The organism is Stenotrophomonas sp. YJH_SMC_119 (genome assembly GCF_059368315.1).
Genome location: NZ_JCAFRP010000010.1, coordinates 57,672 through 112,644, shown reverse-complemented (window position 1 = coordinate 112,644; position 54,973 = coordinate 57,672). Strand labels below are relative to the sequence as shown.

Sequence of the window (54,973 nt, the reverse complement as noted above, 5' to 3'; positions counted from 1 at the left end):
ATGTGCGGACCAAGGTCCGCACCCACCGTCTACTTTGCCTCACCTTGCGCGGCCTGCACGTCCGGGTCGGCGGTGGGCGCCGACAGCCCCACCTGCGGGCCGGCACCGGCCAGGGCGGCCTCCTCGGCGGCCTTGGTCATCACCACGATGCTGATGCGGCGGTTGATCGGGTTCTGCGGGTCGGTCTTGTCGAACAGCACCGACGAGGACAGGCCGACCACACGGGTGATCTTGCTGTCCTCCAGGCCGCCGTCCACCAGTGCGCGCCGTGCGGCGTTGGCACGATCGGCGCTCAGTTCCCAGTTGCCATAGCCGCGTGCGGCCGAATAGGCGGTGATGTCGGTGTGGCCGGTCAGGCTGATCCGGTTCGGCACATGATTCAGGTACTCGGCCAGTTCGTGCAGGATCTGCTGCGTGTACGGCTTCAGCGTGGCGCTGCCAAGGTCGAACATGGGCCGGTTCTGCTTGTCCACGATCTGGATGCGCAGGCCTTCCGGGGTCAGGTCCAGCAGCAGCTGGTCCTTGAACGGCTCCAGCGCCTGGCTCCTGCTGATCGCCTCCTGCAGTTCCTTCATCAGCGCTTCCAGCTGCTGCTTGTCGCGCTGCTGCTGGTCCACCGGCTGCGGCACGGCCTCCTTCTGGTTCTGGAAGGGATCGTTGCTGTTGCCGCGCGAGATGTCGGTGGCACCGCCCAGCTTGATCATCGAGGTGCTGGCGCCGCCCGGGCCGGCCATGCCGGGCGCCGGCGTGGCGTTCTGCCCACTCAGCGGGCTGGGGTTGCGGAAGTACTCGGAAATGGCCGCACGGTCGTTCTTGTTGGTGGTGGCCATCAGCCACAGCACCAGGAAGAACGCCATCATCGCGGTCACGAAGTCGGCGTAGGCCACCTTCCACGAGCCGCCGTGGTGGGCGGCGTGGCCGGCCTTCTTGATCCGGCGGACGATGACGGTGGGCTTGTTCTCGGCCATGGCTTACTTGACCGTCTTCAGGTGCTGCTCGAAATCGGAGAAGGCCGGGCGCACGTTCGACGGCAGCGTCTTGCGGGCAAATTCCAGCGCGATCTTCGGGTTGTAGCCGCGCAGGCAGGCCAGCAGGGCGGTCTTGACCGATTCGTAGATGCGGCTGTCCTGTTCGGCGCGGGCTTCCATCGCCGCCGCCATCGGGCCGACGAAGCCGTAGCCCAGCAGGATGCCGAGGAAGGTACCGACCAGCGCACCGGCCACATGGCCGCCCACTTCGACGATGTCGCCGCCGATCGAACCCATGGTGATGACGATGCCCAGCACCGCCGCCACGATGCCGAAACCGGGCAATCCGTCGGCGACCTTGGTCAACACCTGCGACGGCGCCATGGCTTCGGCATGGTGCTTTTCCAGCTCCAGTTCCAGCAGCGGTTCCAGCTCGTGCGGCTCGATGTTGCTGCCGATCATCAGGCGCAGGCAGTCGGTGATGAAGTCGATCAGGTGATGGTCGGCCTGCACCTTGGGGTAGTTGCCGAACAGCGCGCTCTCGGCCGGCCGCTCGACATGGTCTTCCAGCGCCATGAAGCCTTCGCGGCGCGCCTTGTTGAGCAGTTCATAGAGCAGGCTGAGCACATCGATGTAGTCCTGCTGCTTGTAGCGCGGGCCCTTGAACACGCCCACCATGGCCTGCAGGGTCTGCTTGACGGTCTTGGCCGGGGTACCGACCAGGAAGGCGCCGAGCGCGGCGCCGCCGATGATGACCAGCTCGTAGGGCTGCCAGAGGGCACCCAGGCGGCCGTGGGCACCGAGGTAGCCCCCGATCACGCTGATGATGACGACCAGGAATCCAACGATGATGAGCATGGGGCGACGCAAGGAGAGGGGATATCTCCTTGTCGGCCCGTCGCCCGGTTTTCTGAAGAGGGAATTCTGTGAAATCGGTCAGCGGGGTGTTTCAGCCCGCCACACCGCTTTCTGCGCCGCCGCGCTGCAACGGGTCGGGCCAGGGCTCGCCATTGCCGGTGAACGAAAGTGAGACGGAGTTCAGGCAGTGGCGCTCGTAGGTGGGCGGCGGACCGTCCGGGAATACGTGGCCGAGGTGGCTGCCGCAGCGCGCACAGGTGATCTCGGTGCGCACCATGCCGTGGCTGGTATCGCGGATCTCGCGCACGTGCGCCGGATCGAACGGAGCAAAGAAGCTGGGCCAGCCGGTGCCGGAATCGAACTTGGTGCTGGAGCGGAACAACGGCAACGCGCACAGCCGGCAGCAGTAGACGCCCTCGCGCTTGTTGTCGAGGAATACGCCGCAGAACGGCGCCTCGGTGCCGTGCTGCAGCAGCACGCGGCGTTCCTCGCTGCTGAGACCGGCAACCAGCGCCTCGGTCTGGGTGGCAGTGGGGGGCGTCAGATCGAAGGCGGTCATGGCGGCGCTCCGTGGGGTCGATGGCCTGGGGGTGCCGGAAAACGTGGGGGTGCTGGCGCCCGCTTGCAAGTGTGATGGCCGTTCATGGGCGGCACACAGGCGCTGGCGCATGGTGAAGACGATCCACGTCGGAGCGTGCCATGAAACCGATCCCTCCCCTGTTGTTGATGGCCCTGCTGCCGCTGGTCGCGCAGGCCCAGGTACCGACGTCGTCGAGCCCGACCTCCACCCGCAGTGCCACCACCGTGGCACCGCAGCCGGTGGTGCCGCCACCACAGGCCGCGCGCCCGCAGCCGCAGGTACTGCCCTCGCCACAGCCGACGCAGCCGATCAAGTCCACCGGTCCGGCCCAGGTCGCGCCGGCGCCGGTCCCGAAGCCGGCCGACAAGGTCTATGACCGCAATGGCCGCATCGTTCCCGGGGTGCGCCCGGCCGGCCCGAACCGCGTGTTCGACTCGCGCACCGGCCGCTATTACGACAGCGTGCCGGCCGGCGATGGCCAGCAGATCAAGCGCTGACCTCCAATGCGAATCCAGGTGGGCAGCGGCTGCGGGCTGTGCGGGCTGAACGCACGAAAACAACCTGCTGCAGATCACTGCTTTTTCGCCTGCGATTAACCGTTCCGGGACCAACGTGACCGTGCGCCGGCATTTCGCCGCCGCATGTCCTTTGTCCACTGGATCGCGATCATGAAAAACCAGCAGAACCGTCATCCCGGCAAGGAACCGCAGGGCCGCAACCCGCAGCAGCAACAGCAGATGGACCCGCAGCAGCCGCACAAGGGCGGCAAGCAGCAGGAACAGCGCTCGCAGAAACATCCACAGCAGCGTTGACTGTTGCCATGACCGGGGTCAGAGCCCGCTGCGCGGGATCCGACCCCTTGCCGAATCCCGACCGGGGTCGGATCCCGCAACGCGGGCTCTGACCCCGATCGCAACCGCCTCAATCCGGAATCGGCAAGCTCAGCGTTTCCTTCACTTCTTCCATCACGATGTAGCTTTTCGACTCGCGCACGTGCGGCAGTGTCAGCAACGTGCTGCCGAGCAGCTTGCGGTAGGAGGCCATTTCGCTGATCCGCGCTTTCAGCAGGTAATCGAAGTCGCCCGACACCAGATGGCACTCCAGCACGTTGGGCAGCTTCAGCGCCGCGCGCCGGAACTCCTCGAAAATGTCGCCGGACTTGTAGGCCAGGCTGATTTCCACGAACACCAGCAGGCTGGCCTTCACTGCGGCCGGGTCGAGGTGGGCGTGGTAGCCGGTGATCACCCCTTCGCGCTCCAACCGGCGCACGCGCTCCGTGCACGGCGTGGTCGACAGGCCGACCCGCTCGCCCAGTTCGGTGAAGGAAATACGGCCCTCGGCCTGCAGGATGCGCAGGATCTTGCGGTCGATCTTGTCCAGTTCGCGGGTACGGGTGGCCATGGCCGTCAACCTTGGGGAATGAATTGCAGGAGAACATCCTGCCGGTTGATTTCAAAACAGGCAAATCAACTGGGAATGGCTGTCTATACTTCCCCAATTATGGTCCCGGCACGCTCCAGTGCAGGGAATGATCGGGTTGGAGAAGTCCCATGCGAGTCCTAGTTCTCGGCAGCGGCGTGATCGGCACCACCAGTGCTTGGTACCTGCGACAGGCCGGGTTTGAAGTCACGGTCATCGACCGCCAACCCGGACCGGCGCTGGAAACCAGCTTCGCCAATGCCGGCCAGCTGTCGTTCGGCTACACCTCGCCGTGGGCGGCCCCGGGCGTGCCGAAGAAGGCGATCGGCTGGCTGTTCGAGAAGCACGCACCGCTGGCGATCAAGCCGGGCATGGACCTGGCCCAGTACCGTTGGCTGTGGCAGATGCTGCGCAACTGTACCCATGAGCGCTACGCGATCAACAAGGCGCGCATGGTGCGCATGTCCGAATACAGCCGGGACTGCCTGAACGAGCTGCGTGCGCAGATCGGCATCGAATTCGAAGGCCGCGACCTGGGCACCACCCAGTTGTTCCGCACCCAGCAGCAGCTGGATGCCTCGGCGCAGGACATCGAGATCCTGGCCCAGTACGGCGTGCCGTACGAGGTGCTGGACCGCGCCGGCATCATCCAGGCCGAACCGGCCCTGGCCCATGTCGATGGCCTGGTCGGCGCGCTGCGCCTGCCGCGTGACCAGACCGGCGACTGCCAGCTGTTCACCCGCCGCCTGGCGCAGATGTGCGTGGATGCCGGTGTCGAGTTCCGCTTCGACCAGGACATCACCGGCCTGGAGTTCGATGGCGACCGCATCACCGGCGTGCGCATCGACGGCAAGCTGGAAACCGCCGACCGCTTCGTGGTCGCGCTCGGCAGCTATTCGCCGGCGCTGGTCGCACCATTGGGCATGCGCCTGCCGGTGTACCCGCTGAAGGGCTACTCGCTGACCCTGCCGATCACCGATCCGGCGATGGCACCGACCTCGACCATCCTCGATGAGAGCTACAAGGTGGCGGTCACCCGTTTCGACGACCGCATCCGTGTCGGTGGCATGGCCGAAGTGGCCGGCTTCGACCTGTCGCTGTCGCAGCGCCGCCGTGAAACCCTGGAGCTGGTGGTCAGCGCCCTCTACCCGAAGGGCGGTGACCTGTCGCGTGCGCAGTTCTGGACCGGCCTGCGCCCGGCCACGCCGGACGGTACGCCGGTGATCGGCGCCACGCCGTTCCGCAATCTGTACCTCAACACCGGCCACGGCACGCTGGGCTGGACCATGGCGTGCGGCTCGGGCCGCTACTTGGCCGACCTGATGAGCGCGCGCCAGCCGCAGATCAGCACCGAAGGCCTGGATATTTTCCGCTACGGCCAGTACGGTCACGCGCCGCAACAAGAGAACCGCACATGCGTCCTGCCCGCGCGCTGATCGATCTGGGCGCCCTGCGCAGCAATTACCGGCTCGCCCGTGAACTGGGCGGTGGCAAGGCTCTGGCGATCATCAAGGCCGACGCCTATGGGCATGGCGCGGTGCGCTGTGCGCAGGCGCTGGAAGGCGAGGCCGATGGTTTCGGCGTGGCCACCATCGAAGAGGCGCTGGAACTGCGCCAGGTCGGCATCCGTGCGCCGATCCTGCTGCTGGAAGGCATCTTCGAACCCAGCGACATGGCGCTGGTGGCCGAGCATGATTTCTGGTTCGCCGTGGGTTCGCCGTGGCAGCTGGAGGCCGTCGCCGCCTTCGACAGCCCGCGCCCGTTGACGGTGTGGCTGAAGCTGGACAGCGGCATGCATCGCCTCGGCCTGGACGCGGACAGCTTCCGTGCCGCGCATGCACGCCTGTCGGCGCTGCCGCAGGTCGAGCGCATCGTGCTGATGACCCACCTGGCGCGCGCTGACGAGCTGGACAGCGAACGCACCCACCAACAGGCGGCGACCTTCGCGCGGGCCATCGAGGGCCTGCACGGCGAGACCAGCGTGTGCAACTCGCCGGCGCTGCTGGGCTGGCCGGACGTGCGCAGCGACTGGGTGCGCCCGGGCCTGATGCTGTATGGCGCAAACCCGCTGCCGGACAACACGGCACTGACCGAGCGCCTGCGCCCGGTGATGACGATGCAGTCAAAGGTGATCGCCGAACGCTGGATCGAGGCGGGTGAGCCGGTGGGCTATGGCGCCCGCTTCGTGGCCAAGGCGCGCACCCGCGTGGGTGTGGTTGCACTGGGCTATGCCGACGGTTATCCGCAGTTCGCCCCGAATGGCACGCCGGTATTGATCGATGGCCAGCCCGGCGCACTGATCGGGCGCGTGTCGATGGACATGCTGACGGTGGACCTGACGGCGCATCCGCAGGCCGCGGTGGGCAGCGTGGTGGAACTGTGGGGCAGTGCGCCGACGTTGGCGGAACTGGCGCCGCGATGCGGCGTGAGCGCGTACCAGCTGCCGTGCGCGGTCAAGCGCGTGGCGAAGGTGTACGTGTAGCGCCGAGCCCACGCTCGGCTCCGGTGGCGGCCGACCTTTGTCGGCGCCATGAATGCGTGTCGACCAAGGTCGACACCTACCGGGGGCCTGGCGCGCAGCGGTCGCCATGCGCAGTTCTGGTAGCGGCCGACCTTGGCCGGCGCGGTGAATACGTGTCGACCAGGGTCGACACCTGCCGAGGGCCCTAGCGCGCAGCGGTGGCCTGGCTGGCCAGCTGGCGCTTCACCCAGTCATCAATCAGGCGCTTCTCGTAGCGCAGCGGATCGCTGTTGGTCAGCAACCCACTGCCCTGCAGGTAGCCGGAGTCGCTCAGGCGCGCGTCGCCTTCGCTCACAATACGGCCGTCGGCGTCCTTCAACGTGTACTGCAGGGTGATGCGGGGCGGGTAGATATCGCGCATCACGCGGATGTCGCGCGCACGCGGGCCGTGCCACGGCTCGTAGTCACCGGCACGCTTGATGTCCACCAGGGTGACATCGAGGGTCTGCCCAGGCTGCAGCGGCTTGGCAGCGGTGGTCTGCAGGTAGCGGGCCAGCTGCTGTACCCAGTCACCGCGTTCGGCCTCGAAGCGGTTGGTGCTCTGGCGGATCTCGGTGAACGTGGCCGGATCCTCCCATTTCACGCTGACCGGGCCATTGGCCTGCAACGCACGCGGCGCGTCCGTACCGGTTACGTTGCGCGCTGCAGCGTTGGCGCCGCTCACCACCAGGGCGCCTGCCAGCAGGGCAATCACGAGTGCGCGTTTCATGACGGTCTCCTGCGTCCCCGCGCTGGGGACGATGTTGATCACGGATCGAGTGTGATCCTGTGGCCGGGTCACTGCAATGGCCGGCTGCGGCGTATGCAAGGGGGGTTGCCGCCAATTCATCGTCGTCAACCCTGACTGACGGCGCTTGACGCTGTGAATACGCTCTCTGGAACATGCTGTGTCTCCAATTCGGCCCGTCCAGACGCCCTTGTCCACACTGCCGCCCCTAGTGGAGCGCCCACCGATGATGGTGCCGGCGCCCGAACCCGACCTGCATCATGGCGTGCTTGAGCGCATCAACGCCGGTTTCTGCGTGATCCAGGTGCTGTTCGAAGGCGACCGCGCGGTGGACTATCGTTTCATCGAGGTCAACGACGCCTTCGAGCGCCATACCGGCCTGAAGGACGCACGCGGTCAGCGCATGAGTGCGTTGGAACCGGACCACGAGGAAGACTGGTTCCGCATCTACGGTGAAGTGGCCCGCAGTGGTCGCCCCGCCCAGTTCGAGATGGAAGCGCGCGCCTTGGGCCGCTCGTTCGCGGTTGATGCGGTGCGCGTTGGTCGTCCGGGCGAAGACAAGGTCGGCATCCTGTTCTTCGACATCACCGCGCGCAAGCAGATGGAAGTGGAGCTGGGCGAAAGCGAAGCCCGCTTCAGCGCACTGGCCGATGGCCTGCCGATGCCGGTATGGGTGCTCGACGAGCGCGGCCACGCCCGCTTCGTCAACAGCGCCTTCAGCGAGTTTTTCGGTGGCGACGAAACGCGCGTTCCGGAAGATGTCTGGCGCGGCCTGGTACATCCAGATGATGCGTCCGTATTCGAGTACGAGCTGCAGGAAGCACTGAAGGCGCAGCGTTCGATGCATGCGCTGGTACGTGCGCGGCGCGCCGACGGCCAGTGGCGCTGGCTGGAGATGAACGCGCGCCCGCGCTTCTCGCGCATGGGCCGCTTCATCGGCCTGGCTGGCAGCAGTCCGGACGTGACCGAGCGCCGCGAGATCGAACTGGCACGCGAGGAACTGCTGCAGTCCGAACGCGCCGCGCGCAGCGCCGCCGAGAACATGGCGCGGCTGAAGGACGAGTTCCTGGCCACGCTGTCGCACGAGCTGCGCACGCCGCTGACCACCATCCTCGGTTGGAGCGAGCTGCTGCTGCAGCGCGTGGACAACACCAGCCCGCTGTACAAGGGCCTGAACGTGATCGCCAACAGCGCCGGTGCGCAGAAGCGGCTGATCTCGGACATGCTCGACCTCAGCAGCATGCTGCTGGGCAAGGTACAGCTGGAGGTGGAAGTGCTGGACCTGCGCACGCTGCTTGGCGAAGCCATCGGCGCGCAGGAACTGGTGGCCGAAGGAAAGGCGCTGGACGTGAACCTGCAGCTGCCCGAGCAGCCCAGCCTGGTATTGGGCGATGCCACGCGCCTGCAGCAGGTGTTCTGGAACCTGCTCTCGAATGCGATCAAGTTCACCCCGGCCGAGGGCCGCATCGACGTTCAGCTGCAGGCCGACAGCACCCACTGGGTGATTACGGTGCGCGATACCGGCGATGGCATCGCACCGGAGTTCCTCAACCACCTGTTCAGCCGCTTCCGCCAGGCCGATGGCACCACCACGCGCCGCCATGGCGGCCTCGGCCTGGGCCTGGCGATCGTGCAGCAGCTGGTCGAACTGCACGGCGGCACCGTCGCCGCCGCCAGCGAAGGCCATGGCCACGGCGCCACGTTCACCGTGCGCCTGCCCCAGCACCTGCCGGATGCCGAGCGCCGGCCGCTGCGCGAAGTCATCAGCGGGCCGATCCTGGAGCCGGTGATCGTCGAACCGTATCCGCTGCGGGGCATGCATGTGCTGGCGGTGGAAGACCAGCCGGAGGTGCTGGAGTACCTGCGGCGCATGCTGGAAGAGCAGGGCGCCAGCGTGTCGGCGGCCAGCTCGGCCGGCGAGGCACTGGCACTGCTGGCCGACACCGGCCATCTGCAGTACCACGTGATGCTGACCGACATCGGCATGCCGGGCATGGATGGCTATGGGCTGGTGCGCACCTTGCGCGAGGACATGGGCGTGGACGCGGCAACCTTGCCTGCGGTGGCGGTGACTGCACTGGCGCGTGCCGATGACCGCCGCCGCGCGCTGGCGTCGGGCTTCCAGGAGCATGTCGCCAAGCCGTACTCGGTGGCGCAGCTGGTGGCTGCCGTACGCAAGGTGCAGGTGCCGCGCGCGGACAGCGCGCTGCACTGAACATTCACGGCCGATCGGCGACTCTGCAATCAGGAGGTCGCCGATGTCCCGTATAGCTCCACGTATCCACACCGATCCGGCGCAGATCGCGCGCCTGGAAGCCCTGCTGCCGCAGCTGGATGGCGAAACGCAGGTGGAACTGATTCTGCACGATGGCCGCCGCCTGCTCGGCACGGTGGCCGTGAGGCCAACCGTGCAGCAATACCGCAACGTCGCTGGCGATGAAGGCAGCAACGGCCAGCTGCGCCTGGATGACTACGACACGCCGGTGCAGCAGCACCATGTGTGGTTGGACGAGATCGCCAGCATCCGCAGGTTGCCGCCGAGGGTTTGACGGCAACCTGCCGGGCCCATCCCCGCTTGGCGTGGATCTACCAGAGGTTGCAGTAGAGCCACGCCATGCGTGGCTGCTGCGCTCAGTGCTCGAACAGGGTCGGCGTCGCCTCGAACCGGCGTGCATACGCCCGCTCCTCCGCAACCCTCGCCACCTCGTCATCGGCCAAGTCCGGCGCGCCATACACCGCATAGGCCACGCTGCCGTCGGCACCATGACCGACCTGGTGCAGCCGGTAGCGCGAGTGGCCGCCGCCGGTGTCCTCGGGGTAATGCACGGGCGGATGGCTGCCTTCCAGGTCCATTTCACTGTTGTCGACCACGCCACCGACGAACAAGGCTCGCATGCAGGTTCTCCTGGGTTTCCGGGGGAGCCTCTACCCTGAACGTTCCAATGTTGCTGGCAGATCAAGGCCCCGTTCGGGTTTCGCAAAGCGGCTGCAGGGGCCGGCCCGGTCAAGCCGGTACAATGGACGGCCCTCACGCTTGAAGTACCCGCGCCGATGGCCTCCAGCGACGACGCCCCCCTGCAGACCCTGTTCCTGCCGTTCTCCCAAGGCGCCCTGCGCTGGCCGGAAGGTCCCGTGGCTTTCCTGCGGGCCCGCGACGGCTGGCCGCTGCGCGAAGTGGCCGGCAACCGCGAGGTGCATTGCGAGCAGAGCTTCGCCCCGTTCGCGCAGCCGCTGCAGCAGGCCGCCGGCTGGACCGTCAGCGGCCAGCTGGATGATGTGGCCGGCAAGGGCCGCTACCCGCTGGTGCTGGTGCTGCCGCCGCGCCAGCGTGAAGAAGCCCGCGCGCTGTTCGCCCGCGCGCTGGCGCTGGTCGCCGACGGCGGCCGCATCGTTGCCTGCCAGTCCAACAACGAAGGCGCACGCTCGGGCGAGGGTGACCTCAAGCAGCTGACCGGCCTCGGCGGCAGCCTGACCAAGAATCACTGCCGCGTGTACTGGACCGCGCCGATGCAGGGCCAGCACGACGCCGACCTGGCCAAGCGCTGGTCGGCGCTGGATGCAGTGCGCCCGATTGTCGGGGGCCGTTTCCTCAGCCGCCCGGGCGTGTTCGCCTGGGATCGCATCGACCCGGCGTCGGCGCTGTTGGCCGAACACCTGCCGGCCGACCTGGCCGGGCGTGCCGCCGACCTCGGCGCGGGCTACGGCTACCTGTCGCGCGAGCTGCTGGAACGCTGCCCGAAGATCACCGCGCTGGACCTGTACGAAGCCGAGCAGCGCGCGCTGGCACTGGCCGAACTCAATCTGGCGCCGCCGCCGCGCCCGCTGCCGCTGCGCTTCCTGTGGCAGGACGTCACCGCCGGCATCGAACCGGGCTACGACGTCATCATCAGCAACCCGCCGTTCCACACGCCGTCGCGCGCCGATCGCCCGGACATCGGCCAGCGCTTCATCGCCGTGGCCGCGCAGGCGCTGCGCCCGGGCGGACGCCTGTACGTGGTGGCCAACCGCCACCTGCCGTACGAGTACACGCTCAACGAGAGCTTTGGCGCGGTGCGCGTGATCGCCGAGCGTGATGGCTTCAAGCTGGTGGAAGCGGTGAAGGGGAAGGGCAAGTGAAGCTGGTCAAGCTCATCGCCAACCTGGGCTATGGCAGCCGCAAGCAGGTGCAGTGGATGTTCCGCGAAGGCCGCGTCACCGACGCCGACGGCGAGGTGCTGTATGCCGACGATCAGGTGCCGCACGAGGCGATCCGTGTCGACGGCGAGCCGCTGGACCCGCCGGTGGGCCTGTCGATCGCGCTGCACAAGCCGGCCGGCTACACCTGCTCGACCAAGGACACCGGCCGCCTGATCTACGATCTGCTGCCGCCGCGCTTCCGCGATCGCGATCCGGTGCTGTCCACGGTGGGCCGCCTCGACCGCGAGACCAGTGGCCTGCTGCTGCTGACCGACGATGGCGGCCTGCTGCACCGGATCATCTCGCCGAAGTCGAAGCTGCCGAAAGTCTATGAGGTCGAGTTGAGCGACGACCTGCGCGGCGACGAGGTAGCGTTGTTCGCCAGCGGTACGCTGATGCTGGAGTCCGAGAAGACGCCCCTGCTGCCGGCTGAACTGGAAGTGCTGGATGCGCGTCGCGCGCGCCTGGTGCTGCACGAAGGCCGCTACCATCAGGTACGCCGCATGTTCGCCGCCACCGGCAACCACGTGCAGGCCCTGCACCGCAGCCGCGTCGGCGGGCTGGATCTGCAGGGGCTGGACGAAGGGCAATGGCGGCAGCTCACCTCCACCGACCTGGATACGCTGTTCGCTCCATGACCACCATCGCTGCGCTGCCGTTCCTCCCCGACGCCGTCATCTTCGACATGGACGGCCTGATGATCGACAGCGAGCGGGTTTCGCTGGCCTGCTGGAGCCAGGCCGCCGACGAGTTCGGACTGGGCCTGGACGAGGCGGTGTTCCTGCGCATGGTCGGCCTCGGTGACCGTGACACGCACGCGCTGCTGCGTGCGCAGGGCATCGAGGACAGCGTGATCGAGGCGGTGGCCGCGCGCTGCCACGACCTGTATGAAGCACGCACGCAGACCGGCCTGCCGTTGCGGCCGGGCATCCTGGAGCTGCTGCAACTGCTGAAGGCGCATGCGGTTCCGCGCGCGGTGGCGACCACCACGCGGCAGCCGCGCGCCAACCGCAAGCTGGCCGCTGCCGGCCTGCTGCCGTACTTCGATGCGGTGATCACCAGTGGCGACGTGGCGCGGCCGAAGCCGGCGCCGGATATCTACCTGCTGGCCGCGCAGCGGCTGGGCCAGGCGCCGGAACGCTGCCTGGCGCTGGAAGACTCACCGGCCGGTACGCGTGCGGCGCTGGCGGCCGGCATGACCGTGATCCAGGTGCCTGACCTGGTCCATCCTGACGAAGAACTACGCGCACTGGGCCACCGCATCGTCGGCTCGCTGGTGGACGCGCACGCGCTCCTGCTGCCGTTGTTGCCGAGGTAACCGGTAGGTGCCGACCGTTGGTCGGCACTCTTTACTGCGTTGGTGGGTGCCAACCTTGGTTGGCACTCTTTACTGCCCTGGTGGGTGCCGACCGTTGGTCGGCACACCTGCCCCTCACACCCGCCCGAACACCAGCGCGGCGTTGGTGCCACCGAAGCCGAAGCTGTTGGACATCACCGTATCCAGCTTCTGCTCGCGGCTTTCGCGCAGGATCGGGAAGCTCTCCACCTTCGGGTCCAGCTCGCCGATGTTGGCCGAACCGGCAACGAAGCCATCGCGCATCATCAGCAGGCAGTAGATCGCCTCGTGCACGCTCGCCGCACCGAGCGAATGGCCGGACAGCGCCTTGGTCGAGGACAGCGGCGGCACCGCATCGCCGAACACTTCGCGGATCGCATTGAGCTCGGTGACGTCGCCCAGCGGCGTGGAGGTGCCGTGGGTGTTGAGGTAGTCCAGCGGGCGATCGACGCCCTGCAGCGCCATCTTCATGCAGCGCACCGCGCCTTCGCCGGACGGAGCGACCATGTCGGCGCCGTCGGAGGTCACGCCATAGCCGATCAGTTCGGCGTGGATGTGCGCGCCGCGCGCAACGGCGTGGTCGTAGTCCTCCAGCACCAGCATGCCGCCACCACCGGCGATGACGAAGCCGTCGCGGTCCTTGTCGTACGGACGCGAGGCGCTGGCCGGGGTTTCGTTGAAGCTGGTCGACAGCGCGCCCATCGCATCGAACATCACGCTCATCGACCAGTGCAGGTCTTCACCGCCACCGGCGAACATGATGTCCTGCGCGCCATGGCGGATCATGTCCGCGGCCGCGCCGATGCAGTGCGCCGAGGTCGCGCAGGCGGCCGACAGCGAATAGCTGACGCCCTTGATCTGGTAGGCCGTGGCCAGGCAGGCCGAGACCGTCGAGCACATCGTGCGCGGCACCATGTACGGGCCGACCTTGCGCACGCCACGTTCGCGCAGCAGGTCGACCGCGCCGATCTGCCATTCGCTGGAGCCGCCACCGGAACCGGCGATCAGGCCGGTGCGCAGGCTGCTGACCTGCTCGGCGCTGAGCCCGGCATCGGCGATGGCATCGCGCATGGCCAGATAGGCGAAGGCTGCCGCATCGCTCATGAAGCGCTTCTGCTTGCGGTCGATCAGTGCCTCCAGATCGAGGTCGACACGACCGCCGACCTGGCTGCGCAGGCCCGCTTCGGCGTGGTCGGCCAGGGCGGTGATGCCCGAGCGCCCTTCGCGCAGCGCGGCCGAAACGGTATCCAGATCATTGCCGAGGCAGGACGTGATGCCCATGCCGGTGATGACGACGCGACGCATCAGAAGCTCCCGGTTTCGGTGAACAGGCCGACGCGCAGGTCGCGCGCGCTGTAGATTTCGCGGTCATCCACGTACATGCGGGCGTCCGACTGGGCCATCACCAGCTTGCGGTTGATGACGCGGCTGATGTCGATCTCGTAACGCACGAGCTTGGCTTCCGGCAGCACCTGGCCGGTGAACTTCACTTCGCCACAGCCCAGCGCGCGGCCCTTGCCGGGGGCGCCCAGCCAGGTCAGGAAGAAGCCGGTCAGCTGCCACATGGCGTCCAGGCCCAGGCAGCCGGGCATCACCGGGTCGCCGATGAAATGGCAGCCGAAGAACCACAGGTCCGGGCGGATATCCAGTTCGGCGCGTACCATGCCTTTGCCATGCGGTCCGCCGTCCTCGCGGATGTCGGTGATGCGGTCGAACATCAGCATCGGGTCGTTGGGCAGACGGCCGGCAGCGGTGCCGAACAGTTCACCGCGTGCGCTGGCCAGCAGCTGTTCGCGGTTGAACGCGTGGAGACGGGTCATGAAGCACAATCCTGGAAGCGAAGAACAGGGAAACAAGCGCCCGAGAATGCCCGTGGAAACTGCGCCGATCAAACATTTCAACCGTACGCAACCGTAGTGTTTTCAAGGGAATACGCGCATCCTGTTGATGTGCAACGACCATACTTCGGCGTGTGGCCCACCCGGCCCGGCCCCGCCTTTCCCACCTGACATGACCCGACTGCGCAAGATCATCCACGTTGACATGGACGCGTTCTACGCGTCGGTGGAGCAGCGCGACGATCCGTCACTGCGCGGCAAGCCGGTGGTCGTGGCATGGCGTGGCGCCCGCTCGGTGGTGTGTGCGGCGTCCTACGAGGCGCGCGTGTTCGGCGTGCGTTCGGCGATGCCCGCCGTGCGTGCCGAGCGCCTGTGCCCGGACGCGATCTTCGTGCCGCCGGACTTCGCGCGTTACAAGGCGGTGTCACAGCAGGTACGCGCGATCTTCCTGCGCCATACCGACCTGGTCGAGCCGCTGTCGCTGGACGAGGCCTATCTGGACGTGACCGAGCCGAAGAGTGGCATTGAACTGGCCACCGACATCGCCCGCACCATCCGCGCGCAGATCCGCGAGGAAACGAACCTGACTGCTTCAGCCGGGATCGCGCCGAACAAGTTCCTGGCCAAGATCGCCTCGGACTGGCGCAAGCCCGACGGCCAGTTCGTGATTCCGCCGCAGCGCGTGGATGCGTTCCTGGCGCCGCTGCCGGTGAACCGCGTGCCCGGTGTCGGCAAGGTCATGGAAGGCAAGCTGGCCGCGCGCGGCATCGTCACCTGCGGCGACCTGCGGCAGTGGGCCTTGATCGATCTGGAAGAGGCATTCGGCAGCTTCGGCCGCAGCCTGTACAACCGCGCACGTGGCATCGACGAGCGGCCGGTGGAACCGGACCAGCAGGTGCAGTCGATCTCCTCGGAGGACACCTTCGCCGAAGACCTGCTGCTGGAAGACCTGACCGAGGCGATCGTGCAGCTGGCAGGGAAGACCTGGAACGCCACGCGCAAGACCGAGCGCATCGGCCACACCGTGGTGCTGAAACTGAAGACCGCGCAGTTCCGCATCCTCACCCGCAGCTTCACCCCGGAGCGCCCGCCGGAATCGATGGAAGAACTGCGTGACATCGCCCTGTCGCTGCGCGCGAGGGTCGATCTGCCGGCCGAGACGCGCTACCGCCTGGTCGGCGTCGGGCTGGGTGGCTTCCGCGAAAAGGAGCCGGTGGTGCAGGGGGAATTGTTCGAGCACGACATGATCAATCCCACAGATACCTAATCATCAAACAGTGGGGTCAGAGCCCGTTGCGCAGCAACGGGATCCGACCCCGTGCCGACCAACGGTCGGCACCCACCAACAGCAGCAGGTTCCATCAGCAGCAGGAAACTGTCGAAGGCGGGGTGGGTCCGGTTGCGGGGGCGTGAGCCGCATGGGCCCGAGGCATGCCTCGGGCGGGTTGGGCAGGACGCCCAACCCCGGTCTTGCCGTGTGCGCAGGACAGCGCACACGAGCAAGCCGCGATCGAGCTTACATGGACGTACTTGCAGCGTCCCCCGCAACCGGACCCACCCCGCCATCCCACGGATAGCCAGCTGTTGCCGTTGCATTGAGCAGGTGCAGGGCGCAGCCCTGCAAAAGAAAACTCCCTACCTCATGGCCACTGCATCTCGCCCTTGGCCACCTTCGCACTCAGTTCCAGCGACGCCACGCCCGCCAGCTTCGGATAGCGCGCCTGCATCGCCTTCACCAGCGCCGCACTGTCCTTGGCCTTGGCCGTCTCGGCATCGAACGCGCGGATGTAGTCCGCCGTGAACACCAGCGCACTGGCATCCAGTGCGGCACCCGGCGCGTAATGCCCCGGCACCACCACCTTCGGCTTCAGCGCCTGCAACCGCTGCAGGGTCTGCAGCCAGTCGGCATGCGACTTCGGCGTCTGCGTGTCGGCCATCCACACGTGTTCACCGACCACCACCGGAATGCCGCCGACGATCGCGCGCAGCGACGGCACCCACAGCACTGTGCGGTCCGGGGTCGGGCCATCCACGCCGATCAGCGGCAGGCGCTGGCCTTCCAGCTGCAGGGCATCGCCATCCAGCACCTGCGGCACCACGATGCGCGACGGCACGTCGGCACCCATCTTCGGCCCCCAGTAGGCCAGCTTGCCGGCCTGGGTCTGCTGGATGTGGGCAACGGTCTGCGCAGTGGCGACGATGCGTGCCTGCGGGAACGCGTCCTGCAGGGTAGCCAGGCCGAAGTAGTAGTCCGGATCACCGTGGCTGATGTAGATCGTTGTCAGCTGCTTGCCGCTGGCGCGGATCAGCTCGACCAGCTTGCGCGCATCGCTGGCGCCGAACTGCGCGTTGACCAGGATCGCATCGCGGCGGCCTTCGATCAGCACCGAGGACACCGAGAACATCGCCTGCGGACCGGGATGGAAGGCCTGCAGGTGCAGCTGGGATCTTGTCGCTGCCGCGGGCGCCGCGGTGGCCGGTGCGGCCAGCAGCGGCGCACTGGTGAAGCTGGCGGCCAGGGCGAGGGGAAGCAGCAGGGCAGCGGTGCGCATTGGAAATTCCTTGTGTCGAATGGGGAGCCGAACGTGGGCTATGCCGGGCGTCCTTGCCCGGGCCCCTGCGGGCCGTCGCAAGTGACGTTGGCAACGGCTCCTGCCGTTGCCTTCGGCTCTACAGGGCACGCGCGTCGATCAGTACGCCGCGGTTATGATCTGCTTCGGGTACTGCTGCGCTTCCAGCTCGGCGACGAACGCGGCGCCGTAGTCGGCGTAGCTGATGCGGCTGTGGCCGCTGGCATCAGCGAGGAAGGCCTTGGGCTGCACGCGGTACTGGCCGCGCTCTTCGCCCGGGCCGATTTCGGCGGCCGGCGAGAAGAAGGTCCAGTCCAGGTCGTCCACCGCCTGCAGGCGATTGAAGGCTTCACGATGGGCCAGCGCGTACGGCTTGTAGGCCTCCGGGAAGTTGGGGGTATCGACCAGCTGCACGCCCGGCGCGACTTCCAGGCTGCCGGCGCCACCGACCACCACCAGGCGCGGTACACCGGCCTTGCGCGCGGCGGCGGCCAGCTGCGCGGCCACTTCGCCGACGCGGCCGATGTCATCGCCCGGACGCGGGCCATAGGCGCTGGCCAGCACGTCGTGGCCGGCGATGGCGGCGACCAGGGCATCCTGGTCATCCAGCGAGGCGATCACCGGATGGGCACCGGCCAGTTCGGCCGGAAGATCCTGCGCGCTGCGTACGATGACGGTGAGTTCGTGGCCGTTGGCCAGCGCGTGGCGGGCGATCTGGCGGCCGATGTTGCCGGTGGAACCAACGAGGGCGATCTTCATGGCAGGACTCCGTGGGGCGGTGTGGGGTGGGAATGGGGCCACTCTAGGCCGCTGCAGTCGCTCGAAAAACAGCGTATAACGCGCTTGTTTGTTGCATGGATCGAGCATATGGACCGATTGACCGCCATGACTGTATTCGTCGAGGTGGCCGAGCGCGGCAGCCTCACCGCCGCCGCCGAGGTGCTGGACATGTCGCGGGCGATGGTTACCCGCTACCTGGCCGAGGTCGAGGCTTGGCTGGGCGCGCGCCTGCTGCACCGGACCACGCGCCGGGTCAGCCTGACCGGCCCCGGCGAGGCGGCGCTGGCGCGCTTCCGGCAGATGCTGGCCATCGGCGAGGAACTGCAGGGCGAGCTGGCCAGCGACGATCCCGAACCGCATGGCACGCTGCGGGTGACCGCCAGCGTGTCGTTCGGGCAGAGCCACCTGGCGCGTGCGGTGGCCGGTTTCGTCGCACGCCATCCGGCGGCGCGCATCGAACTGCTGCTGGTCGACCGCATGGTGAACCTGGTGGAAGAGCGGGTGGACCTTGCCGTGCGCATCGCCCGCCAGATCGATCCCAGCCTGATCGCACGACGGCTGGCCACCTGCCGCTCGGTGCTGTGCGCGACGCCGTCGTACCTGCACGCGCGCGGTACGCCTACCGCCCCGGAACACCTGGCCGGGCACAACTGCCTGACCCATCACTACGTGGGCAAGAGCCTGTGGCAGCTGCACCGCGATGGCCGTTCGCTGTCGGTGGCTGTGGGCGGCAACATCAGCGCCAACGAAGCGTCGCTGTTGCTGGAAGCGGTGCGTGCGGGCGCCGGCATCGCGATGCTGCCGACCTACCAGGTGGCGCCACTGCTGCGCAGTGGCGAGCTGATCGAGTTGTTGCCCGAGTTCAGTCTGGACGAACTCGGCATTCATGCCGTGTACGCATCACGGCGCCAGCAGCCCGCTATCATGCGGCGATTCCTGGACTTCCTGGCCGAGTGTTTCGCCAGCCCGGCCTTCCAGGATCTGGATTGGCGCCCACCGGGCAAGGAGAACACATGAACCACGGACAGGCCTTGATCGACCACAACCGTGCTGCCTGGGACCGCCAGGCCAGCGAAGTGCGCGAATGGTCGCGCCCGGTGGAAAGCTCAACGATTGCCGCCGCGCGCGATGGCCGCTGGCAGGTGCACCTGACCCCGCGCGCGCTGCCGCTGGACTGGCTGGGGGATGTGCGCGGCCGCCGCATCCTCTGCCTGGCCTCGGGCGGTGGCCAGCAGGCCCCGGTGCTGGCGGCGGCCGGGGCGGAGGTGACCGTGTTCGATCTGTCCGATGGCCAGCTCGAGCAGGATCGTCAGGTGGCGGCGCGTGATGGCCTGCAACTGCGCACGGTGCAGGGCGACATGCGCGATCTGCACGCCTTCGCCAACGACAGCTTCGATGTGGTGTTCCACCCGATCTCCAACCTGTACGTGCCTGACGTCCGGCCGGTGTGGACCGAATGCCGCCGCGTGCTGGCGCGTGATGGCATGCTGATGGCCAGCTTCTACAACCCGGTGCTGTTCGTCGGTGCACGCGATCCGCAGCTGGATGCACAGGGCCTGATCCGACCGCAGTACGCCATTCCCTATTCGGATCTGGAAGACCTGCCACCGGCCGAGCGCGAGGCGAAACTGGCGCGGGGCGATGCGCTGACCTTCGGCCACAGCCTGACCGAACTGATCGGTGGCCAGCTCGATGCCGGCTTCGTCATCGATCGCTTCATGGAAGACTGGCAGCCGCAGCCGCGCTTCCTGATCGACCGTTACCTGCCCACGTTCCTGGCCACGCGCGCGCGCCGGATCGGTTGAGGCAGGCCTGCCCAAAATACTGCGGCGTACAATGGACGGCCCCACGTCATGCAGGTGCAGTCCCTTGCCGTATCCGTATCCGCTGGTCGTGTTCGACCTCGATGGCACGCTGGTCGACAGCGCTGCCGATATTGCCGAAGCGCTGAACCGCACGCTGGAAGACATCGGCGTGGCGCGCGTGCCGGAAGCCACCGTGCTGGGCTGGATCGGTGACGGTGTGCGTCGTCTGGTCGAGCAGGCGGTGCAGGCCGCCGGCCGCGAGGTGGACCTGGCCGAGGTGATGCCGGTGTTCATGGTGCACTACCGTGAGTGCCTGCTGCGCAGCCCGCGACTGTTCGACGGCGTGGGCGAAGCGCTGGCGCAACTGCGTGCGCGCAACGTGCCGCTGGCGATCTGCACCAACAAGCCCGAAGCACTGGTGCCGCCGCTGCTGCAGCACCTGGGTATCGGTGATGCATTCGCGCTGGTACTGGGGGGGGATTCGCTGCCGCAGCGCAAGCCCAGTGGCGAGCCACTGCGGCACATCGCCGCGCACTTCGGGCTGCCGGTGGAGTCCTGCCTGATGGTGGGTGATTCGTTGACCGACTACCGCGCCGCCGAAGAGGCCGGCATGCCGATCGCGCTAGTGCGCTACGGCTATCCGCGCGGCCTGGACCTGGCCACCGCGCATGCGGTGGCGGTGATCGACGACCTGCGTGAACTGCCGGGGTTGCGGGGCTGAAGCAGAGGGGTAGTGCCGGCCGCTGGCCGGCAACCCGGAATGCGTTGCCGAAGGTCATGATGTTGCCGGCCAGTGGCCGGCACTACCATGAACGTTGCGCTCACTTCGGCTGGTAACGCACGCTCAACTGGTACTCGCGGCCGGGCTGGTTGAACCATGCCACCGTTTCGTAGCGACGGTCGAAGACGTTGGCGGCACGTGCCAGCAGCGACCACGATGGCGTCAGTGCGTACTCGGCGCGCAGGTCCAGCGTGCCGTAGCCTCCCACCTTCACCGTGTTGGCGGCATCGTCGTAGCGCTTGCCGGCACCCTGCACGGTCAGGCCTGCGCGGAAATCGCCGAAGCGACGGTCGATGTCCAGGCGCGCGGTCTGCTGCGCGCGGCGTGGCAGCCAGTTGTCGAACTGGGTGCTGCCGCCGGTGCGGTTGCGCGGGTCGGTGTAGCTCAGCTGCGCGTTGATGTCGAAGCCGGCCAGCAGCACGCCGCCGGTCAGTTCGGCACCGCGGATGCGTGCCTTCTCCACCTGCTGCATCTTGAAGGTCGCCGCATCGTAGGTGATCAGATCATCGATGCGGGTTTCATACACATCTAGGCCCCAGTGCCAGCCCTGGCCCTGCTGCGAAACGCCGAGGTTGGCACTCTTGGACTTCTCCGGCTTCAACGTCGGCACGCCGCTCCACGGGTCGTACAGATCGCTGAAGGTCGGTGCCTTGAACGCCGTGCCATAGCTGGCGTTGAGGCGCAGGCCGTGGCCCAGCTCCATGGCCCAGCCAACGCTGCCGGTAGCGTGGTTGCCGAACTGCTGGTTGTCGTCGTTGCGTGCGCTGGCCTGCAGCTGGTGGCGGCCGAAGCGGCCCTGGTACTGCACGAATACGCCGGTGTTGCGGCGGCTGTCGACCAGGTAACCCGCGCTGCTGCCATCCAGGTTGTCTTCGCTCCAGTCCACGCCTGCGCTCAGCAGCTGGCCCTCGGCCACGCCGAAATCGCCCTGCAGGGAGGCGCTGTCGCGGTGGGTCTGTGCGCTGCCACGTGCACCGAAGTCGCCGAAGTTGTCCGACTCGTTGTCACTGCGGCCGACGTTGGCGGTGAATGCCAAGCGCTCGGACGGGGTGTAGCGCACCTTGCCGGCCAGCACCTGCTGGCGGGTTTCCGAATAGTTGTAGTAGCCGTCGTAGTGGTTCTTGCCGTCGGCGCGCAGGGCGCTGCCTTCCACGTTCCACTGCTCGTTGAAGGTGTAGCCACCGCGCAGGCTCTTGGACAGGTTGCGGTAGCCGTCGCGATCGGGCTCGTCGGCGAAACAGCCGGTGAACAGCGTGGCCGAGCCGCGGCAGGCATCGATGCCATCGGAATGCTGGTAGGCGATATCCGCACCGAACCAGCCGCGTTCGGTACCGCCGCCAATGCCACCGCTGGCTTCACGCAGGCCGTTGCTGCCACCGCCAAGCTGGAAGTGCGGGGCGAAATCGCCCTGGTTGCGGCGGGTGAAGATCTGGATCACGCCACCGATGGCGTCGGCGCCGTACAGGCTCGACTGCGGGCCGCGCACGATTTCCACGCGCTCGATCTGCGCCAGCGGCAGGTCCTGGTACATGGCCAGGCCGAGGTCGGCGCTGTTGATGCGCACGCCGTCCACCAGCACTACGGTGTGGCCGGAATTGGTACCGCGCAGGAACAGCGAGCTCTGCTTGCCGAGGCCGCCGGCATTGGCCAGGTTGATGCCGGCGCGACCGCGCAGCAGTTCCTGCAGCGAAGTGGCCTGGCTGGATTCGATCTGGGCGCGGTCGATCACCTGCGCCGGCGCGATGCTGTCCTGCAGGGCGATCGGGGTGCGGGTGGCAGTGACCAGGATCTGGTCGAGCGCGGTGGTGTCATTGGCGGCCTGGGCCAGCGCGGGCAGGGCGGCCAGCACGGCCAGGGACAGCATTCGGGACTGCAGCTTCATGGGGGACTCCGGGTGCCACGCACGCCCGCGTGGCGAAGGGGAGGAGCCGCGAAGGCAGGCGTGCGCCGATGCCGCAGCGCACGCCACGGTCATCCAGCGCCATGCCCACCGCATCGCGACCTGAGGCTTCCGGGCCGGTCTCCGGGCTTGCCGCCGGGTGGCGCGAGGCCACCGTCCAGGCGCCTTCCCATGCCTGCGGCACAGTGGCGGTGTTGCCTGGAACTGACGTGCTTACCGTTGCGGGGGCAGCGCCGGCCTGGCGTGGAATCACGCGTCACCGGCTTCCCGTTTCAACCTGCCGGCCATGGCCGCAGGTCACCTGGAAGTGCGCGCAGTCTACGGCATCGCAGGCCGTCCCGTTGCGTCGCGCCTGCGCGACTGCCTTTGCTGTGCCTTTAGAATGGTTGCTCGATCCCGTGGTGCCGTTGCCGATGTCCGCCCGTTTTCCGCTGTACCTGCGTCGCCCGTCCGGGACGCGCGCATGATCCTCGACCTGGTCCGCCATGCCGGCAATGGCCGTGATGAGTTCCTTGATGGCCGCAGCGACCCACCGCAGCTGGCCGGCCTGCCACAGGAACTGGTCGAGGCCTATGCCGGGCAATGCTGGGAGCGGGTGATCAGTTCGCCGCGGCTGCGTTCGCTGCACACGGCAATGGCCCTGGCCACCCCGCGCGGACTGGACGTGGAAGCGGACGAGGAATGGGAAGAACTGGACTTCGGCGATTGGGACGGGCGGTCGCTGTTCGACCTGCCGGAGGATGCACTGGCGGCCTTCCATGCCGACCCGCACGCGTTCCCGCCGCCCAATGGCGAGAGCTGGGGCCACTTCGAGCGGCGCATCGCGCGCGCGCTGGATCGCCTGCTCGATGATGACGATCCGGTGCCGACGCTGGTGGTCAGCCATGGCGGCCCGTTGCGCATGGTGCTGTCGCAGGTCTGCGGCCTGCCCATGTCGCTGTGCTGGGCGCTGCGTATCGACCACGGCACGCGCCTGCGGGTGTGGCTGGAGCGCGGCGAGATCGGGCTGGTGGGTGAGCTGCTGGAGCTGCAGCAGCCCTGAGCGCACTCGCCGGGCATGGCCCGGCGCTACCGATCCCCGCATCACACTGGTAGTGCCGGCCGCTGGCCGGCATCCCCAGGAACGCGGAGGCCTCAATCCTCGTCCGCGCCCTCGGCCACGCTGTCCTCAGCGTCATCGTCGGCATCGAAGCGCTGCTCATGCACCGGGCCCGACGCCGGGCCGGCTGCCTTCAGCGGATGCGCAGCAATGCGTGCTTCGTAATCCTGCACCAGTGCTTCACGCTGTGGCTCGCTCAGCTCCTGCCAATGGCAGTCCAGCAACGCGCCTTCCAGCGAGTACAGCAGGTTCAGGCTGGGCTTGAAGCCGGCGCGCTTGACCTTGACGAAGGCGCCGACGGCTCCGATCGCGACCAGGTCGTCGCGGCTGCGCAGGCCGACCTGGCGCAGCCACGCCGCACTTTTCGGGCCGATGTTGCGCAGCTTCGGTGCGCTCATCCCAGCGCCTCGACGAACACGCGGGCGATGGCTTCCAGGCCAGCCTGGTCGTCGGCATCGAAGCGGCCGACCTTCGGGCTGTCGATGTCGAACACGCCGATCAGTTCATCGCCGCGCAGCAGCGGCACCACCAGTTCCGAGCGCGAGGCCGAATCGCAGGCGATGTGGCCGGGGAAGGCGTCGACGTCCTCTACGCGCTGGGTCACGCGCTGGCTGGCGGCGGCACCGCACACGCCCTTGTCCAGCGGGATGCGCACGCAGGCCGGCAGGCCCTGGAACGGGCCAACCACCAGTTCCTTGCCGTCGTACAGGTAGAAGCCCACCCAGTTCAGGTCGGGCAGGGCGTGGTAGACCAGGGCCGAGAGGTTGGCCGCGTTGGCGATGCGGTCGGACTCGGCGTAGACCAGGCCACGGGCCTGTTCCAGCAGCTGGGCGTATTGTTCCGGCTTGCTGCCGGTGAGCGAGGCATTGGCGAACATGCCAGCAGTCTAGCAAGCGTGCCGGGCCAGCGATAATGCACACACTGTTGCCCTGTTGGAGCCCGTCGATGCCGTTGCCCGCCACGCTGCCGCCCGCCCTGTTCGTCACCGGCACCGATACCGAGATCGGCAAGACCGCGGCCAGCACCGCGCTGCTGCACGCACTGCGCCGGCGCGGCCTGCGCGCGGTGGGCATGAAGCCGGTGGCCAGCGGCAGCGAAGACCTGGGCCAGGGCCTGCGCAACGAAGACGCATTGGCGCTGCGGGCGGCCAGCTGGCCGGTACCGGACTATGCCGATCTGAACCCATATGCGTTGCGCCAGCCGCTGGCACCGGAGCTGGCCGCTGCCGAGGACGGCGTGCAGGTGGAGCTGGCGCCGATCATGGCAGCGTTCGAGCGGCTGCGCGCGCAGGCCGATGTCGTGGTGGTCGAGGGGGTTGGCGGTTGGCTGGCACCAGTCTCGGCCACGCTCGACCAGCTCGACCTGGTGCGCGCATTGCGGTTGCCGGTGTTGCTGGTGGTGGGCATGCGGCTGGGCTGCGTCAACCACGCGCGTCTGACCGCGCAGTCGTTGCAGGCCAGCGGCGTGGAGTGCCTGGGCTGGATCGGCAACCACATCGACCCGGCGATGCAGCGCCAGGATGAGAACATCGCAACGCTGCAGCAGCGCCTGCCGATGCCGTGCTGGGGGCGGCTGCCACATCTGCCGGGAGCGGATGGCCAGATCCTGAGCACGCATCTGCTCGATTGACCTGGGGTAGTGCCGGCCGCTGGCCGGCAACCTCGATGTATCCACCTGCGTGCAGTTGCCGGCCAGCGGCCGGCACTACCGTGCTGCGGCCGCCAGCTCCCGCGCGATCGTACCCAACCGCTCCACCGCGCCGATGAAACGTGCATCCAGCGTCTGGCAGCACGATAGCCGCAGGCAATGGCGATACCGCGCGCCGCGTGAATACACCTGGCCGGGCATGAACACGATGTCCTCCTGCAGTGCACGCTCGAACAGCTCGCGCGTGTCCACGCCCGGCAGTTCCAGCCACAGCAGGAAGCCACCCTGCGGTTCGGTGGCGCGGGTGCCGGCCGGGAAGTGTTCGGCCACCAGCTGGCGCAGCCGTCCGACCTGTTCGCGGTACAGGCGGCGCATGCGATGCAGGTGGTGCTCGTAGCTGCCCGCCTCCAGATAGGCCGCCACCGCGTCGCCCAGCAGCTGCGGCTCGCCGCCGGTGGACTGGAATTTCAGCAGCGCGATGCGCTCGGCGAAGCGGCCGCCATCGAGCCAGCCGATGCGGTAATCCGGCGCCAGCGTCTTGGAAAAGCCGCCGACCACCATCACCCAGCCATCGCGATCGAAGGCCTTCAGGAGCGGTGCCGGCGGTTCGCAGAACTGCAGTTCGGCATACACCGCATCTTCGATGAGCGGCAGCTGGCGTGCGTTGACCAGTTCGGCCAGGCGTTGCTTGGCGGCGGTCGGCATGGTGCAGCCGAGCGGGTTATGCACGGTCGGCATCACCACCAGTGCGGCCAGCGGCGTGTGCTCCAGCAGCGCGTCCAGCGCATCCACATCCAGGCCGAGCTGCGGATGGGTGGGCAGTTCGATGGCCTGCAGGCCGAGGTTGGCCAGCAACGGGTAGAGGTTGAAGTAGGACGGCGCCTCGATGCCGACCGCATCACCGGGCTGGGTGACCGCGCGTAGCGCCAGCTGCAGCCCTTCCATCGCACCGTGGGTCAGCAGCAGGCGTTCGCTGTGGGTATGCAGGCCCATGCGCGGGCCGCGGCGCACGATCTGCGCCAGCAGCCGTGGCGAGCCGTTGGGGCGAGCGTAGGTCTCCACGGTCAGCTGGCCATGGCGCAGTACCTGCGCCGTGTGCTTGGCCAGCTGCGCGCCGGGGTAGAACTGGCGACCGCGCGGGCCGGCAAAGGCCAGGTCGATCACGCCGGGGCGGCGCTGTGCTTCCAGCACGCGGGCCATCAGTACCTGCTGCAGCGGCGCGGTGGGCGCAGAAGGTGTGTCGCGCAGCGAACGTTCCGGCACCGACAGCCGCGGGGCGACCTCGAAGCCGGCCTTGGGCCGCGGAATGACCAGACCAGCGTCTTCCAGCTGGCGGTAGGCGGCGATCACCGTGTTCAGGCTGAGCCGGCGCTGCAGGGCCATCTGCCGCAGCGAGGGCAGGCGGCTGCCTACCGGAAGCCGGCCGCCATGGATGGCCTCGGCCAGTTCGTCGGACAGCCGTTGGTAGCGGGGGGGGATCATTGCGCTCTGATCATCTGTATCCATCGAGTTTCCCGCCATCTGGTGCTGTACCCATGATGACGGCGAGCCTAGCATGTCGTTGTCGGCCGGGCCTGATCGGGGCACGGCCGGTACTTTCCAAGCGCACGGCTGGATGGCCGTGCGTCTTTTTTTGGTAGTGCCGGCCGCTGGCCGGCATTCCCTGGAACCGCAGGAGCCGGCCAGCGGCCGGCACTACCCGGGGCGTTACCGCATTGGCAGGAGCGTCACCGAGCGCCAGCCGGCCCCACGGAAATGCCGTCAGCGCATCGGCACCAGCGCTGCATCGCGCCGGTACAACGCCGGGAACTGCCTGCCCAGCGCGGCCAGCTTCGGCGCGTCGTAGTAGCGGATGTAGGCGGCCTGCGGGTAGTTGGTCATGTAGTTCTGGTGGTAGCTCTCGGCCGGGTAGAAGCGCTGGCCGCTGACCAGCTGGGTGACGATCGGTGCGCGGTAGCTGCCGGCCTGGCCGAGCTGGGCGATGTAGGCGCGGCTGGCTGCCTGCTGGCGGGCGTCATCAGTGAAGATCGCCGACCGGTACTGGCTGCCGTGGTCGGGCCCCTGACGGTTGAGCTGGGTCGGGTCGTGCACCACCGAGAAGAACACCTGCATCAACTGCCCATAGCTGACCTGGCGTGGGTCGTAGTCGACCTTCACCGCTTCGGCATGACCGGTCTGACCGCTGCTGACCCGCTCATAGCGGGCATTGGCAGCGCTGCCACCGATGTAGCCGGACACCGCATTGCTCACGCCTTTGACATGCTGGAACACGCCCTGCACGCCCCAGAAGCAACCGCCGGCAAACACCACGCTGGCGTGGGTGGCGTCATCGCGGAACGCGGCATCGCCGCTGGGTGCTGGCAGCGCGCCGGTCTGCGCGCTGGCTTCGACCGGTGCCGCGATGGCGCCATGGTCAACGAGCAGCACGCCGGCGATGAGTGCCGTGGCCACCAGTCCGGCAACGCCAGCGGCAATGCCCTGTTCAAAGGAGAATTTCATCGTGTCCTCCCGGCTCAACCGAAGGTGAAGGCATAGGCCTGCACGCCCGCATCGAGGAATTCGATCTCGAAGCGCTGCGGGCTGACCGTGCCGCGTTGGCGCACCAGCTGGTAGAGGCGGTGCTCGTCGACCACGCCGCTGCCATCGGCGCCGACATCAGTGCCGGCATCGGTGGCGGGCAATGGCTTGCCATCCAGCAGGACGCGGAAGCGCACCGGCTTTCCTTCCTGGCCCGGTGCCAGCACCAGGTGCAGGTCGCGCGCATGGAACTGGAAGGCGATGCGGCCACCGGCCTTCTGCAGCTGCGCAGCCTCGTCGGTAACGGTCCAGCGTCCGGACAGGCCCCACTGGTTCAACGCCAGGCTGGCCGGCAACGTGTAGTCGAACGCGGTGTCGCTGCGCTGCCCACCGGGCGAGGCGAACTGCTCGGCACGGGCGTGGCCCAGATAGGTTTCCGGCGAGCGCAGATTGCCCATGTCGGCCTGCGCAGCCACGCCCTTCAGATCGGCGGCGGCCGGATCGGCCGGCGGTGGCAGGTTCGTCTGGCCGGCCTCGGTCAGCAAGCGACGGATCACCTGTTCCGAGCGCGCATAGTTGCCCTCGCCGAACTGGTGGCCGCGGATGTTGCCCTGCGCATCGACGAAGTACTGCGCCGGCCAGTAGCGGTTGTTGAACGCGCGCCAGATCGTGTACTGGTTGTCCAGCGCCACCGGGTACTCAACCTTCAGCTGCTGCACCGCCTTCATGACGTTGCGCGGATCACGCTCGAAGGCGAACTCCGGGGTGTGCACGCCGATCACCACCAGGCCGTGGTCGCGATAACGGCGCTCCCATTCGTGCACGAACGGCATCGCGCGCAGGCAGTTGATGCACGAGTACGTCCAGAAATCGACCAGTACCACCTTGCCGCGCAACTGCTGGGCCGTCAGCGGTGGGCTGTTGAGCCAGCCGGTGGCACCATCCAGCGCGGGCAGGGTGCCTTCCACTGGCAGCGGTGCATTGGCATTCGCATCGGGGCCCGCCATCATCATCGACGGTGCTGCCGGCTGCGCACCGGGAACGGCATCCAGCAGGCCCTGCTCGATGCGCGCGGTGCTGACCGTGGACAGGCGGGTCAGCAGGCCGGTATCCCAGCCCAGCCCGATCGCCACCACCGCTAGCAGTGCGGCCACGCCCAGTACCTTGCGCAGCACATCGCCGAGGCCGAGCCGCGCCTGCAGCGCGCGGAACACGCGGCCACCTACCCATACCGCCAGCGCCAGTGCGGTAATTGCGCCCAGCGCGTAGGCCAGCAGCAGCGTGCTGGTGCCGGCGCTGGCCCCGTGCAGCGCGGCACCGGTCAGCACCAGGCCGAGGATCGGCCCGGCGCAGGGTGCCCACAGCAGGCCGGTGGCGATGCCGATCAGCAGCGAGGTCCACGCACCGCCACGCCCCGCTGCGTCGGCCGCATCGGCACGCGCGCTCAAGCGGGCACCCACGCGCTGGAACGGCGCCAGCAGATGGTCGGCCAGTCGTGGCCAGAGCAATGCCAGTGCGAACAGCGCCATCAGCAGCAGGGCGATCCAGCGTCCGACCTGGTTGGCCTGTGCCACCCATTGGCTGCCCACCGCAGCCAGGCTGGCGACCACGGTGAAGGTGAGTGCCATGCCCAGCAGCAGCGGCAGCGTGCTGCGCAGGAAGGGGCGGTCGGCACGGGCGAACACGAACGGCAGCACCGGCAGGATGCAGGGACTGAGCAGGGTCAGCGCGCCCCCCAGGTAGGCAAGCAGCAACAGCAGCATCGTCAGGCTCCGGAAGCAGGGGAAGAACCGACCGGCACCCGCCAGCCATCGGCGGTACCGCCCTCAGCGGCACCGGGAACGAACACCATCGCCGCGCCGTTCATGCAGTAGCGAAGTCCGGTTGGGCGAGGCCCGTCGTTGAACACATGGCCGAGGTGGCCACCGCAGCGACGGCAGTGCACCTCCACCCGCAGCATGCCGAAGGTGACGTCGCGGTCTTCGCTGATGGCGTTGTGCAGCGGCGCCCAGAAGCTGGGCCAGCCGGTGCCGCTCTCGAACTTGGTGGAGGAGGAGAACAGCGGCAGCGCACAGCCGGCGCAGGCAAACGTGCCCTGCCGGTGTTCCTTGTTGAGCGGGCTGCTGTACGGGCGCTCGGTCGCCTGCTGGCGCAGCACTGCGTACTGCGCCGGGGTCAGGCGCTGGCGCCAGTCGGCATCGCTGCGCATGACCTCGAACTGTCGCGACGGGCGCGCTTCAGCGGCGGCCGGGGCGGCACGGCTGCAGGCCCCCAGGCCGAGCAGGCCGGCGGCGGTGGCAACACCGCCCAGGCCCAGCAGATGGCGTCGGGTAAGGGACATGGCGGACTCCGGGAAGGGGCGACGGGGCCATGCTGCGCCCGCCCGGGTCAACGAATCCTCACGCAGGATTCAATTTTTCGTGAGGTATCGGCGTCCATCCCGCGCCACAATGCAGCCAGCCTCCCCACTGGCCCCGAGCTGCCGATGTCCACCAAACGCGTGCTGATCGTTGAAGACGATGCCCACATCGCCGACCTGCTGCGCATGCATCTGGGCGATGAGGGCTACGACGTCGCCCATGCCGCCAGCGGCGATGCCGGCCTGCACCTGCTGGAGCAGGAAGGGCCATGGGATGCGCTGGTGCTGGACGTGATGCTGCCCGGCGTGGACGGCCTGCAGGTGTGCCAGCGTGCACGCGCGATGGCGCGCTATGTGCCGATCATCATCATCAGTGCGCGTGGCAGCGAAACGCAGCGCATCGTCGGCCTGGAACTGGGTGCGGATGATTACCTGGCGAAGCCCTTCTCGATGCCGGAACTGGTGGCCCGCGTGCGTGCGCTGCTGCGCCGGGCCGAGGCGATGGCGCAGAGCGCGCGCATCGATGCCGGCGCGATCGAGCTGGGTGGTCTGCAGCTGGACCCGGTCGCGCGTACCGCGTCGGTGGATGGCAATGCGCTGGAGCTGACCCCGCGCGAGTTTGACCTGCTGCTGTTCTTCGCCCGTCATCCGGACCAGGTGTTCGCGCGCATGGAACTGCTCAACCAGGTCTGGGGCTACCAGCACGATGGCTACGAGCACACGGTCAACACCCACATCAATCGCCTGCGCAGCAAGATCGAGCCGGACCCGGCCAATCCACGGCGGCTGCTGACGGTGTGGGGCCGTGGCTACAAGCTGGTCGATCCTGCCGGGGCGGCGGCATGATCAAGCCGAACCTGTGGCAGAAGCTGGCGGCGGTGATCGCTGCGCTGATGCTGATGTGCTGCATGGCATTGCTGGCGCTGCAGATGCGCGCCAACACCCGCCACGAGCAGGAAGTGGTGCAGCGGTTGTCGCTGGGCCTGGCCGAGCACATTGCCCAGCGCAGCGAACTGATGGACACCAGCGGCATGCGTGATGCCGCGGTGCGCGCGCTGTTCGGCCAGCTGATGGCGGTCAACCCCAGCGTCGAGGTCTACCTGCTGGACGACCAGGGCCGCATCCTCGGCCACGATGCGCCGACAGGCCATCTGGTGCGCAACCGGGTGGACGTGGCACCGCTGCGCCGGCTGCTGGCCGGTGCGCCGTTGCCGATCCTGGGCGATGACCCGCGCAGCACGGACGGCCGCAAGGTGTTCAGTGCCGCGCCGCTGATCGTGCAGGGTCGCCAGGCCGGTTATGTGTACGTGGTGCTGGTCGGCGAACACCGTCAGATGCTGTCCGACGACCTTGCCGCCGGCAGCCAGTGGAACACCACGCTGTGGTCGGTGATGCTGGTCGGCAGCCTGGGCCTGCTGGCCGGGTTGGTGGCCTTCTACTGGGTGACGCGCCCGCTGCGGCGGCTGACCCGGCGCATCCAGGCCTTCGACATCGACGCACCCACGCCGTTGCCGCCGCCGGAGCCGCTGCGTCCCGGTGAGCGCGACGAGCTGGTGATCCTCGAACACGCACACGCGCAGATGGCGCAGCGGTTGGGCGAGCAGTGGCAGCAGCTGCGCCAGCAGGACCTGCAGCGCCGCGAGCTGGTCGCCAACATCTCGCACGACCTGCGCACGCCGTTGTCGTCGCTGCACGGCTATCTGGAAACGCTGGCGCTGAAGGACGCCACGCTGTCGCCGGACGAGCGCCGCCGCTATCTCGGTATCGCGCTGGCGCAGAGCGCCAAGGTTGGCCGGCTTGCGCGTGCGCTGTTCGAGCTGGCGCGGCTGGAACATGGCGAAGTGCGCCTGGAGTGGGAGGTGTTCGCATTGCCGGAGCTGCTGCAGGACGTGCTGCAGAAATTCGAGCTGGCGGCGCAGGCTCGCAACCAGTACCTGCACGCGGACTTCCCGCCCGGCCTGCCGCTGGTGCGCGCCGATCTGGGCCTGGTCGAGCGGGTGCTGACCAACCTGCTCGACAACGCGCTGCGGCATGCGCCCGACGGTGGGCGGATCGAGGTGTGCCTGCGCGCGACGCCGGACAGCGTGGAGGTGAGCGTGGCCGATGATGGACCTGGTGTTGCCCCTGCACTGCGCACGCAGCTGTTCCAGGCACCGGCCGCGCTGGGCGCGCGACGTGGAGAGAACGGCGGGTTGGGCCTGCTGATCGTGCAGCGCATCGTGCAGTTGCACGGCCGTCGCATCGAACTGCGTGACAGCGAGCGCGGCGCGTTGTTCGCGTTTGCGTTGCCGCGTGCGGAACCAGCGGTCTAGCAGGCCGCATCGCACTCCACGGCAGCGCCGCTTTCCAACGGCAGGTGCAGTCGGATGCAGGCACCACCCAGCTCCGAATCAGTTACTTCGACCTGGCCGCCATGCTTGTCGGCCACCACCTGCACCAGCGCCAGTCCGAGGCCGAAACCGGGGCTACCCGGATCCAGCCGCACATAGGGTTGCAGCACCTGGCCGCGCAGTTCGGGTGCGATGCCGGGGCCATCGTCCTCCACCTGCAGGCACAGCCAGCCGTCGTTGACCGTGCTGGCGATACGGATCTGCCGCCGCGCATAGCGCAGGGCATTGCCGAGCAGATTGCGCAATGCCAGTTCCAGCATGTGCCGGTTGACGTTGACCAGGCCCGCCGGCGACAGCATCTGCTGTACCGGCATCGGCAGCGGTGCGAACTGGGCCACCACGCCACGTACCAGTGCCGCCAGCTGCAGGCGCTGGCGGGTCAGCTGATGGCAGCGGCCGAGCGCGGCGTACTCGACGCCGGCATCGGTGAGGTGCTGCAGCCGATCGACATCAGTGCGCAGGCCGCCCAAGGCATCACGCTGGATCTCGTCCAGCGCGGTGTCCTCCAGGTCGGCCAGGCCGAAACGCATCCGCGCCAGCGGCGTGCGGACTTCGTGCGCCACTGCCTGGGCCAGCACGCGCTGGCTTTCCAGCAACTGCTGCAGCTGCTCGGCCATGTGATTGAAGGCATTGGCCAGCGGCCGCACCAGCGCAGTGCCGGCGCGCGGGGCGCGCGTGTCCAGCTGTCCGTCGCGCATCTGCCGCGCGGCCTGGGCCAGCTGCGAGACGTCGCGCCACAGGCGGTAGACCATCACGTACATCGGCAGCGCCACGGCCACCATCAGGATCAGCAGCAGGATCGCCACGCCTGACACTTCGCTGTCCTGCCAGCCCTCGTCAGGCAGCGCTTCGTCCAACGGCCCGAGCATCACCGCGTAGTCGCTGTCGCCGATCCGCTGCAGGCTGCGCATGTGCTCCAGGTCGATCTGCACCCGGCCGTTGCTGAAGGGGGGGCGCTGGCTGGCCGGCAGCGCCTTCATCGCCTCTGCCAACGGCACCATGCGCAGGGCATAGGCGAAGTCGGCGTCCAGTTCGCGCGCCAGCGTCGGCCACTGCTCGCGCGGGGTTTCGGCGAAGCGGTGCTGCAGCAGGGCATGGGTGCCGCGCATCTCGGCCAGCAGTCCGGCTTCGGTGCGGTCTTCCAGCAGCGCATCCCAGGCCCACAGGCCCAGCACGATCAGCAGCAGGTGGGCGACCAGGAAGCCGATGCCGTAGCGCAGGAAATGGAAGGCGTGGCCGCGCATCGCCGAGGGCGTGCGCTTCATCCCCATGCCGAGCGGCTGAACAGGTAGCCGCGGCCCCGCACGGTCTTGATCCGCTCCGGTTGTTCAGGGTTGTCGCCCAGCTTGCGGCGCAGGCGCGAGATGCGTGCATCGATCGAACGGTCCAGGCCGTCGAAGGCGATCCCGCGCAGGCCGCGCAGCAGCGCATCGCGGTCCAGGATCTGGCCGGCATTGCTGGCCAGCAGGAACAGCAGGTCGAACTCGGCAGTGGTGAGCTCCAGCAGCGCGCCCTGCAGGTGCACGTTGCGGGTGGACGGGTCGATGCTCAGCTCGCCGAAGCGGAGGCTGCCGTCGCGTGGTTCGACCCGGCGGTGGCGGCGCAGGTGGGCGCGCAGGCGGGCCAGCAGCACCCGTGGTTCGATCGGCTTGCCGATGTAATCATCGGCGCCCAGTTCCAGTCCCAGCACCTGGTCGATGTTGTCGGTGCGGGCGGTCAGCACGCAGATGATGCCGTCATAGTGGGGGCGGATCTGCCGACACACTTCGAAACCATCCTGGTCGGGCAGGCCGACATCGAGCAGGACCAGGGCGGGCTTGTCGGCCAGGATCCGGGCCACCGCACGCTCACCGCTGCGCTCGTGGGCCACCTGATAGCCATGCCGCTGCAGATAGTCGCTGACCATCGTACCCAGGCGGGCATCGTCTTCGACCAGTACGATATCCAGCATTTTCAAGGCCTCCGTGGACGCACACGTACCGCCACGGCACGAGCGCGGCGATGCTATCCCAGCCTTCGGGCCGCCCGGGTCCCGGGGGCGGGCGCCATTCAGCCGGGGTTGCTGGCGCACGGGCCGGGCCTCAGGCCTGGCAACAACTTGGCGTCCAGCATAGCCTGATGCTGTTACAAAACGTTACCTTCGTGATACGCACGGTGACCATCGCTGACAGCAAAGCGACTGACGCAGGGCCGGGGGCGGGCCGAGCATGGAGTCTCCTCCGCTCCGCGTGTCGCTCCCATGTCGCCCGCCGCCGCCTGCCTGCTGAACCCGTCCCGCCGCTGCCGCTGCGGAGGTGCCCGATGAGCGGCGTGGTCGGGGCCTGGCTGCCGCCCGCCGAGGACGAACACCTGCTGCAGCAGCTGGCGCCAATGCTGCGCGCCCTGCAGCAGCGCGGCCGGGGGCGCATCGGCTACTGGACCGACGCCGAGGCCGGCCTGGCGCTGGGCCACTGCCGGGCGCCAACCGATACGCCGTTGCAGCCCCTGAGTTCGGACTGTGGCCGTTACGTGCTGTGCCTGGATGGCCGGTTGTACAACCGGGCCGACCTGCAGTCGCAGCTGCGCGATCTGCCACGCAGCTGCAGCGATGCGCGGCTGCTGCTGCAGGCGATCATCGAATGGGGCGTGGAACGGGCGCTTTCCCGCATCGAGGGCGCGTTCGGTTTCAGCGTATGGGACCGCGAGTCGCGCGAACTGTGGCTGGCCCGCGACCCGGTTGGCGAGCGGCCGCTGTACTACGGCTGGTACCAGGGCCGGTTCCTGTTCGCCTCGGAAATGAAGGCACTCCAGGCCTTTGCCGGTTTCGCCCCGAGCATCGACCAGGATGCGCTGAGCCTGCTGCTGCGCCATGACTACGTGCCGGCACCGCACACCATCTACCGCGGCATCCACAAGCTGGTGGCAGGCGCGATGCTGCGCGTCGATCTGAATGACCATGCGGCTGGCGGCTCCAGCCAGGCCGCACAGGGTGGTTCACGCTACTGGTGCGCACGCGATGCGATGCAGAGCGCACTGCAGGAACCGCTGCTGCCGGCGCCGAGCCTGGAGCAGGCGACCGACCAGCTGGAAACTGCGTTGCAGAAGGCCATCGCCGCACGCATGCATTCGCCGCTGGCCTGCGGTGCGTTCCTGTCCGGCGGCACCGATTCCTCGCTGGTGACGGCGATGATGCAGGCACAGTCGACGCTTCCGATCGAAGCGTGGACGGTTGGCTTCGATGATCCCGGCCATGACGAGAGCGATTGGGCCTCGCAGGTCGCGCGGCATCTGGGCGTGCAGCATCATCTGCACCGGATGGATGCGCGACAAGGCCTGGATCTGCTGCAGCGGCTGCCGCAGGTCTGGTGCGAACCGTTCGCCGATGCCTCGCAGCTGCCGACCCTGCTGGCCAGTGAACTGCTGGGCGCGCGCAAGCCGGTGGCCCTCACCGGCGACGGTGGCGATGAACTGTTCTTCGGCCACCCCAGCTATGGCCGCGCGCTGCGCAATGCGCGCCTGTGCGGTGGCCTGCCGGACTGGGTGCGTGATCTGGCGCGGCGCAGCGGCAACCGCATGAATGTCGAGCGCGGCCGCCTGGGCGGCTGGCGCGCACTGGTGGCGGAAGTCGCCGCCAACGACGTGGAAGGTCACTACCTGCAGCGCGTGACGCGCTGGCGGCAGCCGGCGCAGGTGGTGCTGGGTGCACGCGAGCCGATGACGATCTTCCAGCAGCAGGACACGGCGCTGCCGGCCGAGGCCCGCATCCAGCTGCTGGATTTCCGCATGGATCTGGCCGAGGGCATCCTCGCCAAGGTTGATCGTGCGGGCATGGCGGCGGGCGTGGAGACGCGCGCGCCGCTGCTGGACATGGAGGTGGTGCGGTTGGCCTGGCGCCTGCCGCAGCACCTGAAGTACCACGATGGGGAGCACAAGCGGATCCTCAAGCATCTGCTGGCACGCTATCTGCCGGAGCCGCTGGTGTATCGCCCCAAGCGCGGCTTCGGACCGCCGATGGCGCGCTGGTTGGCGGGCCCGCTGCGCGACTGGGCGGAAGCACTGCTGGACCCGCAGCTGCTGCGCAACCAGGGCTGCTTCGATGCGGCACGCGTGCGCGGCATCTGGGAAGCGTTCCTGCGTGGCGAACGCAAGTGGCACACGCACCTGTGGAACGTGCTGATGTTCCAGGCGTGGCACCAGCACTGGCACGGTGGTCGCGGGCGCTGAGCCGTTCCTGCATCGCGTGCGGCGGGTTCAATCTGCGCGGCGCAGGGCGGATGCCCTTGCGTACGAATGTCCTCCGGCGCCGGCCGTTGGCCGTCACCTCCCCCTTTACTTCGTACGCAAGGGCATCCGCCCTGCGTTCGGAGTTCGTCGGCGCCTCATTGAAGGCAGATTGTTCGCAGCCTTACCCACCGCAAGCCGAGCCTCGTCGGGGCGGGCAGGGGGTTGGGCAAAGTAAAGGAGGAGGGGACGGCCAACGGCCGCCGCCGGGGGACATTTGCCCAGGCCCCTGCTTGTCTCGGCGGGGCCCGTCAGTTCGCGGGGAATCGGGACGAAGACACGCGTGTGGCGGATTCATTCTGCGTGGCGCCGTGCGGATGCCCTTGCGTACGAATGTCCTCCGGCGCCGGCCGTTGGCCGTCACCTCCCCCTCTACTTCGTACGCAAGGGCATCCGCACGGCGTTCGGAGTTTGTCGGCGCTTCCTTGAAAGGCGGCCGCGTGCTGCGCTTTCCTCACCGCACGCCGAGCCTCGTCGGGGCGGGCAGGGGTTTGGGCGAAGTAAAGGAGGAGGCGACGGCCAACGGCCGGCGCCGGGGGACATTTGCCCAGGCCCCTGCCTGCCCCGACGGGGCCCATCAGCTTGCAGAGCCATAGGACGAAGACGCACTTCGGAATCCAAACGACAGGCAAAAAAAGACCCGGCAGAGGGAGGGATCTGCCGGGTCCGGATTGCGTGGGGGGAGGGACCCACGCAATGAGCGTTGCGTCGCGTCAGTGGTTGTTCGCGTCCGCCGTTGATTCGTTGTAGCCCTGCACCAGTTCGGACCAGGCCTTGCCGGCCTGCAGGCCGAGACCGACCACGTCTTGCTGGGCCTGGCCCAGCCGCTGCAGGTTGTCCTGCCACAGCTGTGCGCCCTTGTTGAGCATCCCGGCCGTGTCGTCACTACGGGCCAGTTCCCCCAACCAGCCGCCGGTCGCGGTCAGGTTGCGCTCCATCGCCTTCAGCTGCACGCCGAACATGCTTTCCGCGTTCTCCAACGCCAACCGGTTCGCGCGGGTTGCTGCGGCTGCGAGCTGGCGGGTGGCATCACTGAAGCGATCGCTGAAGGCGGCGGCCATGGGGCATCAGGGAGTGGCTTGATGCATTGCAGCATACGCCGTTGATGCGGCAATGCAACAAAAATAACAAAGGCGCCCAAGGCGCCTTTGAAACACCTTTCAGATCAATGGGTTGATCAGGCCGTCGGGCCGCGGTAGCGGCAGCCGGAGGTGCAGGTTTCGTGCACGGTGATCTCGCTCAGCGCCGGCAGGCTGGGCTTGAGTTCGTTCCAGATCCACGCCGCCAGGTTCTCGCTGGTCGGGTTCTCCAGGCCGGGGATGTCATTGAGGTAGTGATGGTCCAGGCGGTCGTAGATCGGCTGGAAGGCCGCCTTCACGTCGCCGAAGTCCATGATCCAGCCGGTCTGGGCCCCCGGCTCGCCCTCGACCTTCAGTTCCACCCGGAACGAGTGGCCATGCAGGCGCGCGCACTTGTGCCCCGGCGGCACGTTGGGGAGGCGGTGCGCCGCCTCGAGCATGAAGACTTTGAAGATTTCCATGGCGCGATTGTACGCCGCAGGTGGCCGGCCATCCTGAGCGTATGTTGGGCTTTCGTGAAGTAACTCTTTCCATCCGGATGAAGAGATGATAGTTTCTCTTATATCCGTATGAAGGGATGTTATTGGCCGGACCCCGGCCAGGCATGGACTACTGCGGAACTACGTCGCCCTTTCCACCTCCCCCACATCGTCATGCCCAAGCACACCCTGCTCGTGGCGGCCCTGGCCGTCGCTCTGGCCGCGCCTTTGTCCGCCGCCGCCGAAACCTCCGCCGATGCCAGTGGCGAAGCCAGTACCCTGGCCGCCGTGCGCGTCACCGGTTCCAACATCAAGCGCACCGATACCGAGGCTTCCAACCCGGTGCAGGTGATCGGCCGCCAGCAGCTGGAACAGACCGGCAAGGCCACCGTGGCCGATGTGCTGCGTTCGATCTCGGCCAACACCGGCAACGCCAGCAACGAAACCACCAACAATGGTTGGGCGTCCGGCTCGGCCGGCATCGGCCTGCGTGGCCTGTCGCAGAAAAACACGCTGGTGCTGCTCAACGGCCGTCGCCTGGCCAACTACGGCTTCCCGGCCGGTGGCCTGTCCGACACCTTCGTCGATCTCAATGCGCTGCCGCTGGTCGCGGTCGAGCGCATTGAGGTGCTCAAGGACGGCGCCTCGGCGGTGTACGGCTCCGACGCCGTGGCCGGCGTGGTCAACATCATCACCCGGCAGAACTTCGAAGGCGCCGAGATCGGCGGCAGCTTCGGCGGTGCCGACCAGGGCGGCCTGCACGAGCAGAACCTGAAGTTCGTCGGCGGCCTGGGTGATCTCGACACCGATGGCTACAACATCCTCTTCAGCCTGCAGGGGTACAACCGCGAGCGCCTGGACCAGGACGAACGCAACCTGACCAGGAGCGGCATCTACACCGACAAGCCGGGTGGCCGCTGGAACGGCTGGTCGGCCAAGGGCGCGCGCTACCTGGTCAACGGCGTCTCGGTGCCGATGCTCGATGCCAACGGTAACTGCCCGACCGGCACCACCCGCGTGGCCAGCGCACCGATCGACGGCCTGGCCGGCGACACCTGCGGCTTCAACCAGGCACCGTTCACCACGCTGATCCCCTCGACCAAGCGCTACCAGGCCTACGCCAACGGTACGTTCCGCCTGAACGACAACGTCGAAGCGTTCGGCGAAGTGCTGTACAGCCAGATCAAGAGTGCCGCGTGGTTCGGCAGCAGCCCGTTCTTCACCCTGGAGAGCGGCCGCTTCGCACTGAACGCGAATAGCGGCCTGGCAGAGCCGGTGTCGTCGCTGCTGCCGGCCAACAATCCGTACAACCCGTACGGCCGCGCGATCCCGATCGAGTACACCTTCTTCGACCTGGGCGGCACGATCAAGACCAACCGTTCCACTGCCTACCGCGGCGTGTTCGGCCTGCGTGGCACCACCGCGTCGTGGGACTGGGAAGTGGCCGCGTTCGGTGCACGCAGCAGCGAGCGCGAGAGCGTGTCCGGTGGCTTCGCCAACCGCTGGGCGCTGGCCGACGCGCTGGCCACGGGCAGCTACAACCTGCTCAACCCGGCGGCCACGCCGCAGTCGGTGCGCGATTCGATCAACATCGCCACGCTGCGTCCGGCCGAATCCAAGCTGCAGGGTATCGATGCGAAGATTTCCGGCAGCCTGGGCCATACCTGGGCCGGCGAGATCGGCTTCGCTGCGGGTGCCGAGTGGCGCCGCGAAAAGCTCGACTCCAACAACCCGTGGCAGATCGATGCCGGCCTGCAGGTGCGCCCGGCCATTGCCGAAGTACACGGCAAGCGCCAGGTCAGTGCGGCCTACGCCGAAGTGAACGTGCCGCTGGCCTCGACGCTGGAGCTGTCCGCCGCCGCGCGCGCTGATCACTACGATGATTTCGGCGATGCGTTCTCGCCGAAGATCGGCCTGCGCTGGCAGCCGCTGGATGTCCTGCTGGTGCGTGCGTCGGCGTCGAAGGGCTTCCGTGCACCGTCGCTGTCGGAAAACTCCAACAGCACCAGCATCGCCTACGGCAGCGTGGTCGACCCGCGTGATCCGGACGTGCCGGGCTCGCGCCAGAACCCCACCTTCTTCACCGTCGGCAACAACGAACTGAAGCCGGAGCGCACCAGGAGCGTCAACTTTGGTGTGGTGCTGTCGCCGTGGGCCAACACCAACCTGAGCGTGGACTACTACCGCATCCAGCTGGACAACCTGGTCGGCACCAACAACACCCAGACCCTGGTCAACGACAACGTGGCCGGCGCCGTGCAGCGCGATGAGCGTGGCAAGCTGCAGGCGGTCTACAACCGCTACCAGAACCTGAGCGAGCTGAAGACCTCGGGCATCGATGTCGAGCTGCGCCAGCGCATCCCGACCGCGGCGCTGGGTGACTTCACCGTGTCCTCGGCCTACACCCACGTGCGCGACTACCGTCGCCCGACCGTGGTCGGTGGGCCGCTGGTCGACTACGCCGGCAGCAACCTGGGCGCGACCCTGCCCAAGGACAAGGCCACCACCACGCTGGACTGGAAGTACGGTGATTTCAACGCAGCCGTGACCTGGTACTACACCAGCAGCTACCGCCAGGAGGCCAGCACCGCCGCCAAAGCCGTGCAGCAGCGCGTCGGCAGCTACAGTCAGTACGACCTGTACCTGGCCTACACCGGCATCGACAAGCTGACCGTGTATGCCAAGGTGCAGAACCTGGCCGACAAGACGCCGCCGTACGACGCCTCGTTCCCGGGCATCCGCGCGCCGTACGACTTCAGCCAGTACGACCTGCGTGGCCGCTACTTCACGCTGGGGTTCGATTACCGCTTCTGATCCATCCGCCGCGGCCGGTCACCTGAGGGGACCGGCCGCGCGATCGTCTGCCGTTGTGTTCCAGGGGAGTCACCGTGTCCTTGCATCGCCGTGCCGTTCTTCCGTTGCTGCTTGCCGCCGCCACCGCCCTGTCCTCGCCGCAGCCGGCGCGGGCACAGAGCGCGTACTTCTTTCCGCAGGTCACCGACGCAGCGGCGTTCGATGCAGCGGTGCCGACGCCGGAGCAGTTCCTCGGCTACCCGATCGGCAGCCGTTACACCCGGCACGACCAGCTGGTGGCGTACTTCCAGGAACTGGCGAAACGCTCGGACAAGATCAGCGTGCGCGAGATCGGCCGCAGCTATGAAGGCCGCCCGCTGTTGATCGCCACCGTCACCGCTGCAGGCAATCATGCGCGGCTGGAACAGATCCGCCAGCAGCACGCCACCCTGGCCGATCCGGCGCAGCCGCGCAGCGCCGCCGGTGACAGCCCGGTGGTGGTGTGGCTGGGCTACAGCGTCCACGGCAACGAGACCTCCAGTGCCGAGGCAGCGATGCTGACGGCGTACTACCTGGTGGCCAACCGCAGCGCAGAAACCCAGCAATGGCTGCAGCAGACGGTGGTGCTGTTCGATCCGGCGCAGAATCCGGATGGTCGTGACCGTGCTGCCAACTGGCACAACGCCTGGGCGTCCGACCCAGCTTCTGCCGACCCCGCCGACAAGGAACACGTCGAGCCGTTCCCGCAGGGTCGTACCAACCACTACTTCACCGATCTCAACCGCGACTGGCTGGCCCTCACCCAGCAGGACTCACGGCCGAAGGTGGAGGTGTTCCACCAGTGGTACCCGAACGTACAGATCGACTTCCACGAAATGGGCAAGGACAGCACCTACTACTTCGAGCCCTCGCCGAAGAGCATGCACAGTCCGCTGATTCCGGCGGCGTCGTATGAATTCAACAAGACCCTCGCCAAGTACCACGCGCAGGCGCTGGATGCGCTGGGGTCGCTGTACTACACCGGCGAGAATTTCGACAACTTCTCGCCGGTGTACGGTTCCACCTATCCGGACTTCCATGGCGCTGTCGGCGTTACCGTCGAGCAGGCCAGCTCGCGCGGCCGCGTGCAGGAATCGGTGAATGGCCTGCTGACCTTCCCCTTCACCATCCGCAACCAGGTCGCCACCGGGCTGGGCACGGTGCGTGGCGCGGTGACCGAGCGCAGCGGCCTGTTCGACCTGCAGAAGCAGTTCTTCCAGAGCGCGCTGAAGCAGGCTGCGCAGCAGCCGGTGAAGAGCTTCGTGTTCGGCGACGCGCATGATCCGGCACTGACCCGGCGCCTGCTGGAACTGCTGCTGCTGCACCGGATCGAAGTGCGCGCACTGGACCGTGCAGTCACTGTCGATGGGCAGCGCTTCGATGCCGGCAGCGCCTACGTGGTGCCGGTGCAGCAGGCGCAGTTCCGCCTGGTGCATTCGATCTTTGCCGAGACGCCGCCGATCAAGGGTGATGTGTTCTACGGCAGCACCAGCTATGCGATCGCACCAGCCTACGGCCTGGCCTTTGCGGGCAGTCGCAGCCGTATCGAAGGCGGCGCACGCGTGGCCGCGCTGCCGTTGGAGCAGGGCGCGGTGCTGGGCGGCGAGGCCGGATTCGCCTACGCCATCGACTGGCGCCACTACAACGCCGGGCGCGCGCTGGCCGCGCTGCAGGGCAAGGGCGTGAATGCACGCGCGGCATTCCAGCCGTTCACCACCGCGACCGCGCAGGGTGACGTCAGCTTCGCCGCCGGCAGCCTGGTCATTCCGGTTGCCGGGCAATCGCTGCAGGGCGCGGCGCTGCTCGAGACAGTGACATCCGCCGCGCGCGAGGCGGGCGTACAGGTCCACGCGCTGTCCAGCGGCCGGAGCCGCGAAGGCATCGACCTCGGCAGTGACGGCGTCAAGGCGCTGCGCAAGCCTGCGGTGGCACTGGTGATGGGCGAGGGCGTGGCCGCCACCGAAATCGGATCGGCGTGGTTCCTGCTCGACCAGCAGCTGCAGTTGCCAGCCAGCAAGCTGGATCCGCAGCAGCTGGGCAAGGTACCGCTGGACCGCTACACCACGATCGTGCTGTCCGGTGGCACCTACACGGGCGTCGATGCCACGGCGGTGGCTGCACTGAAGCGCTGGGTGCAGGCCGGTGGTTCACTGGTGACCTACGGCAGTGCCTCGAAGTGGGCGATCGAGCAGAAGCTGGCCGACAGCGAAAAGCTCGGCAAGGAAGAAGACGCTGCTGATGCAAGTCGCCGCGCGTTTGGCGACCAGCGCGACATCGCTGCGATCGAGCGGGTCAGCGGCAACATCCTCAGTGCCGACGTGGATACCAGCCATCCGTTGGCGTTCGGCGTGCCGCGCCGGCAGCTGGCGATCAACAAGGAGAACACGGTGACGCTGCAGCCGAGCGCGAACCCGTTCTCCACGGTGGTGCGCATCGACGCGCCGCCGCGGGTGAATGGCTATCTGTCCGAGCGCAACCGCACGCGGGTGGCGGGTAGTGCGTGGCTGCTGGTGTCGGCGCAGGGGCAGGGCAACGTGGTGCTGTTTGCCGATGACCCGGCGCACCGCAAGTACTGGCACGGAACGGACCGACTGCTGATCAACGCGATCTTCTTCGGGAATCTGGTGAATCCGAGTAAAGCGCGGGGTTGAGGGTTTGCGCGCCTTTGTTGACGCGTGTGGGGGAGGCCGGGCGGGCTGCGCAGGACACGCCGTAAACCCGTCCTTGGGGGCTCGATGGCGCCATCCTTGGCGCCAACGGTCCTGCGCAGCCCGCCCGGCCTCCCCTCGACAGTTTCCTGCGGGCGCGGACGCATCGAACCCCAAGGCGGGAGCAAGGGCAGAAGCAAAGCCAGGAATTGCGGCTTCGGCTTTTGACTTTGAATTTGAATTTGATCTTTCTTCTCCCGGCTACCCGGCGGGAGAAGAAGGCGCAGGCAATGCTTGAAGCGGATGGGCATGGGGGCAGCGCAGAACCGTTGGCGCCATGGATGGCGCCATCGAGCTTACATGGACGTATTTACAGCGTGTTCTGCGCTGCCCCCATGCCCATTCGCCCTCGGTACTGCCACCGCGTGCTTTATCACCCGGTAGCCCGCAACAAAAAAGGACGGCGCGTCAGCGCCGTCCCTCGATAGCCCCCGCGCAGCGGGAAGCACCCTCGATGTCAGCTGGGATCAGCCAGCGCGACCACCGCCGCCACCCTGGCCACGACCGCGGCCGCCACCATTGCCACCACCGCCACGGCGCTGGCCCTGGCCGGCACCTGCACGCTGCTGGCCATTGCCACCGCCTTCGCGACGGCCACCGCCGGCCTTCTTCGGGCCTGCGTGCGCGTGGCGCGGCGCATCACCGTGCGGACGGCGCGCATGGCTCTTGCGCGGTGCGCGCTCGCCAGTATCGTGCTCGGCCTTGCCCGGCGCACTGTTGCCCCAGCGGATCGGCGTCTGCAGCTCGAAGCCCGGCACATCGCGGATGTCCATGTCGCGGCCCAGCAGGCGCACGATCGCACGCAGCAGCTTCACTTCATCCTGTGCCACCAGCGAAATCGCCTGGCCGGTCGCGCCGTTGCGGCCGGTACGGCCGATGCGGTGCACGTAGTCCTCGGCCACCATCGGCAGGTCGAAGTTGATCACCTTCGGCAGCTCGTTGATGTCGATGCCGCGCGCAGCGATATCGGTCGCCACCAGCACGGTCACGCGGCCGGCCTTGAAGTCACCCAGTGCACGCAGGCGCTGTCCCTGGCTCTTGTTGCCGTGGATCGCCGCGGTCTTGATGCCCGACTTTTCCAGGAACGAGGCCAGCTTGTCGCTGCCGTGCTTGGTGCGGGCGAACACCAGGGTCTGCTCGCGGCTGTCCTGCGCCAGCAGGTGCAGCAGCAGGTCGCGCTTGCGACCGGCATCGACCGGGTGCACGCGGTGGGTGATGGTTTCGGCCACGGTGTTCTTCGGCGTCACCTGGATCTGTTCCGGGTTGCGCATGAACTCCAGCGCCAGCTGGCGGATGTTGTCCTCGAAGGTGGCCGAGAACAGCAGGGTCTGCCGGTTCTGCTTCGGCAGCTTGGCCAGGATGCGCTTGATCGACGGCAGGAAGCCCATGTCGAGCATGCGGTCGGCTTCGTCCAGCACCAGCAGTTCAATGCCGGACAGGTCGATGCTGCGACGCTCCAGGTGGTCGATCAGGCGGCCCGGGCAGGCCACCAGCAGGTCCACGCCACGGCGCAGGATGTCCAGCTGGTTGCCCATGCCGACACCGCCGTAGATGCAGGCGCTGGGAATGCGCAGGTACTTGCTGTAGCCGCGCAGGCTGTCGTGCACCTGGGTGGCCAGTTCGCGGGTCGGTGCCAGGATCAGCGCGCGCGGCTTGCGCGGGCCGCTGCGCACTTCCTGCGAGGCGGTGCCCAGGTGCTGCAGCAGCGGCAGGCCGAAGGCGGCGGTCTTGCCGGTGCCGGTCTGTGCGCCGGCCAGCAGGTCACGACCGGCCAGTGCCAGCGGGATCGCCTGCTGCTGGATCGGGGTCGGGTTTTCGTAGCCCTGCTCGGCAAGCGCACGCAGCAGGAAGGGCGCCAGGCCCAGCGATTCAAAAGACATTGAGTTTGCTCCAAGTACAAGAAACGCCTGTCCGAACGGACAGACGGGGGCAGATCAAACTGATCGGCTGACTCGGAGCGTTCCCGTGAACCGCGCTGCGAGAATTGGGTGCAGCCGGCACGAAGCGCAGGCTGGAATGCGTGACGAACGGCGTCGGAGTGGGGGCGGGCGAAGAGGGCGGACCCTGGTCGCCGGCGATCCCGGAGGGAAACGGACGGCCGCTGCAGACTGCGCAAGTCTAAACGATGTTTGAGACTTCACGCAAAAAGACCTGTTCAGGTAGGGGGTCTCTCTGCAGGGCTGCGCCCTGCACCCGCAGAGGCTGAAGCAACGTCAAAGGCCGGGTTCCTGTGGGAGGCGGGGTGGGTCCGGTGGCAGGGGGCGCTGCAAGTACGTCCATGTAAGCTCGGTCGCCGCTTGCTCGTGTGCGCAGTCCTGCGCACACGGCAAGACCGGGGTTGGGCGTCCTGCCCAACCCGCCCGAGGCATGCCTCGGGCCCATGCGGCTCACGCCCCTGTCACCGGACCCACCCCGCCTTCGACAGTTTTCCGCGATCTGTCGAATCTCATTCGATCAATTTCGGTGTCTGACGGATCTCGACGATGAATGATGTGGATGTTCGATCAGTCATTGGGAACCTGTCGGGGGTGGGGCGGTGTGGGTGGGCAGGACCGTTGACGCCATGGATGGCGCCATCGAGCCCCCATGGACGGGTTTACGGCGTGTCCTGCCGGCCCACACCGCCCCGCCCAACCAGCAGAAAGCCAGAGCCGCTTTTGACGTTGCCGTTGCTGTTGCATTGAGCCGGTGCAGGGCTGCAAGCCCTGCCGAACCCCCCACTACGGTAGGGTGGGCCGATGCCGCGCTGCAGCTTGGCGTCGCCGCAGATTTGATTACACTTGAAACTTGTTTGCCCACGACTCCGGACACCCACCCATGAAGCTTGGTTCTTTGAAGGAAGGCGGCCGCGACGGCACCCTGATCGTCGTCTCGCGTGACCTGCGCCACGGCGTGCGCGCCACCGGCATTGCCGCCACCCTGCAGCAGGCTCTGGAAGACTGGAGCCACATCGCGCCGCGCCTGAACGCCCTGTACGAATCGCTCAATGCCGGCGACGCCGACGGCGTGTTCGACCTCGACCCGCAGGCCCTGGCCGCGCCGATGCCGCGCGCCTATGAATTCGTCGACGGCAGTGCCTACCTGCCGCACGTCGAGCGCGTGCGCCGCGCCCGTGGCGCCGAGGTGCCGGAGAGCTTCTACACCGATCCGCTGATGTACCAGGCCACCAGTGCCGGCTTCTACGGCCCGCGCGATGCGGTCAAGGTGGTCAGCGAGGACTACGGTATCGACCTGGAAGCGGAGATCGTGGTGATCACCGACGACGTGCCGATGGCGGCCACCCCGGAACAGGCTGCGGGCCACATCCAGCTGGTCGGCCTGGTCAACGATGTGTCGCTGCGCAACCTGATTCCGGGCGAGCTGGCCAAGGGCTTCGGCTTCCTGCAGTCCAAGCCGCGCTCGGCGCTGTCGCCGGTGTTCGTCACCCCCGACGAACTGGGCGCTGCGTGGCAGGACAGCAAGGTGCACCTGCCGCTGCTGACCCACATCAACGGCAAGTGGTTCGGTGCGCCGGAAGCGGGCGTGGACATGCAGTTCAATTTCGCCCAGTTGGTCGCGCATGCGGCCAAGACCCGTCCGTTGGGCGCCGGCACCATCGTCGGCTCGGGCACCATCGCCAATGAAGACACCAGCAAGGGTGCGTCGTGCTTCGCCGAGCAGCGCGTGGTCGAAACCCTGCGCGACGGCAAGCCGAGCACGCCGTTCATGTCGTTCGGCGACGTGGTCCGCATCGAGATGCTCGATGCCGCCGGTAACAGCATCTTCGGTGCGATCGAGCAGCGCATCGAACAGGCCGCCAAGCCCTGAGCATGGAGGCGGCCATGGAGATTCCGGTCGACGACGGCATCGTGCTGTACACCTACTGGCGATCCAGCGCCGCCTACCGCGTGCGCATCGGTCTGGAGCTGAAGGGCTTGGCCTGGGAGGCGCGGCCGGTGCATCTGGTGCGCGGCGGCGGCGAACAACACCTGGACGCCTATCGCAGGCTCAATCCGCAGCAGCTGGTGCCGACGCTGCTGCACGAAGGGCATGCGCTGACGCAGTCGCTGGCGATCGTCGAGTACCTGGACGAGCGCTTCCCGCAGGTGCCGCTGCTGCCGGCCGATGCCGCCGGCCGTGCGCGGGTGCGGGCACTGGCCCAGCTGGTGGCCTGCGACATCCACCCGATCAACAACCTGCGGGTGATGCAGTACCTGGAGCGCGACCTGCAGCTGCCGGCCGACGCCCGTATGCAGTGGACCCTGCACTGGATGGCCGAGGGCTTTGCGGCGATGGAAGCGCTGTTGGCCAACAGCCGTGACACCGGCACCTTCTGCCACGGTGACCGCCCCGGGCTGGCCGACCTCTGCCTGCTGCCGCAGCTGTACAACGCCCATCGTTTCGGCCTGGACCTTGCGCCGTACCCGACCCTTCGCCGCATCGAGGCCGCCTGCCAGGCGCTGGACGCCTTCGACCGCGCGCGCCCGGAAAACCAGCCCGACGCAGCCTGAAAGTAGAGGGACGGAGGGGATCAAGTCGCAAGTGCATTCACGACTTAATCCCCTCCGTCCCCTTTTTGCAGCAGTTGCGCGAGATCATCGCGGAACAGTGCATAGGCCCGTTCGCGGCGCGCGCCATCGCCTTGCCGCAGCACCCACGCCGGGTGCACGGTGGCGTAGCCGCGGGTGCCTTCCTCCAGCGTGTGCCAGCGTCCACGGTCGCGCGACAGATTGAAATCACGGCCAAATACCGAGGCTGCCGCGGTTGCGCCCAGGCAGACGATGAGCTGCGGTCGCACGCGCGCAATCTCGCCCATCAGCCACGGCCGGCACGCCTGGATGTGGCGGCTTTCCGGCCGCTTGTGCAGCCGCACCTTGCCACGTCGCTCATGGTGGAAGTGCTTCACCGCGTTGGTCAGGTACAGCGTGGCGCGATCGATTCCCAGCTCGGCCAATGCGCGGTCCAGCAACTGGCCGGCAGGGCCGGCGAACGGCTGGCCGCGCAGATCCTCGGTATCGCCAGGCTGCTCGCCGATCACCATCACCTGCGCATCGGCCGGCCCCTGGCCGAACACCGTCTGTGTGGCGGTCTCCCACAGCGGGCACTGGCGGCAGGCGCTGGCCTGCTGTCGCAGCGTCTGCAGGCTGGCGGTATCTGGGCGCGCTGCCGCAGCGTCCCCACGCATGGGAATCCTGCGCTGGGGTGCCTGCGCGGGCCGGTCATGCATTTCCTGCACGCGATCGCCCGCATCGCGCACCAGGCGCGGCAGCAGCTGCGCCTCGGGCAGGTGGCGCCAGTATCTGGCCGGCATCTCCTGCATCATCATCCGGGTGTTGAGCCGGGCCGGATTGAAGATGCTGGCGTAATAGGTCTGCCACAGGGCCTCGCGCGCATCCTCGGCCGGGGCGTCCTCGCGGCGTGCGCCGGGGCCGAAGGTCAGCGCCTGTCCATCCCACGCCACGCTGCGCGAAGGAGTGAGGATCGCCCAGCGCATGCCGGTGAAGCGGCGTGCGAAGAACGGCGCGACCCGGTCGACGATCTGGTGCTGTGGCTCGAACCAGGCGATGAACGCATCAGGTTGGCCAGGCACCTCGCGGAAGCGCACGAATGCCTTCATCTTGTGCGTGTCACGGCGGACGGCCTGGGCCAATGTCATCGCACGCAGCACATCGGCATCGGCGGGATTGGTCAGCACCGTGCGTTCGCCATGGGTGATCCGCCACAGCAGCCGGTACAGCAGTGACAGGCGCTGCGGTTCGCTATGGCACAGGCAGGTGTCGGCCAGTTCCAGGAATTCGCGCGGGACGCCGGGAACGCTTGCCTGTGCCGCCACCGGTGCCTGCTGCACAGGCGGCGCATCCAGCAGCGATGCCTCGCCGCCTTCGAGCCAGTCCAATTGCTCGGGCCGCACGCTCCGCAGCAGCGCATCACGCGCGCCGTCGCGCCAGGCCTGCAGCGACCACGGCGGATCCACCCGCTGCGACCAGCGCGGCGCGTCAGGCTGCCGGCGGTGCATCGAACAGTGATCCCTGGCGCGGCGGCGGGGCCAGTTGTGCTCGCAGCGCGGCCGGGTCATCCAGCGCCTTGCGCGGGTGATGGTCGGCCAACAGCACGAACGGTAGCAGTTTGCTCATCGGCGCCTTCAGGCGGGCGATGTCCGCCACGCGCAGGCGCCCGTGCCGGCGCGCCATCAGCACGCGCTCTGCATTGCGCACGCCCAGGCCGGGCACCCGCAGCAGCATTTCCTTCGGTGCACGGTTCAGATCGACCGGGAAGCGTTCGGGATGGCGGATCGCCCAGGCCATCTTCGGATCGATGTCCAGATCGAGCATTCCGCCCTGGGTGGTGTCGGTGATCTCGTCCACGCCGTAGCCATAGAAGCGCAACAGCCAGTCGGCCTGGTACAGCCGGTGCTCGCGTTGCAGGGGTGGGGGCTGCAGCGGCAGCTGCCGGCTGGCATCGGGAATCGGGCTGAACGCGGAGTAGTAGACCCGGCGCATCCGGTAACTGCCGTACAGGCTGTCGGCGCTGGCCAGGATCTGCTGGTCGTTGGCCCCGTCCGCGCCGACGATCATCTGCGTGCTCTGCCCGGCCGGGGCGAAACGGGGAGGGCGCGGGCGTGCGCTGCGGCTGGCCGTCGGCGCCACCGCTGCGGGGGCCTTGCGCGCCTCCTTGGCTTCCTCGATGCGCCAACGCAGTTCGCCCATCGCGCCGCGTATCGAGTGCACCGTCTTCTCCGGCGCCAAGGCGCTCAGCCCGGCTTCGGTCGGCAGTTCGACGTTGATCGACAGGCGGTCGGCGTAACGCCCGGCGCTGGCCAGCAGTTCCGGCGAGGCCTCGGGAATGGTCTTGAGGTGGATGTAGCCGGCGTAGCGGTGTTCTTCGCGCAGTTGCCGGGCCACCTCCACCATCTGCTCCATGGTGTAGTCCGCATTGCGGATGATGCCGCTGGAGAGGAACAGGCCCTCGATGTAGTTGCGCTTGTAGAAGTCCAGGGTGAGCGTGACCACCTCGTCCACGCTGAAGCGCGCGCGTGGCACATTGCTGGACACGCGATTGACGCAATAGGCGCAGTCGTAGACGCAGAAGTTGGTCAGCAGGATCTTCAGCAGCGATACGCAGCGGCCATCGGGCGTATAGCTGTGGCAGATGCCCATGCCCTCGGTGCTGCCGATACCGCCGCTGGCGCGCGAATCGCGCTTGCCCGAGCCGCTGGAGGCGCAGGAGGCGTCGTATTTGGCGGCATCGGCCAGAATGGCCAGCTTGCGGATGGTTTCCATTGAGGAAACCTACGGATGAGGGGTCTCATTGGATGAGACGGCCCCTGAATTCTTCAGGAAAAGGGGACGGAGGGGATCAAGTCGTAAGTGCATATACGACTTAATCCCCTCCGTCCCCTTTTTCGTGCGGTCAGAAGCCGTGGGTGATGCTGGGTGCGCCGGCCGAGAAATCCGCGTACGGGTCATGCTCGCCGCTGCTGCCTTCGGACAGGCGGAACTTCAGCGCCAGGCCATCGCGCGAGTCGGCCGCGCGCAGCGCTTCCTCCTGCTCGATGGTGCCGGCCTTGGCCAGCCGGAACAGGCACTGGTCGAAACTCTCCATGCCCTCTTCCAGCGATGCTTCCATCGCCGCCTTGATCTCGTGCACCTGGCCGCGACGCAGCAGGTCGCGGATCATCGGCGTGTTGAGCAGCACTTCGGTGGCCGGCAGGCGACGGCCTTCCTTGTTCTTCACCAGGCGCTGGCTGATCACCGCACGCAGGTTCAGCGCCAGGTTCATCAGCACGTTCTTGTGCGCGATTTCCGGGAAGAAGTTGAGGATGCGCTCGATGGTCTGGTCGGCGTTGTTGGAGTGCAGGGTGGCCAGGCACAGGTGGCCGGTTTCGGCAAAGGCGATCGCCGCCTCCATCGTCTCCGCATCCAGGATTTCACCGATCAGGATCACGTCCGGCGCTTCACGCATCGCGTTCTTCAGCGCGTTGTGGAAGGCATGGGTATCCAGCCCGACCTCGCGCTGGTTGACGATCGACATCTTGTGCTTGTGCAGGTACTCGATCGGGTCTTCGATGGTGAGGATGTGACCGGTGGTGGTGCTGTTGCGGTGGTCGATCATCGACGCCAGCGAGGTGGACTTGCCGGAACCGGTGGACCCCACCACCAGTACCAGCCCGCGCGGGGTCATGATGACGTCCTTCAGCACCTGCGGCAGGTTCAGCTCCTCGATGCTCGGAATCCGGCTGCGGATGGCACGAATGACCATGCCCACTTCGCCGCGCTGCTTGAACACATTGACGCGGAAGCGACCGGCATCGGGCAGGGCGATGGCCATGTTGAGTTCCAGCTCGCGCTCGAACTGCGGCACCTGGCCTTCGTCCATCAGCGAGTAGGCGATCTTCTTGACCATGCCCGGCGGCAGGCCGGTGTTGCCCAGCGGATAGAGCTTCCCCTCGATCTTGATGTAGACCGGTGCCCCGGTGGTCAGAAACATGTCCGAAGCGTTCTTTTCGGTCATCAGCTTCAGGAAGTAGCCGATATCCATTGCGAATTTTCCCCAACGAAACGGCCGACGCCCGTTGCCAGCACGGTGTCGGCTTGACGACAATGGCCGTGAACCGACAACCGGTACGGCCTCCCCAATGAAACGACTTAGCTTCGCACGAATGCGCCACAGCCTGTATGTGATGGCGTTTGCATTCGCACTGTCTGCCCCCGCCTGGGCGCAGGATGGCGCGATGGAACTGGCCCAGGCCCGGCAGGCGGTCGACAAGGCCACCCAGGCCGATGCCGACCAGTACGCCCCGGACCTGATCGGGCTGGCCCGGCAGGGGCTGGAGCAGGCCCAGCGCGCCGCCGGCGACCGCCGCGAGCGCAAGAATGCCCCGGCCATGGCCCTGCGTGCCGCCGCCGATGCCGACCTGGCCCGCGTGCGCAGCGAGGAAGCCACCGTGACCGCCCAGCTGCAGCTGCGCCGCAACGAGGTCAACCAGCTGCAACGCCAGCTGTCGACCGGGGAGGATCGCCGGTGAAGCCGATGACTGCCGCAACCCTGGCCGCGCTGCTGGCGCTGCCGACCCTGGCCGTGGCCGCCGACAACCCGATGGTGGCGCAGCTGAGCCAGCGCCTGCTGGCCATCCAGGCCAACCCGGATACCGCTGAGCTGGGCGCCTTCGAGCGCATGCAGGCCCAGCAGGCCATCGCCACCCTGGACAAGGCCAAGCGCCGCGACCAGGAGCTGGCCACCTACCTGGCCGAGCGCCGGGTGGAGATCGCCGAGACGGCCGTGCGTACCGCGCTGGCCGCCCGCGAGGTCGACCGCCTGGAGCGGACCCGCAGCGACCTGCTGATCGAGGCCAGCCGCCGCGACGCCGCGCGTGCCCGCCAGGAAGCCGAACAGCTGCGCATGCAGGCACAGATGCAGGCCGAGGAGGCTGAACGCCTGCGCCAGGCCGCCGAGGCCGAGACCCTGGCCCGCCAGGACGCCGAGAACGCCCTGACCAGCGTCGCCGGCAAGCAGCAGCAGCGCCTCAGCGCCGCCCAGCAGAACGCCGCCAAGCTCGCCCGCGAGGAAGCCGAGCTGGTGTCCGGCCAGAAGCTGCCGGGGTCGAAGTTCGATGGCCGCGGCGAGGTCTTCACCTTCCGTGGCGATGCGTTTGCCGCCGGCGCCTCCAGCCTGTCCGGCGGCGCCCGCAATCAGGCCAAGGCGTTGGCCGAATACCTGAACATCGGCAAGAAGGGCCGCCTGCGCATCGAGGCTTACGACAGTGCCAACGGCGTAGGCCAGAAGCGTGCCGAGGCCCTGCGCGATGCCCTGGTTGCGGCGGGTGTCGCGAGCAACCGGATCCAGCTTGCCGGCAAGAAGGCGGCCTCCACCCAGGCACGTTCAGCCGAGGTCATCATCGCCCCGTAATTGCTTGATATTGTTTGTTTTTCGTTGTGATGAGCATTCAGCCTGAACCCCGCCCCGGCGGGGTTCGGTCTTTTTGCCGCAGGGGTCTTGTACCCCGCCTTGAGCAGGCGTAGGGTCAATCGTCCGGGACGCAATGCCGCGGACCGGACGATGGGAGGGCCGGGCCGATGCAAGCAGGGCGCGAACCGCAGCAGATCGACGTGCGCAGGCCAGTGCCGCAGGTCGTTGCAGGCGTCCAGGTGGCCATCGACCGGCGCTCCTCCATGAACAACGCCCCGTGCCTTGCGGCCGGGGCGTTCGTGTATCTGTCGAAGGAGGTCCATCATGTTTGAAGATCAGCCCCAGAGCGAGATCGACGCACGTCGCGCGCGTGATCCGGAGTTCAGGGCGCTCCATGACCAGCACCGCAAGTTGAACAAGAAGTGCATGGACGCGGAGTTGGGTGTACTCCCGATCGATGATGTCACCCTGGGTCGCATGAAGCGCGAGAAGCTGCTGGCCAAGCAACGACTTCTGCGAATGTACGAAACACCGCTCCCAACGACGTCCCCCACGCTTTGACGCACCCCGTCACGCCCGGAACGGCGTGACCCGGCCATCGATGGCCCCGCCGGGCGCTCCTGCCCCGGCATCGCGGCACCGCCGATGAGGCGGCCGCGCCAAGGCACCACAGGCGGTGGTGCCTTGGCCTGCAGGCACAACTCACCGATGCGGGCGGTACCGGTCTCCTCGTCGATCCGGGGCCGTCCGCATCTCTTTCTGCGGGCTTGCGGCCCGTCTCCGCGCCGACCTGACATTCATCGCCATCCGACGGATAATCATCGGTCCGGCCCCCTGCGGCGCGAACCGAAAGTCCTCCGAATGCCCATTCATTCTTCCGTCCTCGAACTCATCGGCCAGACCCCGATCGTCAAGGCCCAGCGCCTGGACACCGGCGTCTGCGAGCTCTACCTGAAGCTCGAAAGCGCCAACCCGGGTGGATCGATCAAGGATCGCATCGGCCTGTCGATGATCGAGGCGGCGGAGCAGCGCGGCGACCTGAAGCCGGGTGCGACCCTGGTCGAGGGTACCGCCGGCAACACCGGGCTGGGCCTGGCTTTGGTCGCGCAGCAGAAGGGTTACAAGCTGATCCTGGTCGTTCCCGACAAGATGAGCCGCGAGAAGATCTTCAACCTGAAGGCGATGGGCGCCGAAGTCCGCCTGACCCGCTCGGACGTGGCCAAGGGCCATCCGGAGTACTACCAGGACCTGGCCAAGACCATCGCCGAGCAGACCCCGGGCGCCTACTTCATCAACCAGTTCGGCAACCCGGACAACCCGGCCGCGCATGAATTCGGTACCGGCCCGGAGATCCTGGAGCAGATGGGCGGCGACCTCGACGCCATCGTGTTCGGCTGCGGCAGCTCCGGCACCATGACCGGCCTGTCGCGTGCCTTCGCCAAGCTGTCGCCGAAGACCG

51 protein-coding genes and 1 riboswitch (1 of these 52 running past the window's edge) are annotated in these 54,973 nt (G+C 67.6%); of the genes, 26 read left to right on the top strand and 25 right to left on the bottom strand.

The annotated features are described in order from the left end of the window. Positions 1 to 29: 29 nt before the first annotated feature. The 3 genes from motB to msrB (AC5P6S_RS15430) form a co-directional block, all read right to left on the bottom strand. Positions 30 to 968, bottom strand: coding sequence for a flagellar motor protein MotB (gene motB / locus AC5P6S_RS15440; protein ID WP_111196653.1), 939 nt, complete (start codon positions 966 to 968; stop codon positions 30 to 32). 3 nt (positions 969 to 971) lie between these two features. After that, entirely contained in the window at positions 972 to 1,826 is an 855-nt protein-coding gene (motA, locus tag AC5P6S_RS15435) for a flagellar motor stator protein MotA (RefSeq protein WP_005407915.1), read from the bottom strand. Positions 1,827 to 1,917: 91 nt separating this feature from the next. Beyond that, entirely contained in the window at positions 1,918 to 2,385 is a 468-nt protein-coding gene (gene msrB / locus AC5P6S_RS15430; protein ID WP_005412124.1) for a peptide-methionine (R)-S-oxide reductase MsrB, read from the bottom strand. 140 nt (positions 2,386 to 2,525) lie between these two features. Between msrB (AC5P6S_RS15430) and AC5P6S_RS15425 the strand changes: the two genes are divergently transcribed. Continuing rightward, positions 2,526 to 2,903 carry a classical arabinogalactan protein 4 gene (locus tag AC5P6S_RS15425; RefSeq protein ID WP_065184141.1) on the top strand — a complete coding sequence of 126 codons (378 nt, stop codon included), beginning with the start codon at positions 2,526 to 2,528 and terminating at the stop codon, positions 2,901 to 2,903. A gap of 144 nt (positions 2,904 to 3,047) precedes the next feature. After that, entirely contained in the window at positions 3,048 to 3,218 is a 171-nt protein-coding gene (locus AC5P6S_RS15420; RefSeq protein ID WP_060381079.1) for a hypothetical protein, read from the top strand. A 109-nt stretch (positions 3,219 to 3,327) separates the two neighbouring features. Here the strand turns inward: AC5P6S_RS15420 and AC5P6S_RS15415 are convergent, their stop codons facing one another. Next, positions 3,328 to 3,807 carry an Lrp/AsnC ligand binding domain-containing protein gene (locus tag AC5P6S_RS15415; protein ID WP_005407919.1) on the bottom strand — a complete coding sequence of 160 codons (480 nt, stop codon included), beginning with the start codon at positions 3,805 to 3,807 and terminating at the stop codon, positions 3,328 to 3,330. 149 nt (positions 3,808 to 3,956) lie between these two features. On the opposite strand from AC5P6S_RS15415, the gene AC5P6S_RS15410 reads away from it, so the two are divergent. Next, positions 3,957 to 5,261, top strand: a complete 1,305-nt coding sequence (locus AC5P6S_RS15410) for a D-amino acid dehydrogenase (protein WP_495204659.1) — start codon at positions 3,957 to 3,959, stop codon at positions 5,259 to 5,261. Then, on the top strand, positions 5,240 to 6,307 hold the full coding sequence (alr, locus tag AC5P6S_RS15405) for an alanine racemase (protein WP_065184142.1): 1,068 nt from the start codon (positions 5,240 to 5,242) through the stop codon (positions 6,305 to 6,307). Before AC5P6S_RS15410 ends, alr begins: the two co-directional genes overlap by 22 nt. A 184-nt stretch (positions 6,308 to 6,491) precedes the next feature. Here alr and AC5P6S_RS15400 read toward each other — a convergent pair whose 3' ends face one another. Continuing rightward, on the bottom strand, positions 6,492 to 7,055 hold the full coding sequence (locus tag AC5P6S_RS15400) for a DUF3016 domain-containing protein (RefSeq protein ID WP_043033923.1): 564 nt from the start codon (positions 7,053 to 7,055) through the stop codon (positions 6,492 to 6,494). 244 nt (positions 7,056 to 7,299) lie between these two features. Here AC5P6S_RS15400 and AC5P6S_RS15395 point away from each other — a divergent pair, with 244 nt between their 5' ends. Both AC5P6S_RS15395 and AC5P6S_RS15390 read left to right on the top strand, forming a co-directional pair. Beyond that, the gene (locus AC5P6S_RS15395) at positions 7,300 to 9,288 is read left to right on the top strand and encodes a hybrid sensor histidine kinase/response regulator (protein WP_495204658.1); all 1,989 of its coding nucleotides are present in this window, start codon (positions 7,300 to 7,302) and stop codon (positions 9,286 to 9,288) included. 43 nt (positions 9,289 to 9,331) lie between these two features. Further along, positions 9,332 to 9,622 (top strand): DUF3247 family protein, encoded by a 291-nt coding sequence (locus AC5P6S_RS15390; RefSeq protein WP_024957100.1) that lies wholly within the window; start codon positions 9,332 to 9,334, stop codon positions 9,620 to 9,622. 82 nt (positions 9,623 to 9,704) lie between these two features. Here the strand turns inward: AC5P6S_RS15390 and AC5P6S_RS15385 are convergent, their stop codons facing one another. Further along, complete coding sequence (locus AC5P6S_RS15385; RefSeq protein WP_005407925.1) at positions 9,705 to 9,968, bottom strand: hypothetical protein; 264 nt, start codon at positions 9,966 to 9,968, stop codon at positions 9,705 to 9,707. Between the two features lie 156 nt (positions 9,969 to 10,124). Here AC5P6S_RS15385 and AC5P6S_RS15380 point away from each other — a divergent pair, with 156 nt between their 5' ends. The 3 genes from AC5P6S_RS15380 to AC5P6S_RS15370 are packed head-to-tail and all read left to right on the top strand — an operon-like array spanning position 10,125 to position 12,567. Continuing rightward, entirely contained in the window at positions 10,125 to 11,189 is a 1,065-nt protein-coding gene (locus AC5P6S_RS15380) for a class I SAM-dependent methyltransferase (protein ID WP_049395664.1), read from the top strand. Next, a complete protein-coding gene (locus AC5P6S_RS15375; protein ID WP_005407927.1) occupies positions 11,186 to 11,887 on the top strand; it encodes a pseudouridine synthase in 702 nt (233 codons plus the stop codon). The genes AC5P6S_RS15380 and AC5P6S_RS15375 overlap by 4 nt, the downstream gene beginning before the upstream one ends. Next, complete coding sequence (locus AC5P6S_RS15370) at positions 11,884 to 12,567, top strand: HAD family hydrolase (protein ID WP_043033919.1); 684 nt, start codon at positions 11,884 to 11,886, stop codon at positions 12,565 to 12,567. The genes AC5P6S_RS15375 and AC5P6S_RS15370 overlap by 4 nt, the downstream gene beginning before the upstream one ends. A gap of 114 nt (positions 12,568 to 12,681) precedes the next feature. On the opposite strand, the gene fabB is transcribed toward AC5P6S_RS15370, so the two are convergent. After that, positions 12,682 to 13,890 carry a beta-ketoacyl-ACP synthase I gene (gene fabB / locus AC5P6S_RS15365; RefSeq protein ID WP_012479031.1) on the bottom strand — a complete coding sequence of 403 codons (1,209 nt, stop codon included), beginning with the start codon at positions 13,888 to 13,890 and terminating at the stop codon, positions 12,682 to 12,684. After that, positions 13,890 to 14,405 (bottom strand): 3-hydroxyacyl-[acyl-carrier-protein] dehydratase FabA, encoded by a 516-nt coding sequence (gene fabA / locus AC5P6S_RS15360; protein WP_005407930.1) that lies wholly within the window; start codon positions 14,403 to 14,405, stop codon positions 13,890 to 13,892. The genes fabB and fabA overlap by 1 nt, the downstream gene beginning before the upstream one ends. Positions 14,406 to 14,595: 190 nt before the next feature. Between fabA and dinB the strand changes: the two genes are divergently transcribed. After that, a complete protein-coding gene (gene dinB, locus AC5P6S_RS15355) occupies positions 14,596 to 15,690 on the top strand; it encodes a DNA polymerase IV (protein ID WP_088428694.1) in 1,095 nt (364 codons plus the stop codon). A 373-nt stretch (positions 15,691 to 16,063) separates the two neighbouring features. Here the strand turns inward: dinB and AC5P6S_RS15350 are convergent, their stop codons facing one another. Together AC5P6S_RS15350 and AC5P6S_RS15345 are read right to left on the bottom strand one after the other, a co-directional pair. Next, positions 16,064 to 16,975 (bottom strand): MBL fold metallo-hydrolase, encoded by a 912-nt coding sequence (locus tag AC5P6S_RS15350; RefSeq protein ID WP_099596142.1) that lies wholly within the window; start codon positions 16,973 to 16,975, stop codon positions 16,064 to 16,066. A 138-nt stretch (positions 16,976 to 17,113) separates the two neighbouring features. Beyond that, positions 17,114 to 17,752: an NAD(P)-dependent oxidoreductase gene (locus AC5P6S_RS15345; protein ID WP_012479034.1), complete on the bottom strand. Its 639-nt coding sequence runs from the start codon at positions 17,750 to 17,752 to the stop codon at positions 17,114 to 17,116. A gap of 108 nt (positions 17,753 to 17,860) precedes the next feature. Here AC5P6S_RS15345 and AC5P6S_RS15340 point away from each other — a divergent pair, with 108 nt between their 5' ends. The 3 genes from AC5P6S_RS15340 to gph all read left to right on the top strand — a co-directional run bounded on the left by AC5P6S_RS15340 (position 17,861) and on the right by gph (position 20,299). Then, complete coding sequence (locus AC5P6S_RS15340) at positions 17,861 to 18,790, top strand: LysR family transcriptional regulator (protein ID WP_099596141.1); 930 nt, start codon at positions 17,861 to 17,863, stop codon at positions 18,788 to 18,790. Then, a complete protein-coding gene (locus tag AC5P6S_RS15335; protein ID WP_005412139.1) occupies positions 18,787 to 19,578 on the top strand; it encodes a class I SAM-dependent methyltransferase in 792 nt (263 codons plus the stop codon). The genes AC5P6S_RS15340 and AC5P6S_RS15335 overlap by 4 nt, the downstream gene beginning before the upstream one ends. Positions 19,579 to 19,642: 64 nt before the next feature. Then, entirely contained in the window at positions 19,643 to 20,299 is a 657-nt protein-coding gene (gene gph, locus AC5P6S_RS15330) for a phosphoglycolate phosphatase (protein WP_065184091.1), read from the top strand. A gap of 100 nt (positions 20,300 to 20,399) precedes the next feature. Here the strand turns inward: gph and btuB are convergent, their stop codons facing one another. Further along, positions 20,400 to 22,241, bottom strand: coding sequence for a TonB-dependent vitamin B12 receptor (gene btuB / locus AC5P6S_RS15325; RefSeq protein ID WP_065184090.1), 1,842 nt, complete (start codon positions 22,239 to 22,241; stop codon positions 20,400 to 20,402). 115 nt (positions 22,242 to 22,356) lie between these two features. Further along, a riboswitch (cobalamin riboswitch) is annotated at positions 22,357 to 22,579 on the bottom strand. Positions 22,580 to 22,722: 143 nt separating this feature from the next. On the opposite strand from btuB, the gene AC5P6S_RS15320 reads away from it, so the two are divergent. Further along, the gene (locus tag AC5P6S_RS15320) at positions 22,723 to 23,301 is read left to right on the top strand and encodes a histidine phosphatase family protein (protein ID WP_065184089.1); all 579 of its coding nucleotides are present in this window, start codon (positions 22,723 to 22,725) and stop codon (positions 23,299 to 23,301) included. A gap of 92 nt (positions 23,302 to 23,393) precedes the next feature. Here AC5P6S_RS15320 and AC5P6S_RS15315 read toward each other — a convergent pair whose 3' ends face one another. Beyond that, positions 23,394 to 23,756, bottom strand: coding sequence for a TfoX/Sxy family protein (locus tag AC5P6S_RS15315; RefSeq protein WP_005407939.1), 363 nt, complete (start codon positions 23,754 to 23,756; stop codon positions 23,394 to 23,396). Further along, complete coding sequence (locus tag AC5P6S_RS15310) at positions 23,753 to 24,235, bottom strand: GAF domain-containing protein (RefSeq protein WP_005407940.1); 483 nt, start codon at positions 24,233 to 24,235, stop codon at positions 23,753 to 23,755. The genes AC5P6S_RS15315 and AC5P6S_RS15310 overlap by 4 nt, the downstream gene beginning before the upstream one ends. Before the next feature lie 68 nt (positions 24,236 to 24,303). On the opposite strand from AC5P6S_RS15310, the gene bioD reads away from it, so the two are divergent. After that, a complete protein-coding gene (bioD, locus tag AC5P6S_RS15305; RefSeq protein WP_065184088.1) occupies positions 24,304 to 24,987 on the top strand; it encodes a dethiobiotin synthase in 684 nt (227 codons plus the stop codon). A gap of 75 nt (positions 24,988 to 25,062) precedes the next feature. Here the strand turns inward: bioD and AC5P6S_RS15300 are convergent, their stop codons facing one another. The 4 genes from AC5P6S_RS15300 to msrB (AC5P6S_RS15285) all read right to left on the bottom strand — a co-directional run bounded on the left by AC5P6S_RS15300 (position 25,063) and on the right by msrB (AC5P6S_RS15285) (position 29,863). Beyond that, the gene (locus AC5P6S_RS15300; protein WP_065184087.1) at positions 25,063 to 26,511 is read right to left on the bottom strand and encodes an aminotransferase-like domain-containing protein; all 1,449 of its coding nucleotides are present in this window, start codon (positions 26,509 to 26,511) and stop codon (positions 25,063 to 25,065) included. A 255-nt stretch (positions 26,512 to 26,766) separates the two neighbouring features. After that, a complete protein-coding gene (msrA, locus tag AC5P6S_RS15295) occupies positions 26,767 to 27,504 on the bottom strand; it encodes a peptide-methionine (S)-S-oxide reductase MsrA (RefSeq protein WP_065184086.1) in 738 nt (245 codons plus the stop codon). 14 nt (positions 27,505 to 27,518) lie between these two features. Beyond that, positions 27,519 to 29,285: a cytochrome c biogenesis protein DipZ gene (locus AC5P6S_RS15290; RefSeq protein WP_065184085.1), complete on the bottom strand. Its 1,767-nt coding sequence runs from the start codon at positions 29,283 to 29,285 to the stop codon at positions 27,519 to 27,521. A 2-nt stretch (positions 29,286 to 29,287) separates the two neighbouring features. Next, a complete protein-coding gene (gene msrB / locus AC5P6S_RS15285; RefSeq protein ID WP_049448900.1) occupies positions 29,288 to 29,863 on the bottom strand; it encodes a peptide-methionine (R)-S-oxide reductase MsrB in 576 nt (191 codons plus the stop codon). A gap of 144 nt (positions 29,864 to 30,007) precedes the next feature. Here msrB (AC5P6S_RS15285) and AC5P6S_RS15280 point away from each other — a divergent pair, with 144 nt between their 5' ends. Together AC5P6S_RS15280 and AC5P6S_RS15275 are read left to right on the top strand one after the other, a co-directional pair. Then, positions 30,008 to 30,727 carry a response regulator transcription factor gene (locus tag AC5P6S_RS15280; protein WP_065184084.1) on the top strand — a complete coding sequence of 240 codons (720 nt, stop codon included), beginning with the start codon at positions 30,008 to 30,010 and terminating at the stop codon, positions 30,725 to 30,727. Continuing rightward, positions 30,724 to 32,193, top strand: coding sequence for a sensor histidine kinase (locus AC5P6S_RS15275; protein WP_005412149.1), 1,470 nt, complete (start codon positions 30,724 to 30,726; stop codon positions 32,191 to 32,193). Before AC5P6S_RS15280 ends, AC5P6S_RS15275 begins: the two co-directional genes overlap by 4 nt. On the opposite strand, the gene AC5P6S_RS15270 is transcribed toward AC5P6S_RS15275, so the two are convergent. Then, positions 32,190 to 33,536, bottom strand: a complete 1,347-nt coding sequence (locus AC5P6S_RS15270) for an ATP-binding protein (RefSeq protein ID WP_049417428.1) — start codon at positions 33,534 to 33,536, stop codon at positions 32,190 to 32,192. The two genes, AC5P6S_RS15275 and AC5P6S_RS15270, sit on opposite strands and share 4 nt — an antisense overlap. Then, the gene (locus AC5P6S_RS15265; RefSeq protein WP_005407950.1) at positions 33,533 to 34,222 is read right to left on the bottom strand and encodes a winged helix-turn-helix domain-containing protein; all 690 of its coding nucleotides are present in this window, start codon (positions 34,220 to 34,222) and stop codon (positions 33,533 to 33,535) included. Before AC5P6S_RS15265 ends, AC5P6S_RS15270 begins: the two co-directional genes overlap by 4 nt. A 350-nt stretch (positions 34,223 to 34,572) precedes the next feature. On the opposite strand from AC5P6S_RS15265, the gene asnB reads away from it, so the two are divergent. Further along, positions 34,573 to 36,474: an asparagine synthase (glutamine-hydrolyzing) gene (gene asnB / locus AC5P6S_RS15260; protein ID WP_065184083.1), complete on the top strand. Its 1,902-nt coding sequence runs from the start codon at positions 34,573 to 34,575 to the stop codon at positions 36,472 to 36,474. Between the two features lie 770 nt (positions 36,475 to 37,244). Here asnB and AC5P6S_RS15255 read toward each other — a convergent pair. Both AC5P6S_RS15255 and queD read right to left on the bottom strand, forming a co-directional pair. Then, the gene (locus tag AC5P6S_RS15255; protein ID WP_005407952.1) at positions 37,245 to 37,592 is read right to left on the bottom strand and encodes a phasin family protein; all 348 of its coding nucleotides are present in this window, start codon (positions 37,590 to 37,592) and stop codon (positions 37,245 to 37,247) included. Between the two features lie 116 nt (positions 37,593 to 37,708). Beyond that, complete coding sequence (gene queD / locus AC5P6S_RS15250; RefSeq protein ID WP_065184082.1) at positions 37,709 to 38,071, bottom strand: 6-carboxytetrahydropterin synthase QueD; 363 nt, start codon at positions 38,069 to 38,071, stop codon at positions 37,709 to 37,711. Positions 38,072 to 38,263: 192 nt separating this feature from the next. On the opposite strand from queD, the gene AC5P6S_RS15245 reads away from it, so the two are divergent. Then, positions 38,264 to 40,903, top strand: a complete 2,640-nt coding sequence (locus tag AC5P6S_RS15245) for a TonB-dependent receptor plug domain-containing protein (protein WP_024957081.1) — start codon at positions 38,264 to 38,266, stop codon at positions 40,901 to 40,903. 74 nt (positions 40,904 to 40,977) lie between these two features. Next, entirely contained in the window at positions 40,978 to 43,572 is a 2,595-nt protein-coding gene (locus tag AC5P6S_RS15240; protein ID WP_495204657.1) for a M14 family zinc carboxypeptidase, read from the top strand. 524 nt (positions 43,573 to 44,096) lie between these two features. Here AC5P6S_RS15240 and AC5P6S_RS15235 read toward each other — a convergent pair. Beyond that, positions 44,097 to 45,509, bottom strand: coding sequence for a DEAD/DEAH box helicase (locus tag AC5P6S_RS15235; protein ID WP_005407956.1), 1,413 nt, complete (start codon positions 45,507 to 45,509; stop codon positions 44,097 to 44,099). Between the two features lie 937 nt (positions 45,510 to 46,446). Between AC5P6S_RS15235 and AC5P6S_RS15230 the strand changes: the two genes are divergently transcribed. Next, positions 46,447 to 47,436, top strand: a complete 990-nt coding sequence (locus tag AC5P6S_RS15230) for a fumarylacetoacetate hydrolase family protein (protein ID WP_065183725.1) — start codon at positions 46,447 to 46,449, stop codon at positions 47,434 to 47,436. Positions 47,437 to 47,450: 14 nt separating this feature from the next. Further along, the gene (gene maiA, locus AC5P6S_RS15225; protein WP_183153751.1) at positions 47,451 to 48,119 is read left to right on the top strand and encodes a maleylacetoacetate isomerase; all 669 of its coding nucleotides are present in this window, start codon (positions 47,451 to 47,453) and stop codon (positions 48,117 to 48,119) included. Positions 48,120 to 48,163: 44 nt separating this feature from the next. Here maiA and AC5P6S_RS15220 read toward each other — a convergent pair whose 3' ends face one another. From AC5P6S_RS15220 to AC5P6S_RS15210, 3 genes are all read right to left on the bottom strand, one after another. Further along, positions 48,164 to 49,624, bottom strand: a complete 1,461-nt coding sequence (locus tag AC5P6S_RS15220; RefSeq protein WP_049418958.1) for a UdgX family uracil-DNA binding protein — start codon at positions 49,622 to 49,624, stop codon at positions 48,164 to 48,166. Next, positions 49,605 to 50,888, bottom strand: coding sequence for a putative DNA modification/repair radical SAM protein (locus AC5P6S_RS15215; RefSeq protein ID WP_005407960.1), 1,284 nt, complete (start codon positions 50,886 to 50,888; stop codon positions 49,605 to 49,607). The genes AC5P6S_RS15220 and AC5P6S_RS15215 overlap by 20 nt, the downstream gene beginning before the upstream one ends. Positions 50,889 to 51,018: 130 nt before the next feature. Continuing rightward, complete coding sequence (locus tag AC5P6S_RS15210) at positions 51,019 to 52,146, bottom strand: PilT/PilU family type 4a pilus ATPase (protein ID WP_495204656.1); 1,128 nt, start codon at positions 52,144 to 52,146, stop codon at positions 51,019 to 51,021. Between the two features lie 121 nt (positions 52,147 to 52,267). On the opposite strand from AC5P6S_RS15210, the gene AC5P6S_RS15205 reads away from it, so the two are divergent. From AC5P6S_RS15205 to AC5P6S_RS15190, 4 genes are all read left to right on the top strand, one after another. After that, positions 52,268 to 52,633: a DUF4398 domain-containing protein gene (locus AC5P6S_RS15205; RefSeq protein WP_005407961.1), complete on the top strand. Its 366-nt coding sequence runs from the start codon at positions 52,268 to 52,270 to the stop codon at positions 52,631 to 52,633. Further along, positions 52,630 to 53,514 (top strand): OmpA family protein, encoded by an 885-nt coding sequence (locus AC5P6S_RS15200; protein ID WP_099484605.1) that lies wholly within the window; start codon positions 52,630 to 52,632, stop codon positions 53,512 to 53,514. The genes AC5P6S_RS15205 and AC5P6S_RS15200 overlap by 4 nt, the downstream gene beginning before the upstream one ends. Positions 53,515 to 53,838: 324 nt before the next feature. Continuing rightward, entirely contained in the window at positions 53,839 to 54,075 is a 237-nt protein-coding gene (locus AC5P6S_RS15195) for an HP1242/YdcH family protein (protein WP_005407964.1), read from the top strand. A gap of 300 nt (positions 54,076 to 54,375) precedes the next feature. Next, positions 54,376 to 54,973: the 5' portion of a pyridoxal-phosphate dependent enzyme gene (locus AC5P6S_RS15190; protein WP_005407965.1), read on the top strand. 773 nt of this gene lie beyond the right edge of the window; only the first 598 of its 1,371 coding nucleotides appear in the window; the start codon lies at positions 54,376 to 54,378; its stop codon lies off the right edge, out of view.

Bases quoted from the DNA above. Each gene is read 5' to 3' on its own strand.
- AC5P6S_RS15275 (WP_005412149.1), top strand. From the start codon at position 30,724: ATGATCAAGCCGAACCTGTGGCAGAAGCTGGCGGCGGTGATCGCTGCG.
- AC5P6S_RS15410 (WP_495204659.1), top strand. From the start codon at position 3,957: ATGCGAGTCCTAGTTCTCGGCAGCGGCGTGATCGGCACCACCAGTGCT.
- AC5P6S_RS15290 (WP_065184085.1), bottom strand. From the start codon at position 29,285: ATGCTGCTGTTGCTGCTTGCCTACCTGGGGGGCGCGCTGACCCTGCTC.
- msrA (WP_065184086.1), bottom strand. From the start codon at position 27,504: ATGAAATTCTCCTTTGAACAGGGCATTGCCGCTGGCGTTGCCGGACTG.
- dinB (WP_088428694.1), top strand. From the start codon at position 14,596: ATGACCCGACTGCGCAAGATCATCCACGTTGACATGGACGCGTTCTAC.
- AC5P6S_RS15280 (WP_065184084.1), top strand. From the start codon at position 30,008: ATGTCCACCAAACGCGTGCTGATCGTTGAAGACGATGCCCACATCGCC.
- btuB (WP_065184090.1), bottom strand. From the start codon at position 22,241: ATGAAGCTGCAGTCCCGAATGCTGTCCCTGGCCGTGCTGGCCGCCCTG.
- AC5P6S_RS15385 (WP_005407925.1), bottom strand. From the start codon at position 9,968: ATGCGAGCCTTGTTCGTCGGTGGCGTGGTCGACAACAGTGAAATGGAC.
- AC5P6S_RS15380 (WP_049395664.1), top strand. From the start codon at position 10,125: ATGGCCTCCAGCGACGACGCCCCCCTGCAGACCCTGTTCCTGCCGTTC.
- AC5P6S_RS15370 (WP_043033919.1), top strand. From the start codon at position 11,884: ATGACCACCATCGCTGCGCTGCCGTTCCTCCCCGACGCCGTCATCTTC.
- msrB (WP_005412124.1), bottom strand. From the start codon at position 2,385: ATGACCGCCTTCGATCTGACGCCCCCCACTGCCACCCAGACCGAGGCG.
- AC5P6S_RS15195 (WP_005407964.1), top strand. From the start codon at position 53,839: ATGTTTGAAGATCAGCCCCAGAGCGAGATCGACGCACGTCGCGCGCGT.
- AC5P6S_RS15420 (WP_060381079.1), top strand. From the start codon at position 3,048: ATGTCCTTTGTCCACTGGATCGCGATCATGAAAAACCAGCAGAACCGT.
- AC5P6S_RS15425 (WP_065184141.1), top strand. From the start codon at position 2,526: ATGAAACCGATCCCTCCCCTGTTGTTGATGGCCCTGCTGCCGCTGGTC.
- AC5P6S_RS15320 (WP_065184089.1), top strand. From the start codon at position 22,723: ATGATCCTCGACCTGGTCCGCCATGCCGGCAATGGCCGTGATGAGTTC.
- AC5P6S_RS15340 (WP_099596141.1), top strand. From the start codon at position 17,861: ATGGACCGATTGACCGCCATGACTGTATTCGTCGAGGTGGCCGAGCGC.
- motA (WP_005407915.1), bottom strand. From the start codon at position 1,826: ATGCTCATCATCGTTGGATTCCTGGTCGTCATCATCAGCGTGATCGGG.
- AC5P6S_RS15300 (WP_065184087.1), bottom strand. From the start codon at position 26,511: ATGGATACAGATGATCAGAGCGCAATGATCCCCCCCCGCTACCAACGG.
- AC5P6S_RS15400 (WP_043033923.1), bottom strand. From the start codon at position 7,055: ATGAAACGCGCACTCGTGATTGCCCTGCTGGCAGGCGCCCTGGTGGTG.
- AC5P6S_RS15235 (WP_005407956.1), bottom strand. From the start codon at position 45,509: ATGTCTTTTGAATCGCTGGGCCTGGCGCCCTTCCTGCTGCGTGCGCTT.
- AC5P6S_RS15230 (WP_065183725.1), top strand. From the start codon at position 46,447: ATGAAGCTTGGTTCTTTGAAGGAAGGCGGCCGCGACGGCACCCTGATC.
- AC5P6S_RS15265 (WP_005407950.1), bottom strand. From the start codon at position 34,222: ATGCTGGATATCGTACTGGTCGAAGACGATGCCCGCCTGGGTACGATG.
- AC5P6S_RS15255 (WP_005407952.1), bottom strand. From the start codon at position 37,592: ATGGCCGCCGCCTTCAGCGATCGCTTCAGTGATGCCACCCGCCAGCTC.
- AC5P6S_RS15335 (WP_005412139.1), top strand. From the start codon at position 18,787: ATGAACCACGGACAGGCCTTGATCGACCACAACCGTGCTGCCTGGGAC.
- AC5P6S_RS15220 (WP_049418958.1), bottom strand. From the start codon at position 49,624: ATGCACCGCCGGCAGCCTGACGCGCCGCGCTGGTCGCAGCGGGTGGAT.
- fabA (WP_005407930.1), bottom strand. From the start codon at position 14,405: ATGACCCGTCTCCACGCGTTCAACCGCGAACAGCTGCTGGCCAGCGCA.
- AC5P6S_RS15245 (WP_024957081.1), top strand. From the start codon at position 38,264: ATGCCCAAGCACACCCTGCTCGTGGCGGCCCTGGCCGTCGCTCTGGCC.
- motB (WP_111196653.1), bottom strand. From the start codon at position 968: ATGGCCGAGAACAAGCCCACCGTCATCGTCCGCCGGATCAAGAAGGCC.
- msrB (WP_049448900.1), bottom strand. From the start codon at position 29,863: ATGTCCCTTACCCGACGCCATCTGCTGGGCCTGGGCGGTGTTGCCACC.
- queD (WP_065184082.1), bottom strand. From the start codon at position 38,071: ATGGAAATCTTCAAAGTCTTCATGCTCGAGGCGGCGCACCGCCTCCCC.
- AC5P6S_RS15310 (WP_005407940.1), bottom strand. From the start codon at position 24,235: ATGTTCGCCAATGCCTCGCTCACCGGCAGCAAGCCGGAACAATACGCC.
- AC5P6S_RS15270 (WP_049417428.1), bottom strand. From the start codon at position 33,536: ATGAAGCGCACGCCCTCGGCGATGCGCGGCCACGCCTTCCATTTCCTG.
- asnB (WP_065184083.1), top strand. From the start codon at position 34,573: ATGAGCGGCGTGGTCGGGGCCTGGCTGCCGCCCGCCGAGGACGAACAC.
- AC5P6S_RS15210 (WP_495204656.1), bottom strand. From the start codon at position 52,146: ATGGATATCGGCTACTTCCTGAAGCTGATGACCGAAAAGAACGCTTCG.
- AC5P6S_RS15215 (WP_005407960.1), bottom strand. From the start codon at position 50,888: ATGGAAACCATCCGCAAGCTGGCCATTCTGGCCGATGCCGCCAAATAC.
- AC5P6S_RS15350 (WP_099596142.1), bottom strand. From the start codon at position 16,975: ATGCGCACCGCTGCCCTGCTGCTTCCCCTCGCCCTGGCCGCCAGCTTC.
- AC5P6S_RS15415 (WP_005407919.1), bottom strand. From the start codon at position 3,807: ATGGCCACCCGTACCCGCGAACTGGACAAGATCGACCGCAAGATCCTG.
- AC5P6S_RS15345 (WP_012479034.1), bottom strand. From the start codon at position 17,752: ATGAAGATCGCCCTCGTTGGTTCCACCGGCAACATCGGCCGCCAGATC.
- AC5P6S_RS15390 (WP_024957100.1), top strand. From the start codon at position 9,332: ATGTCCCGTATAGCTCCACGTATCCACACCGATCCGGCGCAGATCGCG.
- bioD (WP_065184088.1), top strand. From the start codon at position 24,304: ATGCCGTTGCCCGCCACGCTGCCGCCCGCCCTGTTCGTCACCGGCACC.
- fabB (WP_012479031.1), bottom strand. From the start codon at position 13,890: ATGCGTCGCGTCGTCATCACCGGCATGGGCATCACGTCCTGCCTCGGC.
- alr (WP_065184142.1), top strand. From the start codon at position 5,240: ATGCGTCCTGCCCGCGCGCTGATCGATCTGGGCGCCCTGCGCAGCAAT.
- maiA (WP_183153751.1), top strand. From the start codon at position 47,451: ATGGAGATTCCGGTCGACGACGGCATCGTGCTGTACACCTACTGGCGA.
- AC5P6S_RS15315 (WP_005407939.1), bottom strand. From the start codon at position 23,756: ATGAGCGCACCGAAGCTGCGCAACATCGGCCCGAAAAGTGCGGCGTGG.
- AC5P6S_RS15205 (WP_005407961.1), top strand. From the start codon at position 52,268: ATGCGCCACAGCCTGTATGTGATGGCGTTTGCATTCGCACTGTCTGCC.
- AC5P6S_RS15395 (WP_495204658.1), top strand. From the start codon at position 7,300: ATGATGGTGCCGGCGCCCGAACCCGACCTGCATCATGGCGTGCTTGAG.